The organism is Mesobacillus sp. (assembly GCF_057785455.1).
In genome coordinates, this window is record NZ_JBYNSB010000020.1 from 173,014 (window position 1) to 229,258 (window position 56,245).

Below are 56,245 nucleotides of genomic sequence, written 5' to 3' on the forward strand. Positions count from 1 at the left end.
GACCCCGCAGGAGCAAAGCGACGAGGAGGCTCACCGCACGCCCCAAGAAAAATTTGCTCTTGAAAAACCGGCAATTGGGCTTTTTCATAATTTTTCAGAGGAAAGCGAAGCGCCTGGAACGAAAATCAACAGCCTCGTTTAACAGATCCTTGTAAAAAGAAAGGGGATAGGAATGAAAGCAGATCTAGTATTTATCAATGGAGAAGTCATTACAGTCGATGAGAAAAGCAGAATTGTTGAAGCTGTTGCTGTAAAAGAAAATCGGATCGCTGCAGTCGGTACAAATCAGGAAATCCGCCAATATATAACCGGCGATACGAAAGTGATTGACTTACAGGGCCGCAGCCTGCTGCCAGGTTTTATCGATTCACACATTCACCTGACCATATATGGAACGAATCTATTGGGGGTAAGCTGTATTGAACCACACGTTCAATCGCTTGAGGATATTTTTGTCGACTTGAGAAAAAAAGCTCAGGAAACACCGAAGGGAGAATGGGTCAGGGCATGGGGATTTAACGAGCAGAAGCTGGCGGAATGTCGTTATCCAACAAAGGAAGAGCTCGACGATATCTCCACTGATCACCCGATTGTAGTGATCAGGACTTGCAATCATACATCAATCGTAAACAGCAAGGCTTTGGAAGTTGCCAATATCGCCGACGCTGCTCCAGATCCTGAGGGAGGGATCATCGAGAGGGACCAAGATGGCCGCTTAACTGGAAAAATGGTTGAAAACGCGCATATGCAGGTTTTTGAGTATGCCAGCTATAAAGATGCGGAAATCCGGAGAGGGATCCAATTGGCCTCAGAAGAGTTCATTAAAGCAGGCATCACCAGCATTCATGATGCTGGAGCCTATGGAGATGGTGCTGATACAATCCGGATTATGCAGCAGGCAATCAAAGCTAATGAGGTCAAGGTCAGAGTATATGCGATGATCGGCTCACTTACAAATTCGCATGAGTTTGTGAAAAAAATGGTTAACGCCGGTCCATTAACAGGTCTTGGAGATGAGCGGTTCAAAATCGGTCCCGCGAAGCTCTTTACCGATGGCAGCAGCGTCGGGCCAACGATTGCCACAAGGGAAGGATATAGCCATGATCCAGGCGATCATGGAATCATTTATTACAGTCAGGAGGACTTGAACAGGATTCTGGGAGAGGCTCATGAAAAAGGGTTCCAGCTTACTGCGCATGCACAGGGAGACCGTGCCATAGAAATGCTGCTGAATTGCTATGAAAATGCGCTTGAGAAGCATCCACGGAATGACCACCGTCATCGAATTGAGCATGCAGGCATTTCTTCCCCAGATTTGCAGCAGCGAATGAAACACCTGGGAGTCGTGGTGACGCCGAACCCTGTATTCATGTATGTGAACGGTGATAAGTATCTTGAATATTACGGCGACCGGGTAGAAGTTATGTATCCAGCCCGGGATTTTTTTGATCAAGGCATTGTGGCTGCGTTCGGATCCGATGCACCAGTTACGTTTTTGGATCCGCTGCTCGGCATTCATGCTGCCGTGAACAGAAAATCATCAGGGGGACAGCCTGTTGGAGAGTGCCAGGCAGTAAGTGTAATGGAAGCGATAAAGGCCTATACCTGGAATGGAGCTTATGCCAGCTTTGAAGAGAAACTGAAGGGAAGCATCGTGCCCGGCAAACTCGCCGACCTGGTCGTATTAGACTCCAGTATCTTAAACCAGGAAAAAACAAAACTAAAAGAAATGAAAGTAGAAATGACTATAATCGACGGGCAAATAGTACACAACACAAACCTATTAATCAAGGAAGATATTTACCAATTATAGCAGGACGCTTTACCACATTAACGCGCTGGGGGTCTGACCCCCAGCGCGTTAATGTGGTAAAGCTATTCGTGTTTCTATACAAATAATGATAGAAAATCTTTTTTCTACGGTGTAAAATATTCTAGAAAATTGAAATCGCATCCATTTTGAATTGTGGGAGGAACCGACACACAGTTATCAGAATACCATTTCCAGCGCTAGAGTATATTAATAATTCTGAAAATAAAACACTACAAGAGGTTGGTGAAGTTGACAATGGATGTTAACGGGAAAGAACTTACGATTTTTGACCACGTTGGAAATAAGATTATTACGGAGGACCGTGAAATCAATATTATTGCTAGATTCGAAGAACCGCTTATCGTCATACTTGGCAATGTGCTTACTGATGAGGAGTGCGATCAGCTCATCCAAATGTCGAAGGACCGCATGAACCGATCCAAGATCGGGAACACTCGTGAAGTCGATGAACTAAGAACGAGCAGCAGCATGTTTTTTGAAGAAGCGGAGAATGCTCTTGTGTCCAAAATAGAACACCGAGTCTCACAGATTATGAATATACCTGTTGAGCATGGAGAAGGCCTGCAAATCTTGAATTATGAGATTGGCCAGGAGTACAAGGCTCATTTTGATTTCTTTAAATCCACAAGCAGAGCAGCAAGCAATCCAAGAATCAGCACCCTGGTGATGTACCTGAATGATGTCGAGCAAGGAGGAGAAACCTATTTCCCTAAACTTGGTTTATCAGTGACACCGCAGAAGGGCATGGCAGTTTATTTCGAATATTTTTATGACAATCAAGAGTTGAATGATTTAACTCTCCATGGCGGAGCACCAGTTGTCGTTGGTGACAAATGGGCGGCTACACAGTGGATGAGAAGGAAAGTATATAGATAAAAAACAGAGCAAAAGGCCATCGTCATGATGGTCTATTTTTTTTGAAACCAGACAGGGGGTCAGTACGTAGTAAATGTGAGAATATTTTAAATTATTTCTCGGGAAAGCGCAGGATTTGACGTTATTTTTGCGGATTGTCGCAGTTTGGCGTTTTGTGACGGACGCTCCCACCGCTAACTGGTACCCGAATTACTACATTTTCACTATTAAGATTTTCTGAGCTATTGATGGCAATCATAGTGTAAAACGCCACAAAGGTTTATTAGGCGTGAGAGCCTGCAAGAACATTTTAAAATTTTAGTAAACATAAAAGGGGGTATGTATTTGCCAGCATTAAAAAAACTGAAGAAATACATTGGCATCTTGATCTGCATTTTTTCAGGGATTTTCGCGATTGCTTCGGCAATTCGATTATTCGAGGATTACGTTCTTGTTGTTCTGACGATGTATATTTTAGTGGGCATTATTCCTTTTTCTATTGGAATCTATCTGTTAAAGGGAAAGGGAGTCTTTGATCTTAAGAATAGCAGACTTCCGGAATATAGGGTATTCGTATGGGTTACATTTGCCGCTCCAGCCATTTTATCAGGTATTCAGCATTTTTCTTGGAAAAATAATTCGGGAGATTTTCTGTATATAGACAATCTTACCGTGGAGTGGGTTGGGTATTTACTTGTGATTACCGGAATGATGGCTTATTTTTCCGGTGGAAGATGGTTTGTAGCAGGTTGGAAAAATACTGAAACTCATGTGAAGTGGATTCTTGCCGTTAGTTTGATTATTTCAGTAGTGACAGGGTTTATAACAATAAATGACTACAATGCAATCAATAAGGGCGGACTCCTTCTATCGCCTTTCGGGGAGAAGGAGAAGATTCATTGGTCAGAAATCAAATATGCTGAAATTGATGGTTATATTTCCGGGGGCAGGGATTCAGATTTTGTCTGGAGGTTTTATTTTACATTGAAGGATGGAAGAGTGGTCAATTTCGGTCCTTTTGGTTACAACAAATATGGTTTGGAGGATTCCCTTTCTATAAAAGAGCTTTTGAAGGAGCAACAGATTTCCTGGACTGTCTATAATTTAACTGAGAAGGAATGGGAATATGTAGAAGTTGATATGGAATATGATGAAGAAGCGAATCCTGAGGACTTTTATGATGTTTTTCAATATAATCCCACCAAGAAAGAATATTACTCCATACCATTCGAGTGACCAGGATTAATAAAAATTGCGTTAGTGCTGAGAAGGGGGAAAGAATTATGGGCTGGTTTATCATTGTCATTATCGCTTATTTGCCTATCATCTACAAGATTCATAGGCGTTTGGATCATTTAGAAAAAGAAGTCAAAATGTTAAAAGGGGAGAAGGAGTGACAGCTTGAAAAAATACATGCTTATTATTTGCTCTATTTTAATTCTAATTTTTAGTTTCAATTTGGTAAACGATCATCGCGAAAGAGACCTGGATGATTTGATAAAGTATCGAAACAACGACTTCAAATCTATCGGTTTTACAAAAGACCGCATACCTGAGGGCCATGCTTTTCAATGGTGGACAGAGGACGAGATGGCGGCAGATGAATTAATTCAGTTTCTAAGCCAGTATCAGGTTGTGAAAATCAATAAGGAAGACTACCATTCCCGTATATATGAAAAAAGCGAATCTTTTCATTTTACGATTCAGCACAATCTGGCAAACCCAGTCATCCTTGATGTAAGGGATGATGTAATCCATTTATATACGGGAAATTATTATGAGATTGTAAATGGTCCTGTGAATATGGGCTGGATCTCTTCCTTTCATCAGAAATATCTTGAGAAATATGGCAGGGATTTGTAGTAGCGAGATTAATAGATTTGGGGACGCTAATCACTAAATTATATGATCGGGGTTGAGCTAGACATGGCAAAGTATGAAAAAATAGTTACTGGTCAATTTGATAATGTGGTACAAAAACTCGAAAATGATATTAGCAATAGTGGAATAAGCATGAAATTAGTTGATGGAAGCAATTATAGTATTGGAGATACTGAAATTGCAGTTCGAGTTTATGATAAATATTTTATGAGGAATGGAAACAGAGCCAGTTTGAGTCTTACAGTAGTTGGTAAAAATAGTGAGATATTCATCTCAGCAATAGGTGCTGGTGGCGGCCAGGGGGTTTTCTTAAACTTTAGTCTCGGTGCCGAAGATGAAATGGTGAGGATCGTGGAAGAAAGTATCGATCAAATGGGATGATTTAAGAACGGGAACATTATAGGCAAGAAACACAAGTAAATTCACTTGTGTTTTTTTATGCCAATTGTTAAGTCCGAGGCAATGGAAATTGCACTGACCAATTAGCGAGTAAATCTGTAATTCCGAAACGAGAGTCTTATGATTGGAATAAATTTGTAATGTTAAAAATCCTCTAAAGCGGGAATAAAAGAAGAAACAATTCGAAATGGAGTGATTAATATGCAAAAAACAATTCCGCTTGTTTTGGGTTCTTCACTTCTATCAGCAGGAGCAGCTATTCTTATCATGACGGCATTAAGAAAAAAAGAAGAAGCCTATACATTCACAGTGCTTAAGGATACAGACATGCGAGACAGCAAAAAAATCGATAAAAAAGAGAGTGTTGATGCCGATAAAGATCCATCTGAAAAGGGATTAACACAATTTGATTCGGCGCTGAAATCGGAATGGGTGGCCAACGGATTCCCTCAGACACATCAAGAAATGAAAGAACTAGAGAATCAAGTCTAAGGTAGCTTACAAATCATCGTACAGACACATTCTATTTGGAATGTGTCTTTTTATTGTTTTATTTTTTCTAAAATAGCAAAGAGAAGGAATTACTTACTCATATATAGAACATAGCATTGTAACTTAATTATAAAAGGGGTAACAAAATCATGAATGCAATAAACATAGAGTATCCATCATTGGAAACTGAAAGAATCAAGCTCAGACTTTTAAGATTGGAAGATGCTAACGAAGTCTTTTCTTTATTTTCAGATTCAGAAGTGACCAGGTATATGGACATCGAACCTTGTAAGGATATACCTGAAGCCGAAGAAATCATTAAGTTTCATATTGACGATGCTGGCTGCAGATGGGGGTTGTTCAAGAAAGACGATAATACTTTCATTGGAACAGCCGGATTTCATTATTTGCGAAAAAATGAACAATTCATAGCAGAGATTGGCTTTGACTTAGCGAAGGACCATTGGGGTAACGGATATATGCAGGAAGTAATCAAAGAGGTAATTTCATTTGGCTTTAGCGAAATGGGATTAGATATTATAGATGCAACCGTAGAACCGGAGAATGTAAACTCAATAAGATTGATGTGTAAGCTGGGCTTTGAGGAACATGAAGATTTGAAGGACAACTTAGTTTATTTTACATTGACTTCAAGATAAAAATACTTTCTTAAAAGCAGACAAAAGCGTAATCCTTTCTGGGATTATGCTTTTTTACTGGTTTTTTTGTTTGAATATTTAGATAAAATCTAGATTTTCTGAGAAATTATGGTAAAATTTATCAATGACAAAAAATCTTTAGGGGAGTAATGATGGAGAATATTATCGAAGTTAAAGGGGTTTCTCGGTTTTATAAGCTCAAGGAAGGATCTAAGTATGCATTGGAAGACATTTCTTTCAATGTAAAAAAAGGCGAGGTTTTTGGACTTCTCGGTCCAAATGGTGCAGGCAAGACGACTACAATTAAGATTTTGACGACCCTCTTGCTTCCATCTGCAGGAGAAGCAAGGGTGCTGGGTTATGATGTTGTTTCGGAGAGCCACAAAATTCGCGATAAAATCAATTTCGTTTATGGCGGAGAAAAAGGCGTGTATGGCAGATTGACTGCGAAGGAGTACCTGCATTATTTCTGTACCTTATATAAGATAAAAAACAAGGATCAAGCTCCACTGATAAAGGATTTACTGGATATGGTCCAGCTGCAGGAAGCTGAGAATCAAAAGATTTACACCTTTTCCAAAGGAATGATCCAGAGGTTACATATTGCCCGGTGCATGATCAATAATCCTGAGCTGCTGTTTCTGGATGAGCCAACAATTGGGCTCGATCCGCTGGGTGCCAAGCTTTTGCGTGACCTGGTTAAGGAATTGGCAAGCAAAGGGATCACGATTATCCTGACAACGCATTATATGCATGAGGCAGACGAACTTTGTGACCGTATTGCTTTTATAAAAGGCGGAAAAATCAGCATGATCGGAGATCCTGATTTTATCAAACGAAGCTTCAACCACCTGAATCTTTATGAAGCGACAATGAGCATCTTTGATATTGAAAAGGTGAAGCAGGATCCGTACTTCAATAAGCTTGATATCGAAGCCATCAGGGAGCCGTATTACAACCTGAAGTTTGAAGTGGACGAGAATGAAACTGGAGAAGTATCGAAGTATTTAAGCCAGTTTGGGGATGTTCTGAAAGTGGAGAAAAGAGAGATTTCGCTTGAGGATGCCTATATCTATCATATGAAGGATGTAGGGTGACACAGGATGAATCTATTTTTTCTGCTCGTAAGGGAAATTAAATACTTCACTAACTTCAATAACAAAATGTATCAGTTCCTGCTGTTCTTTCAGCCGCTCATGTTCCTGTCGATTGTCTTTTTCCTTAAGCAGGTAAGAGGGGATATCAATTCTGACCGATTTGTTGTCGCATCTGCACTGATCAGTATGTGGAGCTATGTGCTCTACTCCTCCGGTTCTGCACTTATTTCACAGAAATGGAGTGATACTTTGAAGCTGTTGATCGCAGCTCCGGTGTCTTTATTCCATGTGATTTTAACAAAAGCTTTAAGCAATTCTGTCATCGCGCTGATTTCAATGTTACTTAGCTTTGTGTATGCCAGATTCATTTTTCAGTTCCATTTGAATATCGAAAATTATGGACTATTTTTTCTCTCGGTTCTGGTTTTGATATTTTCATTAAGTGTAGTTGGACTTATCCTTGCTGTTATTTTCGTTGCTTCCCAGAATGTATTTGATTTTCAGAATCTTATCCTCACACCGATGATCCTGCTTTGCGGAGTATTCATTCCTGTGGAGCAGTTCCCAGTTGCTTTGAAGTGGCTTGCGTACCTTATTCCGATGACATGGGGCATAAAATCGGTCCAGGAAACATTAGTGCTTGCTCCTGAAATGTTTATGACTATGGGGATTTCTATTGCTGTTAGTCTTGTATACTTATTGCTTGCCTTTTTGATCGTTAAAAAGATGGAAATTGTGCTGCGGAAATCCGGCAGTCTGGGGGCGATATAATGCTGTTGATCAATAAATATGGTTTTACCAACCTTTCTTATAAAGCCATTTATACGTTCCAGACTTTGAAACTTTTTATTTTATTTCGCATTGTCGATCCATTCATGCATTACATCTTCTTTGCAACCTTGGCCGGTTCGCTTGTAGGCTCAAGCTATTTAAAATTTGTTGTGATCGGCAACATTGCCTATTACACTGCTCAAACGATCATGATCAATTATATGAATATGTTCAGGATGGAGCGAAGATATGGGACGCTTGAGCTTAACATAGCTTCACCAACACCAACGCTGCTCATTATCTTGCGGAAAGGCATTGTCCCTTTGCTTGATGGATTATTCGTCTTTACTGTCGGTCTGCTGATTGGGAGTCTGTTGTTTGGTATTGATTTTCCATTCGAGAACCTTGGTTCGATTCTTTTACTGTTTGCCATCACCTTGTTTTCCGTCATCAGTTTCTCTTTGCTTTTTGCTTCAGTGAGTTTGTTATTCTCCAATGTCAACCTGTTCCTGAACTTGTCTCTGGCTTTTTTCCAAGTATTCTGCGGGGTGAATTTTTCCGTAACATTGCTGCCTGACGCATTGGAAGCTTTGGCAAGATTGCTGCCGCTCACACACAGCATTGAAGCCTTGCGATCTCTTTATGGACTGGACAACTATGATGTGAAGGTGCTTTTAACAAAGGAAATTACTATCGGAATTTGTTATCTGCTTGTTTCAATTGTATTAGTTTCGATGATGGAAAAACTGGCGCGGAGAAATGGTGCATTATTTAAGGATTTATAGCCTTAGATGAAAAAGGACAGTATGGAAAACCTGTCCTTTTCTTTGTGAATTCCCTAGTTTCCCCATGGAGTCGCCGATGAAAGTGCCGTAACGGCTGCAGCGTTTCCAAAGACACTATTATTTTCACTTTCTATCAAATCTGCGTGACGGAAGAACATGGTAGGCTCATTCATCTGATCATTCGTTCTTTGGCCAACGAATGACAGCTCAAGCTTCTCTCCATCCTCATCCAGATCTCCAATGGCAAAAAAGCGCAGTATGTCACCAGGCTGGGCTAGTCCAGCAAAAGTAAATGTTCTAGTCAGACAACTATTGTCCGGAACGAATTGAACCGTATCGGGAAAAAGCGTTTCAGGTCCCGTACTATCACAAACCTCAGCAAATAATTGGATTCTGAAATCCTTGGAAGTTGGATTTTTAATTGATACGTGGACTACATTTGGCGGAGCGCCCACTGGGTCACCTGTTATTCTTCCGGGGATTTTCATAGGTCCAGTTGAAAGAACCTCTGTCATGTGTTGTTCACCTCCTTTTTATAAAATCTAATTTATAGTATTAATAGAATTGAAAATGTTGTGGACAAACTAATCAAGAAGCACGCACATTTTTATTGTCCATTGCGAAAAGGAATATTAAGCCTAATTGATTCGCAGAAAACCCCCTGCGTGTGAAACGCAACTGCTTATAGAAAGCAAAAAGGAGGAGAATAATATGTACTTTGAATCCGGAGCAGAGATATTTCTAACAATTTGTATATGGCTGGTATCATCTTCATTAATTGCAGCTTCAGTTTACCGTTTCAGGCAGAGGAAGGGTGGAACCTTCTATCTGATATTCAGCATCCTTCATGCATTGAGTTTGTTTATGCTTAAAGATTTGCTGCTTACTATAGAGGTTAATGAGGTAATGGCATCAGAAGAGAATACTTTCAGGCTCTATCTTTTTATTTTCCCATGGCTACTCTCAATTATTTTCTTAGTATTTGGTATACTCAGAAGTAGTGTCAGAGATAACTAGGTTAGGGGTTGAGAAAATGGCTGAAATCACTTCGCTGCAAGAGTCGTATAACAATACAAACTATCAATTGACGGGGCATGGCCCGCGCAATGCTGGAGTGCTGAAGGAAGCTTTTGACGATGTTGAGGCTAGCTTGAGTAGTGATATATATGGTTCTGGAAAAATCATCGAGAATTTTCAAGATAAAATGGCTGCACTTCTTGGCAAGGAGGAGGCTGTGTTTTTTCCCAGCGGGACAATGGCCCAGCAAATTGCGCTTAGGATTTGGTGTGATGAAAAAAGTTCCCCGAAGGTTGCGTATCACCCATTAAGCCATCTCGAGATCCATGAGGAAGACGGATTGAAGGAATTGCACAAAATTGAGACGGTGCTATTGGCAGATAAAACTCGTGTCATCGAACTAGAAGATGTTACAGGCATGGAAGAGGGCATATCGTGTCTGCTGCTCGAGCTGCCACAGCGTGAAATCGGCGGACAGCTGCCAAGCTTTGAGACACTTGTGGGAATTTCTGAGTATTGCCGTGACAAGGGGATAAAGCTTCATTTAGATGGTGCGCGTATGCTTGAGGTCCTGCCTTATTATGAAAAAACAGCCGCTGAGATTAGCGCGCTTTTCGACAGTGTTTATATGTCCTTTTACAAAGGAATCGGCGGCATTGCCGGAGCGATTTTAGCCGGGGAACAAGAGTTCATCAAGAAGTCTAAGGTGTGGAAACGCAGATATGGCGGGGACCTGATCAGCTTATACCCATATATACTTTCTGCCGATTATTACTTTGATAAAAGGTCCCATAAGATGGGTGAGTATTATGTCGGCGCTAAGGAACTTGCAGTGCTCTATAATAACTGCCATGGAGTCTCCACTACTCCGTCGATTCCAGTATCCAATATGTTTCATGTACATATTCCTTATCCAAAGGATTACGTAGAGCCAATCTTTATAGATATCCACAAGCAAACGGGAATCGGCTTCACCAATCACGTTAGGGAAACAAGGGAGAATTCATGCTACTTTGAGGTAAGTTTGGGTGATCGGTTTGGGGAAATTCCTAAGAAAACACTGTCAGAGGCATTTGAATTGCTGAATGCGAAGCTGGCAAATAAATTTAATACTTAATTAAGGAGGGCGCCTTTGGGTGCCTTTTAGTTATTTGGAGTAGGACTTTTTTAAATTACCTATACGGACGCTGTGTAACGGACATTTAATGGGTGACTGGGCTCACCTATATCTTATAAACCGCCTATATAGGACATTGATAAAGTTATTTAACACTTAATGTCTAGCAGCCTGCGAATAAAGGACATTTACTCCAAGTACGGTCACTTGAATGTCTTATAGACAGTATGTATAAGACATTCGTGGTGTGTCTTATTACTTGAATGTCCTATAGGCTGCCTGTATAAGACATTCAATCCGTGAATTGTTACTTGAATGTCCTATAGGCCGTCTGTATAAGACATTTAATCCGTGAATTGTCACACGAATGTCCTATAGATGCATGCAAAGACTGTAATGGTGTAAACCGAACGTTGAATGTCTTATATTTCAATTAGTAGACAAAGAATCATCCAAATACTTCGCGTTCTACTGGAATCCTCCAATTAGGGAATTAACCATTTTGCTTTATTAAATCGACTCTGTTTTAAACAGCGCCGGATTTGCCTCAGTGTTCAAGCTTTGGGTAGATGCCCAGAGATTGGCCAGGAACCTTGGCATCATTTGCTGTGATGGCGTGATTCCATACCTTGAAAAATAAACAAACAGCTTCAGATAGCTACGTGCATTGCCTGGGAGATGTATCTCCTTAGCGTAAAATTCATTCTCTGTCACTGTAGCAAAGGAACGTGTCTCGAAGCCCGAGATGAATCTTGTTCTTTCATCCTTGAACTCATTTTCTATGAAGTGGATTTTTTTTATTATAGTGGGATCGTCACTGCCATCATAATTGGCAAGCCGGGCTTGGTTTGATGGAGGCACTGATTCCAAATCCTTTACGAGTGATAATACATGGCCGTAAGCTTTGTCATGCCCTTCATAAAGTGCAGTCAGTTCTAATTCCTGAAGCAAATCAACCAGCTCCAGCTTTTCCTCTTCTAAATAGGGAGGCCTGAAAATCTGCCTCGAAAGCTTCAACTCATCCAGACAATCACACTCAAATGAAGTGAATAAGTACCATTGCCCCTGATCATCCAGGCTTAAATCGTATGATTTCCCATTTTTCTCAAGCAAGTAATCCTTAAATCGGTCTTCTCTGTCAAAAGTAAAATCCCGTTCAGACTCCTTGCCAGGCATAAAGCCGAAGGGAGCTTCAATAGGGACAGCGATATCGGAAAATAACTTGTTTTTCATGTTGAACACACCTTTAAAAGAAAGTCATAATAGCAGATTACCCATTTTTCATAGGATTTCATCATAAAAATATAAATTGACTCACTATAAAGGATGGATTATAACTTCTTAAATTCACAGCTTTTTCTACCTTAAATTACGCATGCTTTCATTTTCCCTCTTATGCTATAATTATCTTAATTATTAGAAAACTCACCGGAAAAGGAAGGTGATTTCATGCAAAATCTTCGCTATACTTGGGAGCCATATCTGTCTTATGGACAGCTGTTTGAGTTTGAGCGGAATAAGGTTGTCTATCATCAGGGTGAGCCTGGGAGGGGAATCTATTATTTGGCCGAGGGTGAAATCAAGGTTACGCTGCTTTCTGACCATGGGGATGAGCGGATCATTAATATTGTCCCGTCTGGGATGCTGTTTGGGGAGCATGGCGTCCATGGCGAGCCTTATTTGACGAGCGGCACGACTACATGTCCGTCAGTGGTCTATTATTTCTCAGATGAAGCTATCGCAGCGATTTGCCGCGAACACCCTGAAGCAGCAGGGATCTATACCGACTCGCTGATCTATAAATTCCGGACATTAGCTGAAATCATTGCCCATCTCGATAGTCCGGTCGAGCAGCAGATGGCTTTTTATTTGCTTAAGCTTGTTCAGGAAAACGGGAATGCCTCGATGAACCAGACGGCCTTTTCAAAATATATCGGCACATCCCGTATCACAGTGAACAAGATCATTCAAAAGTGGAAGCAGCAAGACTACATAGAGCTGCAAAAGTGTGAAATCGTCATAAAGAATTTTGAAAAAATCAGGGCCATCGCAAGCAATCCCGATGCCAGTTAAAAGCTAACCAGGTTTCTCAGGAGACCTGGTTTTTTGATGAAATACTTTCGTTTTTCAATATCAATAATGCCAGCTTCCTGCCATTGTTTTAATACTTTATAGACTGTGATTCTGGTAAGGCCGGTGCAGCAGGCGAGGTCCTGCTGGCTGATCGGGATTTCATAATTTTTGAATTCATCGCAGATGTTGTGAAGCAAAACAGCCAGTTTTTGCTCGGATGTAAGCGCATTCAAATTAATGCGATCTAAAAGGATTTTCATTTTGTGGATGACGCTTTTTGAGAAAAGCTTGAAGAGCTCTGGGTGGGCGATCATCAGTTTTCTGAATTCGTCTGCTGAGAAGTGATAAACGACGGAGTCTTTGACGGCGATTGCTGTGGTGAAATGAGTTTTCTGATCAAGGCATTGCACTCCGAGCAGCTGGTTGGGAATTACAATATTGAGCATGTTCTCCTTGCCGGTTGCTGTTTCCGTGACAATCCTGACTAGTCCTTTATGAAGATAATAAAAACCTTCTCCCTGATTTCCCTGCTTATAGATGCATTCCTTTTTCCTGAAAAATTGGCGAGTCCCGTATTTCAGATAGGCCTCCCAATGGAATACTTCCTCATAAACCGTAACCATACCGCGACCTCCCAAAAGCAAATTTTGAAAAGAAGTGATGCATGATCATTAATTACTATAATCATAGGGCAAATATGGCTAAAATTCTACAATTAGTTAGATAATTAAGACTTTTGTGAAAACTAAATCGAAAAAAACGTTAAATAGGCTACAGTTACGAATGAAATTTAGTATTACAATTCTTTATGAATTTTCAATTAATTTTTCAGGAGGGTGTATATGGGAATTAGGACTGGAGCTCAATATATTGAAGCAGTTAAAGCACGTAAACCTGAAGTGTGGCTTTCTGGAAGGAAGGTCGAGAATTTGTTTGAGGAGCCGGTATTCAGGCAGCCGATTCTCGAGATCGCAAAGCTCTATGATATGCAGCATGATCCGGAATTCCAGGAGAAAATCACTCATGTTTGCGAAGAAACGGGCGAGCGTGTGAACAATGCGTTTCTTGTTCCAAAGAGTTACGAAGATCTGGTCAAGCGCCGAAATGTGTTCGAAGCCTACGCAAGAGCAACATTTGGATTGATGGGACGTACACCGGATTTCTTGAACGTCGTTGTCACATCGATGTACTACAATTCCTGGTTCTTTGAAAAATACAATAAAAACTGGGCGGAAAATGTCCGCAATTATTATAAATATCTTCGCGACCACGATATTTTTCTTACTCACGCGATCATCAATCCGCAAAACGACCGCAGCAAGACGTCACATGAACAAAAGGATGAGTTTACCCACCTTGGTGCGGTGAAGGAAACCCCAGATGGGTTGGTCGTTAGGGGAGCGAAAATGCTTGCGACGCTCGCCCCGATTACGGATGAAGTCATCATTTATTCATTCCCTGGCTTTGCGCCGGGCGATGAGAAATATGCCCTTGCCTTTGTGATTCCGATTGAAACGCCTGGTCTCCGGATCATCTGCCGTGAACCGATGCAGGATGGAAGGCGTTCCTTCTTTGATCATCCTCTTGCTTCAAGGTTTGAGGAAATGGATGCCTTGCTTGTTTTCGATGATGTGGTCGTTCCTTGGGACCGTGTATTCTTGTACAACAATGTCGAGGCAGCGAACAGGCTGTATCCGATGACTGGTGCAGGACAGCAGCCGGCGCACCAATCTGGTGTTCGCGGGCTTGTAAAATTGGAATTCGCGACACAGGTGGCAATGAAGGTCGCAGATACGATTGGTGTTGATGGCTATTTGAATGTCCAGGACATTTTAGGAGAGCTTGCACAAAATCTGGAGTCAATCAGGGCCTTGCTCAAGGTTGCAGAGTATGAGCATACGATGACGGAGCATGGAGAAGCGATGCCGGATTATGTGGCACTGGAAACAATCCGCGGCTTGCTGCCGAAAATGTATCCTCGTGCGATTGAAGTCATGCAGATTGTCGGTGCAGGCGGACTGCTGATGTCACCAACAGGTGCTGACTTCGAATCTCCAGAATTGAGGAACTCAATTGATAATTATTATGTTGGCCGTGAAGGAGTCTCTTCATTAGACAGGGTCGGCATCTTCAAGCTTGCATGGGATCTATGCGGTGAAGCGTTCGGCCAGCGTTTGCTGCAGTATGAACGCTATTATACCGGAGATCCAATCCGAAAGAGAGGGATTTTTTACAATAATTATAAGCGCCAGACGCCTCTCACGATGGTCGATGAGGCATTGAAGGGTGCCGAGCTGGAAAATAAGGAAGCGCTTACAAACTAACAGGGTTTTAGGAGGAAAGACAGATGGAAGCACATGTATACACTTCGTTAGAACTGCCAAAATCAATTGTTGCTATTGGTGCATTTGATGGAGTCCACAGGGGGCATCAGGCAGTGATCAGGCAAGCGGTACAAAGAGCTAAAAAGCTTAAGGTACCAAGTGTAGTGTATACATTCGATCCGCCTCCGCGCGTCTATTTCCAGGGAGCCAGAATGTTGACCACTGTTCACGAGAAGCTTTCTAAGATAGAAAAGCTCGGGGTCAGGCATACCGTTGTAGCTAGTTTTAATAATGCATATGCAAGCCTTGGCCCTTTAGAGTTCATCGAAACACTAAACAGGCTTAATCCGGTAGAAATCATGGTCGGAGAAGATTTCCGCTTTGGGAAGGACCGGATTGGGGATATCGACCTGCTGGAAAAAAACTTCAGGGTCCGGGTGACAAAGCCAGTCTGCTGTCCGAAAGGGAGTCCGATATCATCAACCAGAATCCGGCAGCTGATAGCTGAAGGGGAAATCAGCCTATCGAAGTCTCTGCTTGGCTGGCCTGTAGGAGAATAATACTTTGCAAGAAAAGGAGGCAGGGAAAAATGAAGCTGTTAGGGATTTCAGGCACGATTATCGGCGCAAAGACAGGTATTGTAGTCCGAAAAGTGCTTGATGATGTTAAAAAGAAATACCCGGAAATCGAGGTGGAAATGCTCGACATGATGGATTACGAGGTCCAGTTTTGCGACGGCCGGGACCCATCCACTTATAACGAGGATACTAGAACTGTGATTGAAAAAGTAACCAATGCAGATTTCTATATCATTGGAACACCGATTTTTCAGGCTTCGATTCCGGGTGTGCTGAAGAATCTATTTGATTTGATCCACCCCGATGGCTTCCGCAACAAAGTAATGGGCTTTGTGGCAAATGGAGGGACATACCAGCATTTTCTGGTGGTTGAGAACCAGCTGAAGCCAATTGCCGGCTACTTCCGAGCGTTTGTAGCACCTAGCTATGTGTACGCAAACTATGATCATTTCAATCGCGAAAACGAGATTGTCAGTGAAGATTTACTGCAGCGCATTTCTCTTTTAGCAGAGGAAGTCGTCCATATGCAGAAATCACTGAAGGGTAGCCGGGCAGAAGTAACGGAGTGATTTTTCAAAAGTGGTTTTCGAGTCTACCGATTACCCTTAACTATAATTATATTATGTAAACAATATGAAGGGAGACGATGAAAAATGAAAGCGACAAGCCAATTTGTTCCTATTAATCTTATGAAGTTTATTGAGGAGAACAGGGACCAGCTCAAGCCGCCAGTCAATAATAAGGTAATCTGGAAGGATGCCGAGCTGATGGTGATGCTGCTTGGCGGACCGAATAAGAGGCGTGATTTCCACGTTGATCCTTCTGAAGAGATTTTCTACCAGATCCAGGGAAGCTGCTATGTTGAAGTGATCAACGCTGAGGGCAAGCGTGAAGTAGTTGAAGTGAAAGAAGGGGAGATGTTCCACCTTCCTGCCAACGTTCCGCATTCACCGCACCGCGTGCCAAACACGATCGGCCTGGTGATTGAACGGAACCGTGCGGAAGGAGAGCTTGAGGATTTCGTATGGTTCTGCGACAAATGCGACCACGAAATGCACCGTGCAACCATCCAGCTGACGAATATCGAAGTCCAGGTGAAAGAAGCGATTGCCAGCTTCAATGGAAATGAAGAACTAAGAAAGTGCAAAAACTGCGGATATCAAATGCCGCCAGAAGCGAGTGAATGGCAATGCGAGTAGACTTCCACACGCATATAATTCCGGAGGATTTTACGGAACTGACAAAGCGGTTCACTGGTGAAAAGTGGCCAAAACTCGAACGGACATGTGCCTGCGGAGCCAACATCATGGTGGCAGGCAAGGTGTTCCGAGAGGTAACGGACCAGGTGTGGAGCGCTGAGAAACGCATCAAGGATATGGAGCGGGAAGGAGTCGATATGCAGGTTCTTTCCCAGATTCCGGTGACCTTCTCTTACTGGGCACCAGCTGAGGAAGCGGAAATATTGGCGCGTGTTCAGAACGATTTTATCGCCGATCTTTGCAACCAATTTCCAACGAAGTTCATTGGTCTCGGTGCTGTCCCGCTGCAAAATGTTGAAGTGGCAATCCGGGAAATGGATCGCTGTAAACACGAGCTGCGCTTGAGCGGTATTGAAATCGGCACAAATGTGAATGGCGTGAATCTTGATGATCCGCAATTTATTGAGTTCTTTGAAATGGCAGAACAATGGGAAGTTCCTCTTTTCATTCATCCTTGGGAAACCCTTGGCAAGGAACGCATGCCTCGCCATAACTTGATGTACACCGTCGGGATGCCGAGTGAAACGGCTTTGGCCGGTGCCAGCCTCATCCTTGGCGGCATCATGGATAAGTTTCCAAAGTTGAAGATTTGCCTGGCGCATGGTGGTGGCGCACTTCCGTACCTGCTGCCTCGTCTTGACCAGGGCTGGAAGGTATGGCCGCACCTCCGTCTGCTCGATAAGCCGCCAAGCCATTATGCGAAGCAATTTTACTATGATTCGCTTGTGAATGAGCCAGTGAATCTGAATTACCTGCTGCAAAATTTCGGGCATGAACAGATTATCATGGGATCGGATTATCCATTCCTTTTAAGGGAGGTTCCACCTGGAAAGGTCATTGACGATACACTTGGTCTTTCGAAGGAACAAACTGAGGCAATGCTCGGTAAAAATGCATTGAAATTCTTGAACATTCCTGTAAAAGTGGGGAGCTGATTGTATGGAAAAGGCTTTGGTGACACCTGAAGAACGCCTGGCGGAATTAGGCTTGTCGTTGCCGTCTCCTCGCCCTGCAGCAGGGAATTATGTGAGCTGTGTAAGGACCGGGAATCTTATTTTCACATCAGGACAGGGAACGAATGAATACCGCGGACGGCTTGGTGAAGATGTGTCGATTGAGGTTGGGTATGACGCAGCCAGACAATGCATGCTCAATTTGCTGACAGTATTAAAGCAGGAGCTAGGCGAATTAAGCAAAGTTAAGCGAGTTGTCAAGGTGCTTGGATTCGTGAGCAGCACGCCTGATTTTACCGACCAGCCGAAGGTGATGAATGGCGCTTCTGACTTGCTGGTGCAGGTCTTTGGTGAGCGCGGTAAGCACGGAAGATCTGCTGTTGGCATGGCCCAGCTGCCACTGAACAATGCAGTTGAGGTTGAGATGGTAGTGGAAGTTGAAGACGAGGAGGCCGGATTATCATGAATACAACGCAGCCCCAGGTAAAGGACGCAAAGCTTTTTATCAATGGTGAATATTGTGATGCAATGTCAGGCGAAAGCTTTGACACCATCGATCCTGCGACGAATAAGAAGCTTGCAGTTGTTGCGAAAGCGGGTGTGGAGGATGCGAAGCACGCGATCGATGTCGCACAGCACACATTTGAAAGTGGCGTGTGGAGCGAGATGCCGGTTGCTGAACGCTCGAAAATTTTATGCCGGATGTCTGATCTTGTTTTAGAAAAAGTGGATGAGCTGGCGCTTGTTGAGACGCTTGATGTTGGCAAGCCAATCAAGGAAAGCCGGGGATTTGATATCCCGCGCGCGGCTGCAAACCTCCGTTTTTTTGCGGAAATGGCTAATTATATTAATCATGAGCACTACGATCAGGCCAGGTATATGTCGTATTCAAAGTATGCTCCGGCTGGGGTGACTAGCTTGATCATTCCCTGGAATTTGCCTTTCATGCAGATGACATGGAAAGCATCGGCGGCTATGGCTGCTGGCAATACGGTTGTCGTGAAACCAGCTTCCTATACACCGCTTAGTGCTGTGATGCTTGGGGAGATTGCCAATGAAGCAGGGCTGCCGCCAGGCGTCTTGAATATCATCACCGGGCCAGGAGGTTCTGTCGGAACGGAAATGACCCGGAATCCATCAGTGCGCCGCATCTCCTTTGTTGGAGACAGCAAGACCGGCCGCACGGTGATGCAGAACGCCGCTTCCCAGCTGATTCCCGTTTCGCTAGAGCTTGGCGGAAAGTCGGCGAACATCGTATTTGAAGATGCCGATTTGGATGAAGCAGTTGCCGGTTCGATTGAGGCGATTTTCCGTAACCAGGGCGAGATTTGCCTGGCTGGCTCTAGATTGCTTGTTCAGGAAAGCATTTATGATGTCTTCCTTGAGAAGTTTGTTGATGCCGCGCGGAAAATAAAGGTGGGCAATCCGCTGGATGAGGCGACTGACATGGGTGCACTCGTATCAAAAGGACATCTGGAGACAGTCGAAGAGTATGTACAAATTGGTTTGGCTGAAGGAGCGAAGCTTGCAGTTGGCGGTAAAAGAGTTCCCGAACTAAGTGAAGGCAATTTCTATGAGCCTACTGTTCTATACGATGTGGATAACAAGATGCGCGTTGCCCAGGAAGAGATTTTTGGACCGGTGCTTGTTGTCATTCCGTTTAAAACCGAAGAGGATGCCATCCGAATCGCGAATGACTCTATGTATGGTCTTGCCGGTGTTGTCTGGACAAACGACCTCCGCCGCGCCCATCGCGTCGCAGCCCGCGTGAATTCCGGCTTATTATGGATCAACTGCTGGTATTTCCGTGACCTGCGCACTCCGTTTGGCGGCTCTAAAGCTAGTGGTATCGGACGCGAGGGCGGCAGGTTCAGCTTTGAATTCTATACAGAGGCCAAGACGATTACGATGAAGCTTTAGGTGTTTGATTGGTATGGGCAGCTGGTAGTGGATTTTGACTTAATGTAGATATATCGGTTGTTACTGGAGATATATTGGTCAGTACTGTAGATATATTGAAGGTTACTGGAGATATAATGCTCGTTACCGGAGATAAAACATTTTTACTGTTCATTTTTTGCTGATAACTAAAGTGTATTAAGGAAAAATCAGTCCTACTAGTCAAAAAATGATGGCTACTGGTGAAAAAATGATTCCTACCAGTTAAAAAAACGATTCTACTAGTCAAAAAATGACTTCTACTAGTCAAAAAACTCACAACAAGTTAAAACACCCAAATTTACAACGCGAAAAACGTCAGCAGCAGCTAGTTTTCAACATAAACTAGCATTCTGCCAGTAAAAGATCAGCTAAAAAACACTATTTTTTACATAAAAGGAGGGAAACCATCACAATGAACAGCGTAGTGGAGCAAATTGCGGATTCTTTATTGGAGGCGGAGCGCAGCAAGCAGGCAGTGCCTCCAATAACATCACAATATAGAGATTTAAATGTGACTGATGCCTACAATGTACAGCTGGAGGTCCTTAAACGAAAGCTGTCTGAAGGCCGGACTGTCATTGGAAAAAAGGTCGGGCTGACCAGCCAGGCAATGCAAAAAATGCTTGGTGTGAATGAGCCTGATTATGGACACCTGCTGGATGATATGAAAATACCGTATAACGGCAAGGTAAAAGTGAGCGATCTGCTGAGTCCAAAGATTGAAGCTGAGATTGGCTTCATTCTTGGCGAAGATCTTCAAGGGCCGAATGTGACATTCCTTGATGTGTTAATGGCGACCAAATATGCCGTGCCGACACTGGAAATTATTGATAGCCGTATTGCTGATTGGAAAATCGGCCTTGTCGATACGGTGGCTGACAATGGCTCTTCTGCATTGGTAGTCGTCGGGGAGCAGATGACTGAGATCGATGGAATTGACCTGCGCAGCGTGGGGATGATTTTATCCAAAAATGGCGAGATGGTTGCTACAGGATCTGGTGCGGCAGCACTTGGCCATCCGGCACATGCAGTTGCCTGGCTGGCGAACAAATTGCATGAATTTGGAATCGGCCTGAAAGCAGGCGAACTGGTTCTGCCAGGGGCACTTTCTGCAGCGGTCGCAATTCAAAAGGGCGACACGATAACTGCAAAATTTGGTCCAGTAGGTTCGGTTACTGTCACATTTGAATAGGAGGTGAAGGCTTTGGCAAAAATCAAAGCAGCGATTATCGGTTCCGGAAATATCGGCACGGACCTTATGTATAAGCTAGAACGCAGCGACGTCATTGAGTTGACTGCAATGATAGGGATTGACCCAGAATCAGACGGGCTGAAGCGTGCAAAGGAACGCGGCTATCAAGTCTTTGACAATGGAATCCAGGACCTAGTGGATAACCCTGAGATAGCAGAGATAGTCTTTGATGCTACTTCTGCCAAGACGCATGTCCGGCATGCCAAGATTCTGGCTGACCTCGGGAAGCTGGCGATCGATCTGACGCCTGCAGCAAGGGGCCCATTCGTCAGTCCGGCCGTTAAAACGGATAATTATCTTGAGGAAATGAATGTAAATATGATTACTTGCGGAGGGCAGGCGACGATTCCGATCGTTCATGCAATCAATACTGCCGCCGATGTCAGCTACGCAGAGATAGTTGCGACTATTTCAAGCAAAAGCGCGGGCCCAGGAACGCGCGCTAATATCGATGAATTCACTATTACAACACGCAGGGGCATCGAAGAGGTTGGAGGTGCTGATAAAGGCAAGGCGCTGATCATCCTTAATCCTGCTGAACCTCCTATTCTGATGCGCGACACCATCTACTGCGAAGTAAAACATATGGACGAGGCGGCTATAACTATAGCAATCCAGCAAATGGTTGAAACGGTAGGGCAGTATGTGCCTGGTTACCGTTTGAAGCAGGAACCGCTGTTTGATGGCAACAAGGTAACGGTATTCCTTGAGGTCGAAGGCGCAGGCGATTATTTTCCTGTGTATGCCGGCAACCTTGATATCATGACGGCCGCCGCAACGCGGGTAGCAGAGGATTTTGCCGCCCATATGCTTGAAAAGCAAAACGTAAAAAGCGTTTGATACTTGAATAGCGATCTTTTTAAGAATAGGTTTACCAAAAGTGTTTTACTGAAAGGCTGGGTGAGTTTTTTGAAGAGAAAAAGTGACAGGCCGATTAAAATGACTGAGGTTTGCCTGCGTGATGGCAGTCATGTGATGCAGCATCAGTTTTCTGAGGAACAGGTCCGCAGAGTGACTAGGGAACTCGAATCTGCGGGAATGCATTATATTGAAGTCAGCCATGGAGATGGTTTGGGCGGTTCCACTCTGCAGTATGGTAAATCGCTGGTGGATGAAATGAAGCTGATTGAAGCTGCGGTAGATGAGTGCAAGCAGTCTAAAGTCGCAGTGCTTCTGATTCCTGGAATCGGTACGGTCCATGAATTGAAACAGGCCCGATCACTGGGTGCTGAACTTGTCCGAGTCGCGACTCATGTGACAGAAGCGGACGTTTCTGCGCAGCATATCAGCATGGCCAGGGAGCTGGGGATGGAATCATTGGGATTTCTGATGATGGCACATATGGCTCCTGTCGAGAAGCTGGTGGAGCAGGCTAAATTGATGGAAAGCTATGGCGCGCAGGCCGTGTATGTAACCGATTCAGCGGGAGCGCTTTTACCAGAAGAAGTACGTGAAAGGATTTCTGCACTAAGAGAGTCGCTGTCCATTGAGGTTGGATTCCATGCGCATAACAATCTCTCGCTCGCAGTGGCAAATACGCTTGTGGCGATTGAGGAGGGAGCAACCAGGATTGATGGCAGCATCCGCTGTCTGGGTGCCGGAGCGGGTAACGCCCAAACAGAAGTGCTTTTATCCGTATTGGACAGAATGGGCATCAATTTAGGAATCGACATTTATAAAATGATGGATGCAGCTGAAAATGTCGTCGGACCAATGCTGCCGAGGGCGCAAGAGATTAATAGGGGAAGCCTGGTTTTAGGTTATGCAGGAGTATACTCAAGCTTCTTGTTGCATGCCGAACGTGCAGGCCAGAGATTCGGGATTGACTCAAGGGACATTTTGATTGAGCTTGGAAAAAGAAAAGCAGTCGGCGGCCAGGAGGATATGATTCTCGATGTAGCTGCTGAGCTAGCCAAAGCTCGAAAGCTGGAGGTGTAGGAAATGACAATCACTAAGGGAGTCGACCTGGAAATTGTCGATTATTTGTATTCTGCTGAAAAGGAAAGACGCGAGGTTGTAAAGGTGACGGACCGGTATCCGGATCTGAGCTTTTCCGATGCCTATTCGATCCAGGAAAAATTGATTGAGAGACGTGAGCAGGATGGCGCCAGGAGAATTGGCCTGAAGCTGGGTTTGACGAGCAAAGCAAAGCAGGAAATGATGGGTGTGCACGAAGCGATTTATGGTTATTTGACACATGATATGCTCGCGCTGGAATGGGAGCCACTGGAATTCTCGGACTTCATCCATCCAAAAGCGGAGCCGGAGATTGCTTTCTTCATCGCTGAGGACTTGCAGGGTACTAATGTTACAGCTGAAGATATTCTGAGGGTGACAAAGTATGTGGCGCCGGCGATTGAAATCATCGACAGCCGATACCTAAATTTTAAATTCACTTTGGCCGATGTCATTGCTGATAATTGTTCCTCTTCCAAATTCCTGATTGGCAGCAAATGGATGTCACCAAAGGAACTGGATCTTGGACAGCTTGGGATGGTGATGTCGAAGAACGGACAGGTAGTCCAAACTGGCTCAAGTGCCGCAGTGCTAGGCCATCCAGCAACTTCTGTTGCATGGGCTGTCAATAAGCTTGGAGAAGCCGGGAAAGGGATTAAAAAAGGTGATGTAATCTTAAGCGGTGCCATTTCCGAGGCAATCTCGTTTGAACCAGATGACACAGTCATCGTCCAATTCGCAGAGCTTGGAAATGTTTCGTTCACATGTAAATCTAGCACTTAGTTCTTTTGACTAAGTGCCTTCTTTTCGGTTTTATAATATTCAGAAAATAAAGATAAAATTACAGTGTAAATGTTAAGTGGTTTACACTTTTACGAGAAAAAAGTGACTATAATCACAGTAAAGACAGCTTGGGAAAAATAATTCACTAGAATGATAGCGTTTACAAAAATAAAAGGGGTGCGGAAAATGAAAGGATTTCGGAAAATCAGTCTGACCTTATTAATCTTTGTGCTTATGTTATCCACTGCTGCGTGCAGCAGCGGTAAAACTGATGCGAAGCCGGCGGCAGGATCAGGTGAGAAATATACCTTCAAGCTGGCGCATATTACCCCTACGGATCATATGTGGCACAAAGCTGCTGAAAAATTCAAAGAGGAGCTAGACAAGCGTTCTGATGGCAGGATGCAGGTGGAGATTTATCCGGCGAGCCAGCTCGGTACAGAGGCCGATATGGTTCAGCAGATTTCTTCAGGATCTGTTGATTTTGGCTTTATAACAGCCGCCTACATGAGCTCACGTGCACCAGCATTCACTGCATGGTTTGCGCCTTATGCGTTCAAGGATCTAGAAGAGACAAATGCCGCACGTGATACAGAAGTGGCAAAAAAGATTCTCGGTACTTTGGACAGCCAGGGCATCAAAGGTCTGGATTATGTTTTTGCCGGCAATCGCGTCATGCTTTTCAAGGACAAAGAAGTCAAGAAACCTGAGGATATGAAAGGTCTAAAATTCCGTGTAACACCAAGCCCGCCGCTGCAGGATTTTTACAAGTCAATGGGTGCTTCTCCGGAATCATTGCCGCTGCCAGAAGTTTATGCTGCAATCCAGACTGGTGTAATTGACGGAATGGACATGGACCTGGATGCGACAATCACAAACAAGTACTATGAAGTTGCAAAGTATGGTGCGGTCACGAACCATATGGTATGGCCGGCTGTCGCGATGATGAATAAAGCAAAGTATGACAAGATGTCAGATGCTGATAAGAAGATCATTGACGAATCCATCAAAGCAGCAGCTGACTATTCAGCCAAAACACGTGCTGCACAAGAGGAAGAGTTCAAAAAGACGCTTAGCGATAATGGCATGAAAATTTATGAAATCGACCAAAAGCTATTTGAGCCATACATCAAGGAATTCGATGAGAAGTATAGCTCTTCAGATCCTTTAATTAAGGAATTCATGGACACATTCCGCAAGTAACTGGAGGGAATTACGTGACCTACCTAAGCAATTTGGTAGCCAGTTTCGAAAAGAAACTGGCTATTGTCCTAATGTTTGCAATGGCTGTCATTGTGACAGCTGCCGTGGTGTTCCGCTATGTTTTTAAGGAGCCATTGTTCTGGGCAGGGGAAGTTTCCATCTTCCTGTTAATTTACATAACCTTTATCGGAGGCAGCCTTGGTTTGAAATATAAGACCCAGGCATCGGTGACTCTTGTGATTGATTTGCTTCCAAAGGGTGTTATTAAAGCTGTTGCTATTTTGGCGCATGTATTTATGCTGCTTTTTATGGGATTGTTACTATATTACTGTTTTACTTGGATTAGTTCACCGACAGTTGCGATCCAGAGGTCGAGTGCCATCCTGCTTCCTATGTGGATTCCTTATTCAATTTTACCGATTGGCTTGCTGTTTGCGACGATTCACCTGATAAGCAATCTATTTGAAATCTTGAAGAGTGAAACAGCCGCTTCAGGCCTTTCTGAGGAAGCAAAGGAGAGTGAAGCGATATGATGCTGCTTGTTATTGCAGCCTTTGTGCTGTTTTTAATAATGGGAATCCCGATATCCCTGGTACTTGGGATGACGACGATTGTTTATTTCCTTGTTACGGGAAACACGATGCTGCTTGATTCAACACCACAGAGACTTTATTCGGGCATGGAGAACTTTGGATTGCTAGCAATCCCGCTGTTCATGCTTACTGGAGAGTTAATGAACAGCGGCGGGATCACAAATCGCCTTGTTGTCTTTGCCAGGATGCTTGTCGGCCATGTTCGCGGCGGGCTGGCTTATGTAACTGTCATTGCGAATATGTTCCTTGCCTCGATCCTGGGTTCTGCAAATGCCCAGGCGGCAATGATGAGCAAGGTGATGGTGCCAGAGATGGAAAAGGAAGGATATAATCGTGAGTTTGCATCTGCATTGACGCTTGCATCATCAATTGTTGCGCCTATCATTCCGCCAAGCATGATTTTTATCATCTACGGAACTCTTTCCGGTACCTCAATTGGGGGACTTTTTATGGCCGGAATTATTCCAGGGACCATTTTTGGTATTGGTTTTGTGGCGTTGATTGCTTACCTGGGCTATAAGCATAATTTTCCTCGCAGCGAAAGGGCAAGCTTCAAGGAGATTTGGGCTTCCTTCCTGAGGGTAATGCCTGCGTTGCTCGTACCTTTAGTTATAACGGTTGGAATCCTGAGCGGTGCGTTCACTGCGACGGAATCTGCAGCGGTTGCAAGTTTTATTGCTTTTATTGTTGGGATGTTTTTCTACAGGGAGCTTAAGTGGAAGAGCCTGGGGAAAATCCTGGTGAATACCGTAATTGGGACAGCGACAGTGACGTTTTTGATTGCGATGGCAAACCTGTTTGGCTGGCTGATTGCGTTTGAACAGATTCCGCAGCTAATTGCGAATTCAATGCTGTCTATATCCGATAATCCTTTTGTGTTCTTGCTTCTGGTGAATGTGTTCCTATTAATTATTGGCACATTGCTGGATGGAATTGCGGCCCTGATCATCCTAGTGCCAGTGTTCATGCCATTGGTGACAGGTTTTCAGATCGATCCGATCCACTTCGGAGTCATCATCTGCATCAACCTCACAATCGGATTGCTGACCCCGCCAGTAGGAACAGGATTGTTCATCGTATCATCCATAGCAGAAGTTAAATTCGAAAGGCTGGTAAAAGCCGTTGCGCCAATGCTGCTGCTCGGCATCGCCATGCTCTTCATCGTCACCTACTGGGAGCAGACAACACTATTCATACCAAGAATACTAGGGTTTTAACACTTTAAAGCGCTGGGGGTCAGACCCCCGGTACAGCAACGCGGTGAAGCGGCGGGGGTCTGACCCCCAGTGCGGTGGTGCGGTGAAGGGATGGTGAGTATGATGCCGATTATTCAGGTTCAGGTGCTTGAGGGGCGGAGTGATGAGGTGATCCGCGAGCTGATTGCAGGGATTACTGATAGTGCGGTCCGAACATTGGATGTAAGGCCTGAGCAGGTAAGGGTTATTGTCCATCCGGTGCCTCGAAAGTATTGGGGAGTAGGCGGAATAACCAAGGATATGGAGAACCAATAAAATAAAGATGAACATCCCAACTCATGGTCATGGGTTGGGTTTTTTCTTTTCCGACAAATTACACAATGAAACTGGAACAAAAGTGGTTAATTAAAAGGAAATGTGTGGAAAAAGAAGGGGATTACCGGGTTTATATCTAATAGTTAGTTAGATAACCTAAACGAAAGGTGGGTCAGTCAGTGAAAAAATATACCAGCATCTTTTTTCTGCTGCTCTTAATGAGTATTATTCTCTTTTTCATCCTTGCTCCTGTTTTTATGGGTGGAGGAGATCCAGCCGAAGAAGCGGTGCTGCTCGTCGGTTCTGTCATTATTATTCTGCTTTCGTTCTTAATTGCTCAATTGTTTTATTTAATAGATTTTCTAAAAGGAAAACGATGAAATCGGTTAGCGTCAGCTTATATGAACGAAAAAACATAAACAGGTGAGGACATGAAAAAAACAGAGGAACAAATTCAGGCAGTTCTGCGGTCTATTGATTATATGAAGAGGAATTTAGATGTTGAAGTGACGACTGAAGCTTTGGCTTCGGAAGCGGGGTACAGTCCCTATCATTTCACGAGGATTTTTAAAGAAGTGACAGGGGTGTCTCCAAGGCATTATCTATCCGCATTAAGGATCGAGGCGGGCAAAAGGTTGCTGATTCAATCTTCATCTAAATCCATCCTGGGTGCCATGCTTGAGTTAGGTTTTCAGAGCTTTGGCAGTTTCAGCTCAAAATTTAAACAGTTTGTAGGATTGTCACCGAAGCAGTTCCAGGCAACGGCTGCCAATCTTCATAGGTTCATGAACGAAAATGAAACTGCTCTAAAGATAGAAGAATCAGAAGCTGCCGGACTACCAGCTGTCAAGTGCACCCTGGATATTCCGCCGGGCTTTATAGGATGGGTCTTCGTCGGCCTTTTTCCTCGTCCAATTCCTGACCAAAAACCTGTTATGGGCACCGTCATCAGCCAAAGACAGAAAGAGTGCAAGTTTACAAGCGTGCCCCATGGTACCTATTTTGTCCTAGCCGCAGCTATCCCCAAAAGCTTATATCCCGCTGATTACTTCCTGCTCAATCATAATTTAAGAGGGCTAGCCGAGAACCCGGTGGAGGCAGCACCCAAAACTTCAGCCGAGGTTCATATTAAGCTAAGAAAACCGCTGCCATATGATCCGCCAATCTTAATCAATTTGCCAAGTCTATTTTTAGAAAAAATAAAAAATAAAGCAAACTAGAAGAAATTTTTAAGAATGTCCTATGTTATTTTTATAAAAAAGGAAAGGGAAGTGAAAGAATGATAAACAAAGTATGCGTGCTAACCATCAAAGTTCTGGATATGAAGTCCGCTCTTGAGTTCTATACCAATGTTCTGGATTTCGAGATTTCAAAGGAATATGGAGAAAAAATAGTTTCACTTGTACATAAGGATATTCCTATAGTGTTAGAAGAGTCCCCTTCAACTCATTCCTCTTCGAATCAGGTACTGCCTGCACTTTTATCCGAAAATCTGGATAATGACATTGCCAAGCTAAAATCAAAAGGTGCAAAGTTTCTGTTTGATGAGCCTAGGCCATGCCCGCCTGGCCGCTTTATCGTCCTAGAAGACCCATCGGGAAATCACTTGGAAGTGATTGAGTTCTCCAACTTTCAATAGGAGGGTTTATGTAATGAAAAATGTAACAAATGCAGTAGAAAAAGAAGTTGTTGTAAGTGCACCTGTCGATCTGGTTTGGTATGCCTGGACAATGGCTGACCGGGTATGCCAGTGGTTTGCACCCGATGCGATTATCGAAGCAAAAGATGGCGGCCCATACGAACTTTATTTTGTGCCGGGAAATAAGACGGGAATGAATACCAGAGGCTGTAAGATTCTAAGTCTGGTTGCTGAAAAGGAGCTGATCTTTCAATGGAAAGGTCCAGACCAGTTTCAGCACTTGATGAATAAGGAAAAGGAACTGACGACGGTACAAGTCAATATTGAACCCATTGGAGACAGCCATACTAAAGTAAGCGTAAAGCACAACGGGTTTCTTGATGGACAGGCCTGGGATGAAGCTGAAAAGTGGCATGAAATGGCATGGACCAGTGTGTTAAGCAGCCTCAAAACTGCCCTGGAAACCGGAAAAGGTGATTTATGCTGTCAGCCTGAATAATTAAATTTTTAAAACCATCTATTAAAGGTGGTTTTTTATATTGAAATTATTGATAATAAAATGTGCATGTTAAGATCAAAGATAGGAATGCATCAGGAGGAGAGTGTCATGACTAATGATTTGCTAACTGAAGCAGTAAGCTTCATCACTATGTGCTACAAGGAGCTCGAGAAACCGAGCGATGAAGCTGCAGAAAGAATTCAACTTATTAAAAATGAAATCCAGCAAACGGGATCTTATATACATACTTATGAAGAATTGGAGCATGGAGCAAAAATGGCCTGGCGGAACAGCAACCGATGCATAGGCCGATTGTTTTGGGACAGCCTCACCGTTTTTGACAAGCGAGATTTAGCAGCGCCAGAACAGATAAAGGAAGCATTGTTCAACCATCTTGAATTTGCTACGAATGAAGGGAGAATCCGGCCAACAATCACTATTTTCAGGCAGAAAACAAATGAAAATTCGATACGGATCTTGAATCATCAGCTTATTCGGTATGCTGGATACGAGACGAAGGAAGGGATTATCGGTGACCCGCATTCTCTTGATTTCACAGGATTGTGTACCCGGTTAGGATGGCAAGGGCCGGGGACCCATTTTGATGTTTTGCCATTGGTCATTCAGGTTGGAGGTGAAGCACCTGTATGGTTTGAGATACCTGATGACCTGGTGCTTGAAGTCCCATTGAAGCATCAGGACTATGATTGGTTTAAGGATTTGGGAGTGAAATGGTACGCTGTTCCATTTATTTCTGATATGAAGCTTGAAATAGGAGGAATAGAATATACCGCAGCTCCGTTCAATGGCTGGTATATGGGAACAGAAATAGGTGCGCGCAATCTAGCTGACGAGTCACGCTATAACTTGCTTCCGCAGATTGCTGACAGGATGGGGCTTGATACTTCCAAAAATTCCTCCTTGTGGAAAGACAGGGCATTGGTTGAATTGAATGCGAGTGTCCTGCATTCATTCAATGATATGAAAGTTTCCATTGTAGACCATCATACGGCTGCAGCACAATTCAAGCTATTCGAGGACAGGGAGAAAGCAAGCGGCAGAAATCTTACCGGCGATTGGACGTGGCTAATTCCGCCAATTTCTCCCGCCGCCACCCACATCTTCCATAGTGAGTATAAAAATGAAATTGTTAAGCCGAATTATTTATATCAGGAACGGCCTTATTAAGTAAAGAAGTACAGACCACCAAGTATGTTTGGTGGTCTGTTTGGTTGATATTCTCCGGCTTTTTTCCTTATGTATCTCTGCTGCGTAAGAATTAATCCGTTCCGCCTCAACCCACTAACAACGGTTTGCTGAGAGTGCATGACATTTCCAGCCTTATCTCCTTATGAAAATATTTATCTCATTGGTCCTCATTCCGAATCTTCTAAATAAGGATTAATCCCCCAAAGGTACTAATTCTTCAAGAAACAATACTCCATTCAAGAAAGATTCAGATAAATATGATATGCTAGTTATAGTATCAGGTCATAATAACAAGTTACTAAAAAACTATAAATATTACTTTAGCGCACCACCGCGCCGGGGGTCTGACCCCCGGTGCGGTGGTGCGGTGAAGGGTTGGAGGGTTTTCTTTGTTAACGAATCATCTGGATTTTCGCTTGGAGTCTAGGATTAGGGAGCTGTATGAGGAGCATAAGCTGAGGGCTGAGAAGATTGATTGGGGATATCATGAGTTTTTGCCTTGGGATAAGGGAATGGACTTTCGCCGTGTACCTTGGGATGAAAGCCAGGTGAATTTGCCGAAGCCTGTGATCACGGCCATAGAAACTGCATTGCTGACTGAAGTGAACCTGCCATGGTTTACTTCATATCTGGATCAGACATTCAAAGGTTCCCTAACTGTCATCAAGGAGTTTGTCCATACCTGGACAGCAGAGGAGGACCAGCACTCTAATTTACTTGAAACTTACCTATTGCTTACACGCAATGTCGATCCGCATAGGCTTCATCAATTACATAAGATGACTCTTGAAAATGGCTGGAATCCAAACTTCCATACACCGTTTGAAACCATGGTGTACACATCGATGCAAGAGCTGGCAACGATGGTTTTTTACAACAACGTCGCCAAGGTAGCAGGGCCGCATGACAAAGACTTATCATCACTGCTTAGACGTCTTGCAAAGGATGAGACACTTCATTATGCATTTTATCGCGATGTGATCAAGTTCCATCTCCAGCTGGAGCCAAACTACTGCTATTACCTTGGCAATGTAATTATGAATTTCCAGATGCCTGGAGCAGTCATGCCAGACTTTGAGGATCGTATGTCGATTATTGCCAAAGAAGCCAACTATGGGCCGCTTGAATATTTTGATCAGGTGCTTGATGTAATCATTGATTACTGGGATATCGAAAATCTGCGTCCAATCGCACCAGAGGCCGAAAAAGCAAGACTCGATATTCTTAAATACCATGCCCGTCTGAAAAAAGTAAGGGACAGGTTTTATAAGATTAAATAAAGCTGGAATCTCATCAGGATCGTAAATTCATTTTCCATAAAAATAAAAAAAGCCCTCCATCACGGTCAATGAAACAGACACGTATGGGGAGGCTTTAGTTTTATAATAAAGTACTTGTTTTTTTAGCGAATATAAATTAATCATAATTTACAAACATCAGATAATGGCTTTGTCAATAGATTTGAAAATTAATAATGCCCTTGTTGAGTCGCTTAAAAAAAATCTGACCATTGAAGGCAAGAAACCTCTGCGGAAAAATGTGGCTTATATGATCCCGCAAAACAGATAAAATCCGCTAAGTTGTGTATCAAGCTTAATCCAATTTCCTGTAATGTTCATTAAATACCTTAAATAGCCTTTCATCTCCTCCTCGGTCGGGGTGAAGGGCTTTGAGCAGCTTTTTGAATTCTTTTTTTAAGGCTTGCTGGCTTCCATTTGGGTTTAGCCCTAAAAAATCTTTTAGATGGAAAGAATTCGTCCCAGACGCCTCAATCTGTGCATTGAGCATTTTTTTTAGGGTGCGGACCTTTGACTGTTCAATATGTATTTTGGTATTCAGCAACTGAAGTTCATCTGAGAGCTTGCGATTTTCAAGCTGATGCTGCTCTAACTCCGCAGCAAGCTTCTCGGTGTGCATTTCAATCATGAAATCAGTGAGGTCTTTCAGTGTGATTCTATATGTACTGTTCCTTCTTGGATTCAGTTCTGCTTTTAAAGAACCATCCTGAATCCATCGCAGGACATCATCTTCACTGGCCGCAAAACCAGATGCATTTATATGCTCAGCCGCGTCTTTTATATTTAACATTCATTCCACTCACTTCTGTAAGGATAAATCAGTAAATCTATCATATCATTTAATCTTTTCAGAAAAAGGACAGGAGTGTGACATTGTGTTACAGAGAGACTTCTGAAACTACTTCCATTGAATATACGTATACATGGAAATGTGTTCATTCGTCTAGGAGGGGGAAGTATTATGGTTTTCTGGATCCTGTTATTTATTGTACTAACGTTCTTTTACGATTTGCTGAGGGGAATTTATAAAAATTCTAAGGAACAAAAGGAGTTAACAGCAGAAATCATCGAACAGAACAAAGAATTGTTGAAGCTTCTATCGGAAAAAGACAGCTAAGAATCTTTGATCTGCTATCATTTAAGAGAATTCCTTTAAGAACTTATCCACGCCCTGCTGTGGAACGGATTTCTGGTACTTCCATGGAGGCCTTGAACCTGGATCGCAGTATAAAATGAAGCTGACAAAAAAGAACGCTGATTAGGCCGCGCTCTAAAAATCAATCCCAAAAATCTCATATAATCTGACGGAATCTCCTTCGGATAATTCAAGATAAGTAGCAGTATCACTGATTACCGCTTTTTTATCTGAAATGACCCATAAATCATGGAACACTGCTTTTGCCTCTGGGTTATCAAAATAAAATCCATAATCCGGGTTTCCATCAGGCATCTCAGTCTTTTTCTCTTTTTCATTTGCTGTTACCAGGTCAAAAACAAAGTCAATATCCGCTTTTTTGCTGATGGTTTTATAATCTTTATGTTCGGCTTTTCCATCTACTATGTCTGTCTTCATAATTACGAGCGGAACTTTAGTGGCAGTTCCAAAGTTATTGCAGGCAGTTAAAATCAACAATAAGGCAATTGAAACAATTAGACCTTTTTTCATTTTTGACCTCCCTTATCACTATATCCCTAATTTTACCATGTATTTTAAACAGTTGGTTCTTTTTATTGAAACCAGCAATATTTGAAAAGGCTCTTTTCTAATACTGTGTTGCTATTCTATATACATTTTTGAAAGAGAACTCCCATTTTCTAAAAAGTAAGCAAATGTTCTAAAAAAAGGCTGTTGATTTCCATTCCAGGCGCTTCACTTTCCTCTGAAAAATTATGAAAAAGCCCAATTGCCGGCTTTTTCAAGAGCAAATTTTTTTTGGGGCGTGCGGTGAGCCTCCTCGTCGCTGCGCTCCTGCGGGGTCCCACCTGTCCCGCTGCATCCCGAAGGAGACTTCGCGCCTGGAAACGAAGAGCAACAGGATCTTAATTCAACATTTATGAAGGCAACAATCTTTATGAATATTGCCTTAAAAAACATTACTGACATCATAGTCTATCAGTATGTCCCCGAGTTTCCTCAGACCCTCAAAGAAATAGCTGAAGGGCCTGAAGTAAATTATATAGGAGTGGTTAGTTTGAATTTTAAAATGAATGAAGCCATTGAAATTCTTGAAAGGACTCCACACACCCTCGAACACCTGCTATCCGGTCTCTCAGATGGCTGGCTTTTTTGTAATGAAGGGAAAGGAACGTGGAATGCCCATGAAGTGGTTGAGCATCTGATCGAGGGGGAAAGGGTGAATTGGATTCCTCGCCTTGAACATATTATACATCAGGGGAAAAAGACTCCTTTTCCCCCTTTTGACCGGGAAGCCCATTTGAAAAACAGATCTAAAAGGACGATTGACGAAAGCTTGCAGGAATTTAAAAATTTAAGGCAGGAGAATATTGTAAAACTACAAAGTTCCATTAAGCAGCCTGATCAGCTTCACATGGAGGGAGTTCACCCTGATTTTGGCGAAGTGAAAGCGAGTGAACTCATCTCAACATGGGGTGCTCACGACCTAACACATATTTCCCAGATTGTTCGGTTATTTGCAAAAAGATACAGCCAGGATGTTGGTCCATGGGAAGCTTACTTGGGCGTTTTGAAAAAGTAATATGGATGAATAATCCAGCCCTTTCAGCTCATTCTATTATAAGAAAGGAGCTATTCTTGTGTCTGAATACCAATTAATTAATTTAATCGTCGATGATGGATTTGCGGGTGAGGAATATGTTACTGCCGAAATCGTCAACGATAAGAAGGTTTATAGCATAACCTTCCAAAAATCCGATCTGGAATTGATGAATGCATGGATATTCGAGGATGGTACATCACTTCCTGCGAACTTATCGGAGGCAATGATTGAAGCAATACGAGAAGATATTAATAAAAAAATCTAGTCAAATGACTGGATTTTTTTATTTGTTAAGCGAACCCAAGCCCTCAGGCTAAGGACATTGTAATTAAACGGAATAAATTTTCCCAATATTCATAACTTTATTGTTACAAGTGTTAAATTTATTATTCAAGCAATCTGACTTAGGATTGGAGTGATGCAAATGCTTAAAAGAATTGATTTGAGGAGGGACGCTGTAAGTATCGTTTACTTTCTCATTTTATTTGCAGGCATTGGCTTATTCTTCGGGAATGGGAGTCTTACATATTTCGTAGGCAGAGTGCAGGAGCTATATCCAATGGCAGAAGTTTGGAACAAAACTCAGGAATTAATTGGAGTATTTTTTAAAGAAGGTACTTTAGGGTTGACGCGCAATGGAGAAAGCTTCGAAAGCGTAACGGTGGATTATTTTAAGAAAAGCCTGCCCATCATTCTTTCTGCCTTTTTCCTGGCAATTCCGCTTGGTATTGCAAAGGGAATGTTTGATTTCCGGATGAAGAACAGCAGGCTTGTGCCGGTTGGCGGTGGATTGACGTCGTTCATTACTTCGCTTCCGGACTTCTTCGTGATCATTGCGCTGCAGTGGATCATCCTGTACAATTTCCGTTTCATCGATTGGTTCGGCAGCGACCAATGGTATAACTTCATCATTCCAGCTGTTTTAGTATCGCTTTATCCACTCATGTATTTTGCAAGGATCACCTCTGCTGCACTTTCCAATGAAGAAGGAGAAATGTATATCCAAACAGCACGTGCGATGGGGCTGTCCGAAAGACTCATCATTAAAAAGCATATATTAAAAAAATGCCTGGTCTCAATACAGCAACATATTCCTATGGTTATGACATATGTCCTTTCCAATTTGCTGATGGTTGAATGGCTGCTTGATTACAAGGGAGCGGCGTGGCGTTTCCTCTATGCGATTCAGCGCGTTGCGGACCCAAAGTTCAATGAAGTGGGTCTCGCAATCGAATTCTCGTTTTGTTTTATGCTTATTCTTTTTTTTGCACAAACGCTTAGTGCGCTTTTGCAGCAAAAGTTTACTGTGAAGAAAAATAATTTGGTATTGCAGATTGCCGCGATTTTTATTCGCTACTCTTTAATTTCCATTATTATTTGTTTCATTTTTATATTCGTCAGCATGTCTCCTCCAGACTAATTGTATTAAGGAATTAAGGAAACTTAAGATAATGAGAGGGGGAGGGCATTGAAGAGGAATTGGCCATTATGGTTAGGCTTATTGATGTTTAGTGTTCTATTGTTTTTTGCTTTTTTTGCAGATCAGTTAAGTTTTGTTGATCCAAGTCCTGCTGATAGCCGGATGAGGTTTTATGATGATGGATCGATGGCGAGAGCTCCTTTTCCACCGTCCAAGGAGGATCTGCTAGGTACGGGTAGTGACGGCCGTGATCTGTTAAGCCTGCTGATTATTGGGACAAAGGATACATTGAGATACATATTTTTGATTGCCATAATCCGTTACATCATTGCGATTCCGCTGGCCTTTTTGGCCGCTCCCAAAAAGGGGCTGGCTCACTTTATTGTAAACGGATGGTACTCGTTATTCAGCAGTGTACCGACCATTTTTTCAGCAATTATCTTATTGATGCTGCCTGAACCTGTGTGGAAATTCAGTTCGGATACAGATTATAAAGTCTATTGGGCACTCCTTCTTCTGGCACTTATGGAAGTGGGAAGGGTCAGTCAGATTGTTTCGCACGAAATCCATGAAATAAGTGAAAAGGAATATGTTAAAGCTGGAATCATGATTGGAAATAGTCCGCTTAAAATGTATACTCATTATTATTTTCCCAACATCTTACAAAATCTGATCGTTAATTTTTGCAACGACCTCGGAAGGGTTACGCTATTAATAGGCCAGCTGGCATTGTTCAGTATTTTCATATCTACAAAAATCGTGATACTTGAAGGAGGGGTGCTTGACATTTCATCAGCAGCCTATGACTGGCAGGCGCTTCTGGAGAAATCCCGGAGTGATATTATCAGGGCTGTATGGATTCCTTTAGTTCCGGCAGCTGCGATCACATATACGATTTTTACTTTCAATTTATTAGGAGAAGGTTTGCGCCAAAAGTTCAATGTTAATAGAAGCTCTTCGCAAACAGGATTTAGAGAGCGAATCAAAAACATTAGTCAATTGGTCCTCCTTCCATTTAAGAAATATGAGACTGCTAGAGTATTGCTTGTATTTCTAATAGGAGCAGGGACAGGGATTTTTCTATTTGCTAAGATGCATGAGCATGAAACTGTGGAGGTAGCACAAAAGGCAGAGACTGCCATGATAGGCGAAGAGGCAATCGATCTAAGCAAAAGCTATGAAAAAGAGGGTGACTTACTCGTACCAATCACGAAATCCACAACGAAAATGGGCGGCTTGTATGATGATGTAGATTTTATCAAAACGAACATGCCTTTGAAAGACTCCACAAATTTCCCGGTATTTGAGACAGAAAAGATTAAGTTAGTATGCATGAATAGCATAAATCAATGTGTTCAGCCTATTTTTTATTTTAAAAATCCACTAAAGACAGAGGGAGAAGCGATGCAGTCATTAAAGGACCATCTTCCGCAAGATACGAAAATTGTATCGACCCTATTAATCGACCAGGATAAAGTATACAATGTGACTAGCGAGATTTTCAAAAACAGCTATCCTCTTGAATATCAGGGCGGCATGAATATTACGTTTAAATTCGATGAAAACAAGAGGATTTTTGCAGCCACAGTACGGATGGGGCAGAAGAAAGAAGGGCCTTAGAATAGCAATTCACATAATATACACCACCATAAACAAGCTTCCATTGATAAAAAAGAAGCCTACTTTTTGTTTTCCTTCAATAATTTTACTATAATCAGATAATAGTCTTTTGCATTCGTGTTTATAACTTGAAACAAGTACGTTAGTATTTACGTCTCAAGTGGGTGAGGAAAGGAGAATTATACAATGATTAAAGCTATCATCTTTGATTTTGATGGATTGATAATTGATACTGAAACTGCCTGGTATGAAGCATTCAGAGAGGCAATGAATTTTTACAAGGGCGATCTGCCGCTCAGTGAATTCGCGAAATGTATTGGAACAGACGATACTGTCCTTTACGCTTACTTTAAGGAACAGCTAGGCGAAGACTGTGACCTTGAGGATATAAAAAACAGGGCAAGTGCCATCCATAAGAGTAAAATGGAAGCAGCCCAGGCACGGGAAGGTGTTAAGGAATATTTGCAGGAGGCCAAGAAATTGGGGCTTAAAATAGGCCTTGCCTCAAGCTCCTCCCGTAATTGGATTACTCACTTTTTAACTGAATTGAATCTATTGGATTACTTCGAAGTGCTTGTCACCCGTGATGATGTAGAAAAAGTAAAGCCAGAGCCAGACTTGTATGCAAAAGCAATCCGTGATTTAAATATCCAAGCTGACGAAGCGGTAGCCTTCGAGGATTCCCTTAACGGGTTGACAGCAGCGGTGGCAGCTGGATTGAAGTGTGTCATCGTGCCTAGTCCAGTTACCGAAGCCTTATTATTTGAAAATCACACTCTCCGTCTGAAATCCATGGCTGATATGAGTCTTGCAGATGTTATCAAACAGATTGAAAAGTAGTGTTACAAAAAAGCAAAGCCCGCGCTGACAACGCGGGCTTTGCTTATCTAATCGAGCCATGCGGCAGGACGGCGTGCACACCCTTCACACCATTTACTACCTGTGTCACCCTTAAATCCACAACAAGGCTTGCGAGAGCAAGTGCTTCAGTTTTTTCAATTCCATGGAGCTCCTGGATGAATTCAACCATCTCGTTGAGTGCCTGAGCAGTAGCCAGGTTCAAATCTTCGTTAAAACCAAATGTCAGCCAACCGGCTGGTGTTTTAGCCCGTGGCATTTCAAGCTTCATCTCTTCATGGAGGATCAATGTGATGTCGACTAAATCCATCGGACATTCGATTGCCGTTCCCGAAACCTCTCCATCTCCCTGGACAGCATGTCCATCACCGATCGAGAAAAGGGCACCTTCAACCGCTACTGGCAAAAATAAGCTGCTTCCACGTACCAGTTCCTTGCAATCAATATTGCCGCCGCAATAACGGGGAGGGGAGGTAACATGGACTCCTGGTTCGGCAGGTGCAACTCCCATTAATCCAATGAAGGGAGCCAATCCAATATGGAATGGCCTGGAGCCAATCTGAGCTGCAGCAACCATTGTTTCCGTTTTTAATTCCCAATCCAGACGAACCCTGTTTGCCTCTGTTAAACGAAGATGTTCATTTTGCCAGCTTTTATTACCACCAGCCCAATTTGTTCCGTACCATCCAGGAACCACATCATTTAATTTAATTTCCAATACCATTCCGGGTTTGGCGCCGTCAATCTTGATTGGCCCAATCATTGGGTGCCGGGGATCAACTTCATGTTTCCTTGGTTTGAAGAATGTCCTATCCACTCCTTTGGCAGGGGAATAGCCCCATTCGATATCCGGTGTTTGCATGGTGATTGAATCACCAGACTGAACGGTGAGAATTGGTTCAAACTCATTTGAAAAAGATCCATGTAAATGTTCATTTTTAATCTCAAGCTTATGTATCATTCTGGAGCTCCTTTATTTTAATATTAAGAGTATTTTAACATGATTTTCGGAAAACGAAATAGTTATTAAAAAAGTACCAGGGTCATCCCTGGTACTGAAAACGTATTAAGCCGCAGACTCTGGTTTAAAGGTGAATCTATTTTTGCCGGATTTTTTCGAAAGGTAAAGGGCTTCATCGGCGTATCTCATCACCGTGAACGGGTCAGGATCATGCTGCGGCCAGATTGCAGCACCGACGCTGCAGCCGATTTCAATCTTTGAATCCATTATTTTAAATGGTGCATTCAGCCTTTGAATCAATTTGGAGGCGACAATTCCTGAATCTTTTTCTGCTGAGCTCCTGGAAGTATTCAGGATGACAAGAAATTCATCACCGCCCAGACGGAATACAGCATCATCCGACCTTAAACTTTCCTTCAATCTGCCGGAGGCTTGCTGCAAAAGAAGATCCCCTGCCTGATGCCCATAAGTATCATTGATTTTTTTAAAACCGTCCAAATCAAGATATAAAAAAGACATGAAGCTTTCGTTAAGCCTGCTTTCCGTGACTGCAGTTTTAAGGAAATGGTCAAGTGCAACCCTGTTTCCAAGACCTGTGAGCTGATCATGATGGGCTAAAGATTCCATCTTATCAAGGCTCTTTTCTGTCTTGATAAGTGATTGAATCAAACTCCGCAAAGAGAAGGACAGCAGCTCAAGGTCACTGATACCTTTATAATCAGGGATGCTTACATTTTCTCCGTTCTGCAAGCGGTGAGCTGAATGAGAAATTCTCTGCAGCGGTTTACTTATAAAACCAGCAAGTAGCCAGCCAATGAATGCAAAGAAGATGGAGGCGAGAACGCCAATCAGCATAATCGTATGCTTCAAAAGTTCTACTGGAGCAAATGCTTTTGTTTCGGGTATACGGACAATAACAGTCCAGCCAAGCCCTTTATAATCAAAATGGCCATTTCCATTTGCGTAGCCGGTTAAATACCGTTTTCCATCTGGCCATGTTTCAAGCAGCCAATTATTTCCACCTTTCCTGGCAAGCTCAATGCTTTCTAAATGAAGAGTAGTTCCGATTAATTTTTGGGGGCCAAGGATGACTGTGTCGTCAGTCTGGCTGACAATCACCACCTCAGCACCCTGCATTTCGTCCTTTAGCGGACTTACGATTTCTTTTTCGACCTGTCGGGACCATTCCCAGCTCAAGTGTGCTGCTAGAACACCTGTTTTCTTTCCATTTGCATCAATCAGCGGCATGCTGATATCGACAAATTGCATTGGTTCACCTGAAGGATTCGGCAGCAGATTTGCAAGCAGCACTGCGTTATGTACATCACCTACGAAAAGTCCTTTCAAACCCTCCTGAAAAACAGGCCGTTTGGATACATTTTCTCCTTTAAGTATTCCCTCGGTAGCAGCAAGGACATTTCCTTCATTGTCTGTAAAACCCAACCAGGAAAATACATGGATACTTTTTTGCAGCTGATTAAGCAGCGATTCAGCTTCTGGTATGTCAGTGGGTGAGTGGATTTCTTTAATTTGGCTCAGTACCTGGACCTCGCCAATTCGTGACCACATGAAGGAGTCTAGTTTATCTGCCATGTGGAAGGCAGTGGTCGATAGATTGTTGCCTATTTCTCTTTTTACGGTAACGCTTGATTGCTTGCTGATCATAACGCTTAATACAGCGGATAGCATGATGATAATCAATGCAAAAATTAAAGCAACATATGTACGCAGGTTAATCTTCATAAAATTTTCCCTCTTTTGCTAAAACAGTTCACCATAGTTATTTCGTCATTAAACAAAAAAATTAAATAGAAATTTTCAAAAAGTGATGCACAAAAAAATACCCATATAGAAGGGTATTCAAATTTGATCTTGAAAGTATTTAATTGCAAGATGGAGACTGGAAAAGGTTGAAATTCCATCGATGCGGATACCCAGATTGACAATGGTTTGGGCAATTTCAGGCCTGATGCCTGTCAAACTGACCTTGATGCCAACTAACTTAAGAGCACTGACTACTTTTAATAGATGGTTCGCTACCATGGTGTCGATGATTGGAACACCAGATAGATCGATGACAATATAATTTAAATCCATTTGGGTTCCATAATTCAGCGCTTTTTCCATTAGCTCCTGAGACCTCTTTGTGTCAATGTCCCCAACTAAAGGAAGGACACCGATCTTCTCGGTGACCCGCACAATCGGGATCGAAAGTTCCATAGCCGTTGCTTCTGCTGCATAAATTCTGGAAGAATACATGCTGGAATAAGATAAACTAAGCCAATAAACAGCTCGGTCTACAACGGAATCAAAACGGGATATGATTTCATAAAAGACAGGAATCGATAAATCATAGTTCATTGCTTCTGTCTTGATTAGCTCACCAATTGTATCCCGATAAAAACGTACCTCTTCGATTGCAAGGTCTAAAGGAAGCTGTAAATTAACAAGAAGATGGACTCCTTGAGAGCCCCAGGCCCTTAAATTTTCGTATGTTTTATCTAAATCTTCATAGATGGAGGCAGCAAAAATCTGGATAAGGTTTTCCCTCCATTCCCGTAGTTGATCATCTGTTAGTTTAGAATAGATATTTTGGTCAGAATCATATCTCTGAATGGCAAGTGCCTCTTTTTGACTGGTCACTTTCAATGAGATCTCATTAAGCGGGACATGGAAATGGGTATCCAAGAACCAACCTCCTAAAAAATCGATTTTTTTCTTAAATAATTATAAATGTTGAGAATATTAAAAGATAGAAAAAAATAATGGGAATTGGGAAATGCAGAATATATTTTGGAGGTGGAATGTTGAAAGACTTTCCGGAGGAATTCGAATTACTGTCACTTTTTCGCTCTGAGCCTATCAAAAAAGAAATAGATGCTCCGTTCTACTACACAGAGAGTATTTTTACTTTCGAAAATCAAACAGAATCATTTGTGGTAAAGATTTTACCATCCTACGGTGAATTCGAGCTAACCGCCATGAATAAGTCTAGGAAAGAACCGGCCGCCAGCCTTTTGTTCAAAACAGTTTCAAAGCTGGAAATCCTTCAGGATGAAAGAGAACTTGCAAAAATCCTCCTGATTCTTCAAGAAGACCGGGATCGTTTTGTAGGTACAGCAGAAATAACATTCAGGCCCCATTTCAGTCTTCTTTTAAAGGAACATTTTTCTTAAGGAAGGTGGAAGATAGATGAGAGTTGCATCTCTACCAAAGTCAGTCTTATCAGGATTAACCTCTGGGGTTATTCTCGGGCTGTTTTTAAAATTGATGGAATACATGACTGGCAAAAAAGTATATATATTGCTGCTGAATGTCGACTATGTTCCGTTGTTAAAAGATTATAATACGACAGAGCTTTTTGAATTCGTTCTGCACCTTGTTATTTCCATTTTACTAGCGTTGGCATTAAGGATATACCTGCTTAAAGACATGACAATGAAAGGTGCTAGAAGATTTGTCCTACGGATAAGTTCTATGATAGGAGTCATCCTGTATCCAACCACAATGTTTTCAGACAGGACTCCTGAGTTTACAGATTTATCCGCGTTTCTTATATGGATGGCAGGGCATGTATTATACGGCTGTGTGTTAGGGTTCTTACTGGCAGAACAAGAAACATAAATAGGCAGCAATCCTTTTATTGGGAATGCTGCCTTGACTATTACTATTTGGACATCTGTGTATCTATACTAAGCGTTAAGCGGTGCCCCGAGGGAAATGCAAAATCATCCTTACAATCCCCTTAGTCGTGGTTGATCTCAAACTGCTATTTATCTCTTTTTCTTGCCAGGCAATTCAAGAGAAGGTTTCTTCACAATGACCTCAAGCGCAACCTGCACATGGACATTTTTTTCATCAACAAAAGTGACACTGGTAACCTTGCCTTTTCGGCCTTTGATTACAACGTTTTCTCCTTCGGCAGGTACCGTTCGCAATAGCTGAGTCAATAACTGGTTTCTGTTTTCTAAGAAATGGACTGCAAACATTTTCGTCTCCCCTATATCTTTTAGATTGAGTCTACAAACGATTTTGTAACCCTACTAATAAACTATTTTTTTTCGTAGAGATTTAGACCAAATCATAAAAAAAATAGCTGGTTTTTTGTGGTAAAATAGCTGGAACAGGGGGGCGAGAATGAATAAAATTATTGCAGCTGTAATTGTATTGTTAGGTTCCACAGCATTAATTCTACTATTTACTTTTACTGATTTTGAATGTGGGAATTATGAGACTTTGCCGGAAGCAATAGAAAAAAGCATATCATTTGATATACAGGAAATTGTTCATAAAGAAAAATATGATAACTTAACGATTATCATGTACACTGTTGCCCCTGACAAGGAGAAATGGCCTAACGCCAATTTTGATGGACTTGGAATCGGCTTTTTTGAAGGGAACGATAAAGAAGGCTGGGAAAATATAGGTCATAATGGCTGGTCTAACTATAATAATGAGAATTTCACTTTTGATTTTGACTCACTTTTTCTGAGTGACAATGAAGGAAAAGTTCTGTACGACCTGTATGTGGCTTTTGGAGAGGTGAATAACCCGATAATTTCTGTCATAGAAACAAAGGCAGAGGGAGAGAAAGAGTTTAGAAAGGCTAAAATGATGAAGAAGAACGGGAAGCGTTATTATTTTCAATTAGGGCGAGTCAAAGAAGTACGAGGATTATCTAATACTGGGATTGTAATAGACCAGCAGGGTGGCTGACTAATATGAGGTATTTTACCTTTACTGCGCTCTTTAAAAGGCATATACCTACTGAAAGAAAATGAAGAAAAAATAAATGCGCAGTGATTTTGTTCACCGCGCATTTTTAGGTTCTTAACGCCATCATATCATCACTGTCCATTATTCCCACCAGTATTTTTCATCACTTCGATATAAAATTTGATGGCACTTACGTAGTTTTCGATACTGATATGTTCATTGGTTCCATGCATTCTGTTTAGGTCTTCTGAGGTAAGCTGGACGGGTAAAAAGCGATAGGTATCCTCAGCAATCTGATCATAATGGCGCGCATCTGACCCTGCGAACATAAGGTAGGGGGCAATAACTGCATCTGGGTATACATTTTTTGCGCTTTGCTGGATGGACTTGAAATGCCAGTTATCGGCAGACGATACGCCAGATGCTTCATTCCCGCTAATGGATACCTTGATATCATCATCTTTTATGGTCTTTTCAATAAAGCTTTTGACATCTTGCAGGGAGTCTCCTGGCATTAATCTTAAATTGATGATTGCCTTTGCTTCCTCGGGCAGGGCGTTGTATTGTTCCCCAGCCTGGAAAATGGTAGGGGCGATGGTTGTGCGGATCAAGGCAGCTGATGCAGGCTGCTGAAGCAAGATCCTTTCGATGATTGGCTCGAAAACGATTTTATTCGCGAAAACAAATTTCATGGCAAAGCTCATTTCCGGTGCAACATATTCAAACATATCTTCTCCGGGACCTTCAAGATCTGCGGGAAATTGAGTTTCCTCTAATTCAGCAATTGCCCTGGCAATTCTGCCTATGTTTGTCTCGTTTTTTGGCTGGGAGGAGTGGCCGCCGCTGCTTTCGATTGAGAGTTCTGCAGTGGCTGAACCTTTTTCGGACACACCGACCACTCCCACAGGATTATCTACACCCGGCACCATGTTTTCTACAATTGCTCCGCCTTCATCAAGAATGAATTCAAAGGTGATTCCTTTTTCCTTAAGGCTGCTGACAATTTTACTTGCTCCTTCATCTCCGCCAATTTCCTCATCGAAGCCAAACATGAAATATAAATCCCGTTCAGGCTGATAATTCTCTTCGAGTAACTGTTCCGCAGCTTCCAGGATTCCTATGACGCCAATTTTGTCATCCAGTGTTCCGCGGCCCCAAATTTTTCCGTCAGCCACTTTTCCGCTGAAAGGGTTATGTGTCCAGTTATCCTCTGTTCCCGCAAGTACTGGAACAACATCATAATGACTTGTCAGCCCTACTGGCAGTTTGTTCTGATTTGTTCCTTTCCATTTATAAACAAGGCCATATTCATTTATCTTTTCGAGCTCAAGCTTGTTATGGACCAGGGGGTAGGTTTGTTCCAGGAAGGAGATGAAACGGTCAAATTCTACGTAATTGAATTTCTCGCGGTCCTGATAGGAGATTGTTTGAAATTTAATTGCATTGGACAAATTTATAACTGCGCGCTCCCCGTTTAAAGCTGCGTTTGAAATTTTAGGAACAGGCTGAAGTGTTTTAAGCATTAGAGTGTTGATCAATGTAATAGATAAAAATAATGCTATCAGAACTCCGGCAATTAATATGGCAAGTTTCCTTTTTCTCACTATTACAGCCCCTCTTTCGAAAATTTATCAAAAAGCCTCTGGAATACAGAGGCTTTCAAACTCTTATACTATTTCAGGTGCTTGAGTCACTTCTTCAGGTTCCGGAACAAAAGCAAGAATGACCATGCCGACAACAAAGAGGATGACTAAACTGAAAACCCCCATGCTTGAATTGCCAGTCAGCTGTGCTGTCAAACCGACCATCAGCGGGCCCATGATCGAAGCGAACTTTCCAAAGATGTTGTAAAAACCAAAAAACTCGTTTGCATTTGCTTTCGGAACAAGCTTGGCAAAGTAGGAGCGGCTTAGTGCCTGGATCCCGCCTTGTGAAGTGGCGACCAGCATTGCCAGGATCCAAAAATCTGTCGTTGTTTCCAGAAAATATGCGTAAATACACACAATAATATAAATGATTATTCCTACATAAAGCATCTTTTTGCCGGTAAAGCGTTCGGACAATTTTCCGAAGAGGAGGGCGAACGGCCAGGCGACGACCTGGGTCGCAAACAGGATGATTAATAGATTGGTAGAGCTGATGCCCAAATCTGTACCATATGCAGTCGACATTGTAATAATTGTACCAACACCATCAATATAAAAGAAATAAGCTAGCAAGAATAAAAATAATGCCCTGTATTTACGGATTTCTTTAAAGGTTTTGCCGAGACGCCTGAAGCTTTGCAGCACCAGCTGCGGCTCCCGTTCAATATAATGCTTTTGATGGACGTTTTTAAACATTGGAATTGAAAATAATCCCCACCAGATTGCAGTGATGATGAATGCAGTTTGACTTGCTAGAGTTATAGAGATGGGCAAAACCTTCGTTTGGGCTAAAATAATGATTGCGATGCTAATGATAAAAGGGATCGTGCTGCCGATATAACCCATTCCATAACCCCGGGCGGAAACTCTGTCCATCCGTTCATCCGTAGTTACATCGACAATGAAGGCATCATAGAACACATTCGATCCTGTCGAGCCAAGGACAGCCAGGGTGTAGACAATCAGCATCAGCAGCCAGTTATCGCCCGGAACAAACGCAAGCATGGCGGTAAAGCTCACGCCAAGTGTGAAGAAAATAGAAAAAAAGCGTTTCTTCATTCCTTTGTAATCCGCTATCGTACCGAGAATAGGCCCGATCAATGCCAAAATGAAAGTAGCAATCGCGATGGTATAGCCCAGGTAAGCGGTAGAGTTTGCCAGGCTTACTCCGGCGTTTGTTGCAGTTGCTTTGTAGAAGAGTGGAAAAACGGCCGTCGAAATGATGATGGAATAAGCGGAGCTTGCCCAGTCATACCTGATCCAGCTGCTCTCCTCTTTCGTGAAACCTTTCATGGTTTTGCCCCCAAGTGTTTAATAGTATCTTTTCATGAAACTTCTACTTATCCTGCTCATTTTCCTTCTAATTACAAAAATTTAGCAATCGAGGATCCCATCCAGTACACGGCCATCGGTATGGCCAAGGTCAATGCCAAGCAAGCGTGCAAATGTAGGTCCTTCATCAACTAGATGCATTGAACGGATTTTGATACCAGGCTTGATGCCTTTTCCGGCGGCAAAGAAAACAGTATGATAGCCTGCTTTTTCTGGCGAATACCCATGGCATGCTAATGTATATTTCTTTGCTTTAGCATCCTGCTCAGTTACTGCTTCAATATATTCTCCGTCGATTGCTTCGCTAAAATAAAAACCTAAAGCAGCCTCGAGCATCCTGAAGCAGCTGCCATCCGCTCCTTTTGCATTTGCTTCCTGTCCTGTGATAACCGATTCAATACCATTCCTTTTATCTTGCTGAAGCTCTCGCAGAAGTTCAGCAACAGTGTTTTTTACGGCGTCATCTTTTTCATTTTTCAAGTAAATATAGGCAGAACCATCGCAGCTTTTGCAATAGGCTTTCCAATCTCTCACTTTCCCTGAAGCATTTGTCTGGATCAGTCCTCGTTCTCTAAATAATACGTTCAATTTTATGACTTTAGACTCGTCAAGTGCACTATGGTCGCCAAGAATTGCTATGGTCGAATTCTCATAGATTCCTGCGTCCTTTAGGGCAGTGATTATTTTGCCGAGCCTGTCATCATGACGCTGTAGGGCAGCCATTGCTTCATCTGAAGAGAAACCATACATATGCCGCTGCGAATCGAGGTCGACAAAATGAACCAGCATAAGCCCAGGTTTCTTTGTTTTAATCGTTTCGACCGTAGATGCCAGGACAAAATCGTCGAGTTCGGGCTGGCTAAGGCCCTTGCGCAGATGTCCAAATTTTGAATTCATCTCAAGCTGAAATAGCGGAGTTCCATTCAATAAGGATACTGGAATCTGATGATGCCATGGCCTGTTGGCGAAAATTTCCGGCATGTTAAAATCAATATTCGCTTTTGCGGTTACCGGCCAGAGCAGTCCAGCCGTACTAAAGCCAGCTCTTTTCGCTTCATCATAAAGGGTTGTCCCTTTTACATGCTTGCGATGCCAGTACCAGTCAGGGGAAGCTTTTCCCGGCTGGATAAACGTATTGTTCACTATTCCGTGACGGTTCGGATAGTTTCCCGTCACAATCGTCGCATGACAAGGATATGTCACGGAAGGATAAATCGTTTCTACAGTTGTACTGAATGAACTATTTTCAATAAACGCTTTGAAATTTGGGAGCTCCCTTAGTACAGAAATATCATGCTCAGAAAGGCAATCAAATGATATGACAATTAAATGATCTGTAAGTCGTTTCATAGCGGCCTCCGGTTGTAAGGTAAAATCTATTTTAAATATAGCAGAAGATTTTGGAAAAACAGAGTGAAATATGTTTTGATAGGAAAGGAATTGGTAGCAGGGTATCGAATATAGTCTTGAGGGGTGGATGAAATGAACTTGATTGAAATGGCTTTATATACTGCAGCCCAGGCGCATGAAGGGCAATACCGTAAAAATACAAAGATACCTTATATTGCGCATCCTGTAGCTGTTGGCTTCATTTTACAGAAAGCTGGCTATAATGATGAACTCATTGCAGCAGGGATTTTACATGATACTGTGGAGGATACTGAGCTTACCCTTGAAGACATTGAGCAGAATTTTGGCGCTCATGTAGCGGAAATCGTGGCAGGCTGTTCTGAACATGATAAATCCTTGTCATGGGAGGAACGAAAAGAGCACACGATCCAATATTTGAAGACAGCAACGGAAGAAATACGGGTTGTGGCGTGTGCTGATAAGCTCCATAATGTCAGATCCATTTTTCAGGATGTCGAGAGGGACGGGGAAATGGTCTGGACAAGATTCAAACGCGGTCGGGAACAGCAGGCATGGTATTACAGGAATGTGATCAGGAGTCTTGGGGCACTGTCAACTTTCCCGCTGCTGGAGGGATTAAAATCGGAAGTGCGAAGGCTGTTCCGTGAAGAAACATGAAGAAATGAGGAATTGAATTGTTTTTTGTTCAAATGTCAGGATTCCCGGGATCAGGAAAGTCGACACTTTCACGTGAAATCTCCAAGCAAGTCGATTGTGTGATTGTTGATCATGATGTTGTTAAATCTGCTTTATTGCATTCTATAGAAGAGTCGCCAATTGACCCCAAGCTTGCTGGAAAAATTTCATATAATATTGATTGGTCTTTAATCGAATTTCATCTTTCATTAGGCCTAAATGTCATATTTGATAGTCCTTGTCTGTATGATGAAATGGTTGAAAAGGGGACGAAGCTAGCTGAGAAATACCAAGCTAACTACAAATATATAGAATGCTATTTAGATAATATGGATGAAATCAATGCAAGATTGAAAAGACGTGATAGAAAAATCAGTCAAATTGAAGCTGTACCATCAGAAGAGGCATTCCTATATACCATAAACAACAGTAAAAAACCTTCCGCGCATCCCTGTTTTGTAGTTGATACGAGCCGTGCGCTTGAGAGCTATATTGAAGAAGTGCTAGATTACCTGAAGGAATAGCTCAATCTACTTGAATGCAGATTAGGTTTACAATCCATACTTAATCATTCAATTAAGAAAGCTAAAAGACTGGAATTGTCTTTTAGCTTCACTTATTCCTATAAAAATTTTTTAATATCCAATATCGCCTGCAGATGCATTCCTTCATGGAAGACAGTCCTTATCAGCACCTGCTCGATGGTATGCATGCCCATTTCAGTAGGAGCGAATTCCTCTTCTAATCGATCGGCATAGGTTTCTCTTATTCTCGCTGGCTGATCTTTTAATAAGGTCTTCAATTCTTCGTATGAAGGAGTTTCAGCAGTAAAGTTTGCTGGTGAAGTCCCGTATCCGAACCAATTCATGAAAGGTTCAAGTTCAGGATCTTTTTCCTTGGTCACTGCCTGAATCCATAAATATTGGTCAAGGTAGATATGACCCAGATTCCAGCGAATATTATTCTTAAAACCAGCTGGGATGACCTCGGCGTTTTCAGCTGTCACCATGTCTGCTACTCCAAGTATGTAACTTCTGTATGATTCTAATTGATTGAAAAGAATATCATGTCTTTTTTCCATAAACAAACTCCCTATTTTTACTTACTACTTATTTCGTTATGATAGGCCGGTTTCCTGTTAAACAACATAAATTAATTGAAAACAAAATTCATAAGAAGGGTGTTGATGAAACTGAACTTTTTAAACCAATGGGCCAGCTCGGATGACGTCAAAATACATTACCTTGATAAAATAGATTATGATGATCCACTTACACCATTAGTCTATATACCAGGAGCAATGAATTTCGCTGAACAATCGATAGAGTTACTAGAAGAATTCAAAATGAGAAGGTGTATTTCCTTACGTCTGAGAGGTCGCGGCAAAAGTGATAAGCCGGAAAATGGATATTCTCTTAACGATCATGTAAAAGATATACAATCTGTAATATTAAATAGCAATATTCCAAAACATTGTATATTAGCATATTCAATGGGTGTTCCATATGCGATTAAATATGCTGCTGGAAATCCGAATATTAAGGGGATAATACTTTGCGACTATCCTGCGAAGTACCCCTCGATTCCTTTATCATGGTCTGAAAGACTGATTAAAAGGTTTGCTGCTGATAAAGACATGGAAAGAGCAATCAGAGGCATTCAAAGAGAATCGAGTAAAATTGATTTGTATAATGAATTAACATCTATAAAAATACCAGTCTTAATTCTTAAAGGTGGAACAGAGGCGGCAATGCTTAACCAGGATGAAGCTGAAAAGTACAATTCAAAGCTGGAGAATGTAAAAATTATCGAATTTGCCCAATCAGGACATGAATTATGGGAGCCGGATCGAGAAGGATTTATTCGCACCATAAAACAATTCTTGTCATATATAGATAGTTTGTAGAAAACTGGATTACTTTATTACTACTGGAATAGCAGGAAGCTTAAGAGAGGATATTCAATTGCCCGAAACAGATTTAGAGGTGCTACAGTCAAAATATATGTTACGAGGGAACCGTATAACAAGAAAGCACAACAATATTTAATCATGCCAACCCCCTCTGTTCCTTACAATATATCAGCTGACGAGGTGGAATTATATGAGAACCGAAAAAGAAATGCTCAATTTAATCCTTGGCATAGCGGAAAACGATGATCGAATCAAAGCTGTCTATATGAATGGTTCAAGGACCAACGAAAATGCAACAAGGGATATTTTTCAAGATTACGATATTGTCTATGTAGTAACAGAAACAAGGCCATTTATTCAGGATCCTAACTGGATTGATTGCTTTGGCGAGCTCCTGATGAAGCAGGAGCCGGATAAAAACGACCAGCTTATGGGACTTGAAGTGAATATCGAAGATACATACGGTTATTTAATGCTATTCAAGGATGGGAATCGGATTGATTTGCATATAGAAACACCAAAACACATGCTTGGCCATTTTCTGAAGGAGAAATTGACTGTTCCGCTTCTGGATAAAGATGGGATACTCCCTGCCATCGACGAGCCCACTGATGAAGATTACTGGGTAAGAAAGCCAACGGACGCCGAATATCAAAGCTGCTGCAACGATTTTTGGTGGTGCCTTCAAAATGTTGGCAAAGGAATTTGGCGGGATGAGCTGCCATATGCAAAGCAGATGTTTGAACTTGTCATCAGGCAGCGGCTTGATGAGATGGTTTCCTGGTGGATCGCGTTCAACCACGAGTACAATATTTCAACAGGGAAAATGGGGAAGTACTACAAAAAGTATTTGCCTGAAAATCTTTGGTCCATGTATGAAAAAACCTATTCAGATGGAGAATACGATAACTTTTGGGATTCAATTTTTACAGCCTGTGAATTGTTCAGAGATTTAGCTGCACAGGTTGCGGAAGTATTGTCTTTCACCTATCCGGTTAAAGACGACGAAAATATGACGCAGTATCTAAACCATATTAGGAAACTGCCAGCGGATGCTAAAGGGATATATCTTACAAAATAATTATTTACACTTTATGGTGAAATTGTTAATATATTAAAAATCATATGTTATGACGATGATGAGAAGAGTAATTAAGCAGGATTTTTCACAGAGAGCTCCGGCCAGGTGAAAGGGAGCAAAAATCAGCTTAATGAAAAAAGTCTCGGAGTTTCCTGCCAAGCTATTTTTAGGGATCGCAGGACGGGTTCTCCCGATATCGAGATAGGGTATGACTGTACCCGAAAAGGCTGGTCCAGTGATGGCCCAGTGAACTGAGGTGGTACCACGAAGCTATAACTCTCGTCCTCAAGATGGATAATCTTGAAGGTGGGAGTTTTTATTTTGCCTAAGTTTGAAAATTAAAAGAGCCATCATTGAGGAGGAGAACATTTTGAACCCGATATTAATGGAAATACCTGCACAGCTGGAAACAGATAGATTGCTGCTTCGAGCACCATTGCCAACTGGGGATGGAGCGATTGTGAATAAAGCCATTAGAGATTCGTTCAACGAATTGCAGCCATGGATGCCATTTGCACAAAAACTCCCTGAAGTTGAAGAAACTGAAATTAATTTGCGAAAAGCTCATATTAAGTTTTTAGAGAGGGAAAGCTTTCGATTTTTAATATTCCACAAGAGTTCCAAGGACTTTATTGGTGTAGTCAGCATCCAGGGGATTATTTGGGATATTCCTAAAGGGGAAATTGGCTATTGGATAAACACAGAAATGAGCGGTAATGGTTATATGACGGAAGCAGTGCAGGAGCTGGCAAGGATTGCATTACAGGTGCTTAAATTAAAAAGGCTGGAAATCCGCATTGAATCAGGCAATTTCAAGAGTCGTGCTATTCCTGAAAAATTAAACTTTGAACTGGAGGGGATATTGAGAAACGATGATTTATCTGCGGATGGTGAAAGACTTACTGATACTTGTATTTATTCCTTAACAAAGATAAATGATTGATCATGGAAGCAACCAGCTTTGGTCCTCTATTAAAGGAGTGCATTAATCCGGCGAGATCAATGCACTCGTATTTTTAGGTTTATTTTTACTGATGAAACCCGCATAAAACGGAAAATATGCTAGTCGTAGTCTCCTTTGTCAAAGCAGTGACTCTGCACCATCGATATAAACTTCCGTACCCGTAATATGGGAAGACATATCTGACGCTAAAAAGAAGACGAGATCCGCAACCTGGTCTGGCTTTCCTGAACGTTCCTCAAGCGGCTGATTGCCTTCAGGATATTCAACAGGCACTTTGATTTTTTTAAGATTTTCTTCCTGAGGAAAGGTGTTTTTGCCGATGTTCGTTTCAATTGCTCCTGGACAAATGATATTGACTCGTATTTTGTAATGCGCCAATTCTAATGCTGCCATTTTGCCGAAGCCTGTCTGCCCGATTTTTGAGGTGCTGTAAGCAGACATGCCAAAATTCTTATATATTCTGTTACCATTGATTGAGCTAGTGATGATTATACTTCCTCCTGTTTTCTTCATATGCGGAATCGCATATTTCACAGTAAGGAATGTACCCTTCAAGTTTGTATCGATGGTTGTATCCCAATCTTCAGGGGTTAGGTCTTCAATAGGTGCAATTACACCATTAATCCCAGCATTTGCAAACACGATGTCCAAGCGATCCCATGTATCAATCAGCATTCTATAGCTTTTTTCAACTTCCTGCGGTTTGGAAATGTCACATTCAAGGATAATAGCACTACCGCCCATATCATCGATTTTTTCTTTAACCTCTTTAGCGTTTTCTTCTTTAATATCGACCAGCGCAATCTTCGCGCCCTCCTCAGCCAGTTTAATTGCTGCTGCCTTTCCTATTCCAGAGCTAGCACCAGTAATGAAAGCAACTTTTCCATCCAATTGCTTCAATTCTCAAACCTCCTTGTGAATAGAATCCTTCTACTATCCCAAATTCAACTTAAATAAAACGGTTGCTAGCACTGTGGGATTTTGGATTGTAAGGTGCTTAGAGAGATTATTGGAAGGTGAAGAACAACTAAAAGAAAGACCGTCTTTAGTTAAGGGTGTTTCAACCCGCAGGAGCACAGCGACGAGGAGGCTCACCGCACGCCCCAAGAAAAATTTGCTCTTGAAAAAGCCGGTAATTAGGCTTTTTCAAAATTTATCAGAGGAAAGCGAAACGCCTGGAACGGAAATCAAAAGCCTTTTATTACAAGTCGCAATAAAAAAAACAATTTGCCCGGCAGCTTGCTGATCGCCTCGGCATGGATATCTAAAATGCTCAGACACTTACTATATAGAAGGTGTTTTAGTCATTTAATAGACAATATGTCACAGTAATTTAACAACATATCAATAGTGACAATCTCCTTGTTTCCCAACTTTTTTAGTCCAAAAGCTTGGAATTAAAAATGTCAGTTTATGTAGAAATAATAGGAAATCAAGTCGATATCAAATTTTTGGAAAATTCATTAAAATTTTACTCATACTATTTCTGGTTACGAATTTTACAGAAATAGAAGACTTCCATTGTTTATACATAGGGATGATCAATTTTTATGAAAAGGGAGGAATTTATTTGAAAAAGAGGATCTTAGTAAACACAGCTCTGGCTGGCGCATTGGTTTTTTCAGCGGGAGGTACGGTCTTTGCTCATGATGAATTTGGCGGAGGCGTCGAAAAAGGGGATAGTCTGGCAGGTGTTGAACTTGCAGTACCTTTGCTTGAAGGCAGTAAGAATACAAGCAATTTCAAAGAGGTTGCCGCAGTACCGCTAAAAGAGATTCGTCCCGGAGTTCAGAACTCAACTGGAGATGTTTATGCCTATAAAGGCTATGCATACCTGGGAACGCACTCCATAAATGGCGGTGCAGGCGGAGTCCGTGTGTTTGATATGAAGGATCCAGCTAATCCAGTAGAGGTTGCTGCCTTTGCGGACCTTCAAGGAACATGGCAGGAAAAAGTCATTGTTAAAACTGTTAATACTAAGCATTTTAAAGGTGACCTTGCTGCTGTCAGCGTCCAAAAGCTGGACAGGAATGACCCGAATTCCAAAGGCGGCTTTGTATTATATGATGTGACAAATCCAAAAGAACCAAAGAAGCTTGGCTTCTGGGAATCAACTTCCGGCGCCCGTGGAACGCATGAATTGTATTTGACGGTGCAAGGTGACAATGTCTATGTCCTTACAGCGGATTGCTATGCTGATTATTATTCACATGGAGAAAAAATGGATGTATCCATCGTGGATGTATCCAACCCTGCAAATCCGAATACAGTCTATGAATTCAATCCAAGGGACTATATTCCAGAAGTAAACGATGAAAATTATAACGGCTATAATTGGACCGATGAAAACGGTGTTGAGCGCGTTGCATTTGCACATAGTGTAAAGACGGATGAAACAGGCAAGACTGCTTTCTTGTCCTATTGGGATTTAGGGACAATCATGCTCGATATCAGCGATGCCGAGAATCCGGTTTACTTAGGAAGAACGGACTTTGATGATAAAGTTCAGGGCTCTGCCCATTCGATGGACCTGGCAAAGGGAGGAACTGTCCTTGTTGAGACAAGAGAAGTATTTGGTCCAGTAAGGGATGGGTTTGAATCTGCATATGGCTATACAATGATCTATGATATCAAGGATAAAGCGAATCCTAAGCTGTTAAGCACATTTAGAACAGATTTCACAGAAAAAATTCCTGGTGGAGCGACGGTCCATGATCCAAAGGTCCACGGGAATACGCTTTATCTATCGCACTATTCAGGCGGTGTCAGAACGGTTGATATTACAGATCCAGCAGCTCCTGTCGAGACAGGGATGTACATCCCAAGCAAATCGAACATCTGGGGCGTGTTTGTAGACAGGAACTATGTACTTGCATCTGACATGGGCACAGGCTTAAAGGTATTGCAAAAATCTGGCGGCACTAAGGCGGCAGGTTTGACAGAATAAAATGAATGAACTAAAGCACATTCTCC

64 protein-coding genes and 1 other annotated feature (1 of these 65 cut by a window edge) are annotated in these 56,245 nt (G+C 42.3%); of the genes, 50 read left to right on the forward strand and 14 right to left on the reverse strand.

Annotated elements, in window-relative coordinates:
* The 11 genes from AC3EBE_RS07585 to AC3EBE_RS07635 all read left to right on the forward strand — a co-directional run.
* Nucleotides 1–142 carry the 3' portion of a hypothetical protein gene (locus AC3EBE_RS07585; RefSeq protein ID WP_488594408.1) on the forward strand. 17 nt of this gene lie to the left of the window's left edge, so 142 of the gene's 159 nt are visible here — the last part of the coding sequence; its start codon lies off the left edge, out of view; the stop codon is at nt 140–142.
* Between the two features lie 30 nt (nt 143–172).
* Nucleotides 173–1,813 (forward strand): amidohydrolase, encoded by a 1,641-nt coding sequence (locus AC3EBE_RS07590; RefSeq protein WP_488594409.1) that lies wholly within the window; start codon nt 173–175, stop codon nt 1,811–1,813.
* 255 nt (nt 1,814–2,068) lie between these two features.
* On the forward strand, nt 2,069–2,710 hold the full coding sequence (locus AC3EBE_RS07595; protein WP_488594504.1) for a 2OG-Fe(II) oxygenase: 642 nt from the start codon (nt 2,069–2,071) through the stop codon (nt 2,708–2,710).
* Nucleotides 2,711–3,034: 324 nt separating this feature from the next.
* Nucleotides 3,035–3,925: a hypothetical protein gene (locus AC3EBE_RS07600; protein WP_488594410.1), complete on the forward strand. Its 891-nt coding sequence runs from the start codon at nt 3,035–3,037 to the stop codon at nt 3,923–3,925.
* A 165-nt stretch (nt 3,926–4,090) separates the two neighbouring features.
* Nucleotides 4,091–4,552, forward strand: a complete 462-nt coding sequence (locus AC3EBE_RS07605; RefSeq protein ID WP_488594411.1) for a hypothetical protein — start codon at nt 4,091–4,093, stop codon at nt 4,550–4,552.
* Nucleotides 4,553–4,615: 63 nt separating this feature from the next.
* The gene (locus AC3EBE_RS07610) at nt 4,616–4,951 is read left to right on the forward strand and encodes a DUF6054 family protein (protein WP_488594412.1); all 336 of its coding nucleotides are present in this window, start codon (nt 4,616–4,618) and stop codon (nt 4,949–4,951) included.
* Nucleotides 4,952–5,170: 219 nt separating this feature from the next.
* Nucleotides 5,171–5,461, forward strand: a complete 291-nt coding sequence (locus AC3EBE_RS07615) for a hypothetical protein (protein ID WP_488594413.1) — start codon at nt 5,171–5,173, stop codon at nt 5,459–5,461.
* A gap of 149 nt (nt 5,462–5,610) precedes the next feature.
* Nucleotides 5,611–6,120: a GNAT family N-acetyltransferase gene (locus AC3EBE_RS07620; protein ID WP_488594414.1), complete on the forward strand. Its 510-nt coding sequence runs from the start codon at nt 5,611–5,613 to the stop codon at nt 6,118–6,120.
* Between the two features lie 149 nt (nt 6,121–6,269).
* Complete coding sequence (locus AC3EBE_RS07625; protein ID WP_488594415.1) at nt 6,270–7,217, forward strand: ABC transporter ATP-binding protein; 948 nt, start codon at nt 6,270–6,272, stop codon at nt 7,215–7,217.
* 6 nt (nt 7,218–7,223) lie between these two features.
* Nucleotides 7,224–7,988, forward strand: a complete 765-nt coding sequence (locus AC3EBE_RS07630) for an ABC transporter permease (RefSeq protein WP_488594416.1) — start codon at nt 7,224–7,226, stop codon at nt 7,986–7,988.
* Nucleotides 7,988–8,773 carry an ABC transporter permease gene (locus AC3EBE_RS07635; protein ID WP_488594417.1) on the forward strand — a complete coding sequence of 262 codons (786 nt, stop codon included), beginning with the start codon at nt 7,988–7,990 and terminating at the stop codon, nt 8,771–8,773. Before AC3EBE_RS07630 ends, AC3EBE_RS07635 begins: the two co-directional genes overlap by 1 nt.
* Nucleotides 8,774–8,826: 53 nt before the next feature.
* Here AC3EBE_RS07635 and AC3EBE_RS07640 read toward each other — a convergent pair whose 3' ends face one another.
* Nucleotides 8,827–9,288, reverse strand: a complete 462-nt coding sequence (locus tag AC3EBE_RS07640) for a hypothetical protein (RefSeq protein WP_488594418.1) — start codon at nt 9,286–9,288, stop codon at nt 8,827–8,829.
* A 196-nt stretch (nt 9,289–9,484) separates the two neighbouring features.
* Here AC3EBE_RS07640 and AC3EBE_RS07645 point away from each other — a divergent pair, with 196 nt between their 5' ends.
* Both AC3EBE_RS07645 and AC3EBE_RS07650 read left to right on the forward strand, forming a co-directional pair.
* The gene (locus tag AC3EBE_RS07645) at nt 9,485–9,790 is read left to right on the forward strand and encodes a hypothetical protein (protein ID WP_488594419.1); all 306 of its coding nucleotides are present in this window, start codon (nt 9,485–9,487) and stop codon (nt 9,788–9,790) included.
* Nucleotides 9,791–9,806: 16 nt separating this feature from the next.
* Entirely contained in the window at nt 9,807–10,907 is a 1,101-nt protein-coding gene (locus AC3EBE_RS07650) for a threonine aldolase family protein (protein ID WP_488594420.1), read from the forward strand.
* Between the two features lie 510 nt (nt 10,908–11,417).
* Here the strand turns inward: AC3EBE_RS07650 and AC3EBE_RS07655 are convergent.
* A complete protein-coding gene (locus AC3EBE_RS07655) occupies nt 11,418–12,140 on the reverse strand; it encodes a hypothetical protein (protein WP_488594421.1) in 723 nt (240 codons plus the stop codon).
* A 216-nt stretch (nt 12,141–12,356) separates the two neighbouring features.
* Here AC3EBE_RS07655 and AC3EBE_RS07660 point away from each other — a divergent pair, with 216 nt between their 5' ends.
* Nucleotides 12,357–12,980, forward strand: a complete 624-nt coding sequence (locus AC3EBE_RS07660) for a Crp/Fnr family transcriptional regulator (protein ID WP_488594422.1) — start codon at nt 12,357–12,359, stop codon at nt 12,978–12,980.
* On the opposite strand, the gene AC3EBE_RS07665 is transcribed toward AC3EBE_RS07660, so the two are convergent.
* Nucleotides 12,977–13,603: a Crp/Fnr family transcriptional regulator gene (locus AC3EBE_RS07665; RefSeq protein ID WP_488594423.1), complete on the reverse strand. Its 627-nt coding sequence runs from the start codon at nt 13,601–13,603 to the stop codon at nt 12,977–12,979. The genes AC3EBE_RS07660 and AC3EBE_RS07665 overlap by 4 nt on opposite strands.
* 219 nt (nt 13,604–13,822) lie before the next feature.
* Between AC3EBE_RS07665 and AC3EBE_RS07670 the strand changes: the two genes are divergently transcribed.
* From AC3EBE_RS07670 to AC3EBE_RS07770, 21 genes are all read left to right on the forward strand, one after another.
* Nucleotides 13,823–15,304 carry a 4-hydroxyphenylacetate 3-hydroxylase family protein gene (locus AC3EBE_RS07670; RefSeq protein WP_488594424.1) on the forward strand — a complete coding sequence of 494 codons (1,482 nt, stop codon included), beginning with the start codon at nt 13,823–13,825 and terminating at the stop codon, nt 15,302–15,304.
* A gap of 23 nt (nt 15,305–15,327) precedes the next feature.
* Nucleotides 15,328–15,864: an FAD synthetase gene (locus tag AC3EBE_RS07675; protein ID WP_488594425.1), complete on the forward strand. Its 537-nt coding sequence runs from the start codon at nt 15,328–15,330 to the stop codon at nt 15,862–15,864.
* A gap of 29 nt (nt 15,865–15,893) precedes the next feature.
* Nucleotides 15,894–16,451, forward strand: a complete 558-nt coding sequence (locus AC3EBE_RS07680) for an NADPH-dependent FMN reductase (RefSeq protein WP_488594426.1) — start codon at nt 15,894–15,896, stop codon at nt 16,449–16,451.
* A gap of 84 nt (nt 16,452–16,535) precedes the next feature.
* Nucleotides 16,536–17,081: a 3-hydroxyanthranilate 3,4-dioxygenase gene (locus tag AC3EBE_RS07685; protein WP_488594427.1), complete on the forward strand. Its 546-nt coding sequence runs from the start codon at nt 16,536–16,538 to the stop codon at nt 17,079–17,081.
* Nucleotides 17,066–18,076 (forward strand): amidohydrolase family protein, encoded by a 1,011-nt coding sequence (locus AC3EBE_RS07690; RefSeq protein WP_488594428.1) that lies wholly within the window; start codon nt 17,066–17,068, stop codon nt 18,074–18,076. Before AC3EBE_RS07685 ends, AC3EBE_RS07690 begins: the two co-directional genes overlap by 16 nt.
* A gap of 4 nt (nt 18,077–18,080) precedes the next feature.
* Nucleotides 18,081–18,560 carry a RidA family protein gene (locus AC3EBE_RS07695; RefSeq protein WP_488594429.1) on the forward strand — a complete coding sequence of 160 codons (480 nt, stop codon included), beginning with the start codon at nt 18,081–18,083 and terminating at the stop codon, nt 18,558–18,560.
* Nucleotides 18,557–20,014, forward strand: coding sequence for an aldehyde dehydrogenase (locus tag AC3EBE_RS07700; RefSeq protein WP_488594430.1), 1,458 nt, complete (start codon nt 18,557–18,559; stop codon nt 20,012–20,014). Before AC3EBE_RS07695 ends, AC3EBE_RS07700 begins: the two co-directional genes overlap by 4 nt.
* A 433-nt stretch (nt 20,015–20,447) precedes the next feature.
* Complete coding sequence (locus AC3EBE_RS07705) at nt 20,448–21,227, forward strand: 2-keto-4-pentenoate hydratase (RefSeq protein WP_488594431.1); 780 nt, start codon at nt 20,448–20,450, stop codon at nt 21,225–21,227.
* Nucleotides 21,228–21,239: 12 nt separating this feature from the next.
* Complete coding sequence (locus AC3EBE_RS07710) at nt 21,240–22,127, forward strand: acetaldehyde dehydrogenase (acetylating) (protein WP_488594432.1); 888 nt, start codon at nt 21,240–21,242, stop codon at nt 22,125–22,127.
* Between the two features lie 69 nt (nt 22,128–22,196).
* Nucleotides 22,197–23,225: a 4-hydroxy-2-oxovalerate aldolase gene (gene dmpG / locus AC3EBE_RS07715; RefSeq protein ID WP_488594433.1), complete on the forward strand. Its 1,029-nt coding sequence runs from the start codon at nt 22,197–22,199 to the stop codon at nt 23,223–23,225.
* A gap of 3 nt (nt 23,226–23,228) precedes the next feature.
* Complete coding sequence (locus AC3EBE_RS07720; protein ID WP_488594434.1) at nt 23,229–24,026, forward strand: 2-keto-4-pentenoate hydratase; 798 nt, start codon at nt 23,229–23,231, stop codon at nt 24,024–24,026.
* Between the two features lie 186 nt (nt 24,027–24,212).
* Complete coding sequence (locus tag AC3EBE_RS07725) at nt 24,213–25,229, forward strand: TRAP transporter substrate-binding protein (protein ID WP_488594435.1); 1,017 nt, start codon at nt 24,213–24,215, stop codon at nt 25,227–25,229.
* A gap of 14 nt (nt 25,230–25,243) precedes the next feature.
* Nucleotides 25,244–25,762, forward strand: a complete 519-nt coding sequence (locus tag AC3EBE_RS07730; RefSeq protein ID WP_488594436.1) for a TRAP transporter small permease — start codon at nt 25,244–25,246, stop codon at nt 25,760–25,762.
* A complete protein-coding gene (locus AC3EBE_RS07735) occupies nt 25,759–27,039 on the forward strand; it encodes a TRAP transporter large permease (RefSeq protein ID WP_488594437.1) in 1,281 nt (426 codons plus the stop codon). Before AC3EBE_RS07730 ends, AC3EBE_RS07735 begins: the two co-directional genes overlap by 4 nt.
* 99 nt (nt 27,040–27,138) lie before the next feature.
* Nucleotides 27,139–27,333, forward strand: coding sequence for a tautomerase family protein (locus tag AC3EBE_RS07740; RefSeq protein ID WP_488594438.1), 195 nt, complete (start codon nt 27,139–27,141; stop codon nt 27,331–27,333).
* A 179-nt stretch (nt 27,334–27,512) separates the two neighbouring features.
* The gene (locus AC3EBE_RS07745; RefSeq protein WP_488594439.1) at nt 27,513–27,713 is read left to right on the forward strand and encodes a hypothetical protein; all 201 of its coding nucleotides are present in this window, start codon (nt 27,513–27,515) and stop codon (nt 27,711–27,713) included.
* 51 nt (nt 27,714–27,764) lie between these two features.
* Complete coding sequence (locus AC3EBE_RS07750) at nt 27,765–28,553, forward strand: helix-turn-helix domain-containing protein (protein ID WP_488594440.1); 789 nt, start codon at nt 27,765–27,767, stop codon at nt 28,551–28,553.
* 59 nt (nt 28,554–28,612) lie between these two features.
* On the forward strand, nt 28,613–28,972 hold the full coding sequence (locus AC3EBE_RS07755) for a VOC family protein (protein ID WP_488594441.1): 360 nt from the start codon (nt 28,613–28,615) through the stop codon (nt 28,970–28,972).
* A gap of 13 nt (nt 28,973–28,985) precedes the next feature.
* Nucleotides 28,986–29,471 (forward strand): SRPBCC family protein, encoded by a 486-nt coding sequence (locus tag AC3EBE_RS07760; RefSeq protein ID WP_488594442.1) that lies wholly within the window; start codon nt 28,986–28,988, stop codon nt 29,469–29,471.
* 108 nt (nt 29,472–29,579) lie between these two features.
* Nucleotides 29,580–30,659 carry a nitric oxide synthase oxygenase gene (locus AC3EBE_RS07765; protein ID WP_488594443.1) on the forward strand — a complete coding sequence of 360 codons (1,080 nt, stop codon included), beginning with the start codon at nt 29,580–29,582 and terminating at the stop codon, nt 30,657–30,659.
* A gap of 410 nt (nt 30,660–31,069) precedes the next feature.
* Nucleotides 31,070–31,960: an acyl-ACP desaturase gene (locus AC3EBE_RS07770; protein WP_488594444.1), complete on the forward strand. Its 891-nt coding sequence runs from the start codon at nt 31,070–31,072 to the stop codon at nt 31,958–31,960.
* Between the two features lie 313 nt (nt 31,961–32,273).
* Here the strand turns inward: AC3EBE_RS07770 and AC3EBE_RS07775 are convergent, their stop codons facing one another.
* Nucleotides 32,274–32,768 carry a J domain-containing protein gene (locus AC3EBE_RS07775; protein WP_488594445.1) on the reverse strand — a complete coding sequence of 165 codons (495 nt, stop codon included), beginning with the start codon at nt 32,766–32,768 and terminating at the stop codon, nt 32,274–32,276.
* A 171-nt stretch (nt 32,769–32,939) separates the two neighbouring features.
* On the opposite strand from AC3EBE_RS07775, the gene AC3EBE_RS07780 reads away from it, so the two are divergent.
* A complete protein-coding gene (locus AC3EBE_RS07780) occupies nt 32,940–33,095 on the forward strand; it encodes a hypothetical protein (RefSeq protein WP_488594446.1) in 156 nt (51 codons plus the stop codon).
* Nucleotides 33,096–33,248: 153 nt separating this feature from the next.
* On the opposite strand, the gene AC3EBE_RS07785 is transcribed toward AC3EBE_RS07780, so the two are convergent.
* On the reverse strand, nt 33,249–33,644 hold the full coding sequence (locus AC3EBE_RS07785) for a hypothetical protein (protein WP_488594447.1): 396 nt from the start codon (nt 33,642–33,644) through the stop codon (nt 33,249–33,251).
* A 526-nt stretch (nt 33,645–34,170) separates the two neighbouring features.
* On the opposite strand from AC3EBE_RS07785, the gene AC3EBE_RS07790 reads away from it, so the two are divergent.
* The 5 genes from AC3EBE_RS07790 (at nt 34,171) to AC3EBE_RS07810 (ending at nt 38,596) form a co-directional block, all read left to right on the forward strand.
* Nucleotides 34,171–34,695: a DinB family protein gene (locus tag AC3EBE_RS07790; protein ID WP_488594448.1), complete on the forward strand. Its 525-nt coding sequence runs from the start codon at nt 34,171–34,173 to the stop codon at nt 34,693–34,695.
* 58 nt (nt 34,696–34,753) lie between these two features.
* Nucleotides 34,754–34,981 (forward strand): hypothetical protein, encoded by a 228-nt coding sequence (locus AC3EBE_RS07795; protein ID WP_488594449.1) that lies wholly within the window; start codon nt 34,754–34,756, stop codon nt 34,979–34,981.
* Nucleotides 34,982–35,140: 159 nt separating this feature from the next.
* Nucleotides 35,141–36,136, forward strand: coding sequence for an ABC transporter permease subunit (locus tag AC3EBE_RS07800; RefSeq protein WP_488594450.1), 996 nt, complete (start codon nt 35,141–35,143; stop codon nt 36,134–36,136).
* A gap of 48 nt (nt 36,137–36,184) precedes the next feature.
* Nucleotides 36,185–37,756, forward strand: coding sequence for an ABC transporter permease (locus tag AC3EBE_RS07805; RefSeq protein WP_488594451.1), 1,572 nt, complete (start codon nt 36,185–36,187; stop codon nt 37,754–37,756).
* A 189-nt stretch (nt 37,757–37,945) separates the two neighbouring features.
* Entirely contained in the window at nt 37,946–38,596 is a 651-nt protein-coding gene (locus tag AC3EBE_RS07810; protein WP_488594505.1) for an HAD family hydrolase, read from the forward strand.
* 43 nt (nt 38,597–38,639) lie between these two features.
* On the opposite strand, the gene AC3EBE_RS07815 is transcribed toward AC3EBE_RS07810, so the two are convergent.
* The 3 genes from AC3EBE_RS07815 to AC3EBE_RS07825 all read right to left on the reverse strand — a co-directional run bounded on the left by AC3EBE_RS07815 (nt 38,640) and on the right by AC3EBE_RS07825 (nt 42,263).
* The gene (locus AC3EBE_RS07815; protein WP_488594452.1) at nt 38,640–39,575 is read right to left on the reverse strand and encodes an acetamidase/formamidase family protein; all 936 of its coding nucleotides are present in this window, start codon (nt 39,573–39,575) and stop codon (nt 38,640–38,642) included.
* A 105-nt stretch (nt 39,576–39,680) separates the two neighbouring features.
* Nucleotides 39,681–41,318, reverse strand: a complete 1,638-nt coding sequence (locus tag AC3EBE_RS07820) for a sensor domain-containing diguanylate cyclase (RefSeq protein ID WP_488594453.1) — start codon at nt 41,316–41,318, stop codon at nt 39,681–39,683.
* A gap of 117 nt (nt 41,319–41,435) precedes the next feature.
* Nucleotides 41,436–42,263, reverse strand: a complete 828-nt coding sequence (locus AC3EBE_RS07825) for an STAS domain-containing protein (RefSeq protein ID WP_488594454.1) — start codon at nt 42,261–42,263, stop codon at nt 41,436–41,438.
* A 116-nt stretch (nt 42,264–42,379) separates the two neighbouring features.
* Here AC3EBE_RS07825 and AC3EBE_RS07830 point away from each other — a divergent pair, with 116 nt between their 5' ends.
* Together AC3EBE_RS07830 and AC3EBE_RS07835 are read left to right on the forward strand one after the other, a co-directional pair.
* Nucleotides 42,380–42,751 carry a hypothetical protein gene (locus AC3EBE_RS07830; protein WP_488594455.1) on the forward strand — a complete coding sequence of 124 codons (372 nt, stop codon included), beginning with the start codon at nt 42,380–42,382 and terminating at the stop codon, nt 42,749–42,751.
* Nucleotides 42,752–42,767: 16 nt separating this feature from the next.
* Nucleotides 42,768–43,199 (forward strand): hypothetical protein, encoded by a 432-nt coding sequence (locus tag AC3EBE_RS07835; protein WP_488594456.1) that lies wholly within the window; start codon nt 42,768–42,770, stop codon nt 43,197–43,199.
* Nucleotides 43,200–43,348: 149 nt separating this feature from the next.
* Here the strand turns inward: AC3EBE_RS07835 and AC3EBE_RS07840 are convergent, their stop codons facing one another.
* Nucleotides 43,349–43,564 (reverse strand): hypothetical protein, encoded by a 216-nt coding sequence (locus AC3EBE_RS07840; protein WP_488594457.1) that lies wholly within the window; start codon nt 43,562–43,564, stop codon nt 43,349–43,351.
* Between the two features lie 148 nt (nt 43,565–43,712).
* Between AC3EBE_RS07840 and AC3EBE_RS07845 the strand changes: the two genes are divergently transcribed.
* Nucleotides 43,713–44,291 carry a hypothetical protein gene (locus tag AC3EBE_RS07845; protein ID WP_488594458.1) on the forward strand — a complete coding sequence of 193 codons (579 nt, stop codon included), beginning with the start codon at nt 43,713–43,715 and terminating at the stop codon, nt 44,289–44,291.
* Nucleotides 44,292–44,422: 131 nt separating this feature from the next.
* On the opposite strand, the gene AC3EBE_RS07850 is transcribed toward AC3EBE_RS07845, so the two are convergent.
* From AC3EBE_RS07850 to AC3EBE_RS07860, 3 genes are all read right to left on the reverse strand, one after another.
* Complete coding sequence (locus tag AC3EBE_RS07850; RefSeq protein WP_488594459.1) at nt 44,423–45,895, reverse strand: M20 family peptidase; 1,473 nt, start codon at nt 45,893–45,895, stop codon at nt 44,423–44,425.
* A gap of 63 nt (nt 45,896–45,958) precedes the next feature.
* Nucleotides 45,959–47,230, reverse strand: a complete 1,272-nt coding sequence (locus AC3EBE_RS07855; protein WP_488594460.1) for an MFS transporter — start codon at nt 47,228–47,230, stop codon at nt 45,959–45,961.
* A gap of 81 nt (nt 47,231–47,311) precedes the next feature.
* A complete protein-coding gene (locus tag AC3EBE_RS07860) occupies nt 47,312–48,619 on the reverse strand; it encodes an alkaline phosphatase family protein (RefSeq protein WP_488594461.1) in 1,308 nt (435 codons plus the stop codon).
* Nucleotides 48,620–48,751: 132 nt separating this feature from the next.
* Between AC3EBE_RS07860 and AC3EBE_RS07865 the strand changes: the two genes are divergently transcribed.
* The gene (locus AC3EBE_RS07865) at nt 48,752–49,297 is read left to right on the forward strand and encodes an HD domain-containing protein (protein WP_488594462.1); all 546 of its coding nucleotides are present in this window, start codon (nt 48,752–48,754) and stop codon (nt 49,295–49,297) included.
* 17 nt (nt 49,298–49,314) lie between these two features.
* A complete protein-coding gene (locus AC3EBE_RS07870) occupies nt 49,315–49,839 on the forward strand; it encodes a P-loop nucleotide/nucleoside kinase family protein (protein ID WP_488594463.1) in 525 nt (174 codons plus the stop codon).
* A gap of 98 nt (nt 49,840–49,937) precedes the next feature.
* On the opposite strand, the gene AC3EBE_RS07875 is transcribed toward AC3EBE_RS07870, so the two are convergent.
* Nucleotides 49,938–50,396: a DinB family protein gene (locus AC3EBE_RS07875; RefSeq protein WP_488594464.1), complete on the reverse strand. Its 459-nt coding sequence runs from the start codon at nt 50,394–50,396 to the stop codon at nt 49,938–49,940.
* A 105-nt stretch (nt 50,397–50,501) separates the two neighbouring features.
* Here AC3EBE_RS07875 and AC3EBE_RS07880 point away from each other — a divergent pair, with 105 nt between their 5' ends.
* The 3 genes from AC3EBE_RS07880 (at nt 50,502) to AC3EBE_RS07890 (ending at nt 53,251) form a co-directional block, all read left to right on the forward strand.
* Entirely contained in the window at nt 50,502–51,221 is a 720-nt protein-coding gene (locus AC3EBE_RS07880; protein ID WP_488594465.1) for an alpha/beta fold hydrolase, read from the forward strand.
* Nucleotides 51,222–51,417: 196 nt separating this feature from the next.
* Nucleotides 51,418–52,308 (forward strand): aminoglycoside 6-adenylyltransferase, encoded by an 891-nt coding sequence (locus AC3EBE_RS07885; RefSeq protein WP_488594466.1) that lies wholly within the window; start codon nt 51,418–51,420, stop codon nt 52,306–52,308.
* A gap of 46 nt (nt 52,309–52,354) precedes the next feature.
* Nucleotides 52,355–52,598: a binding site (T-box leader), on the forward strand.
* A gap of 80 nt (nt 52,599–52,678) precedes the next feature.
* Complete coding sequence (locus tag AC3EBE_RS07890; protein ID WP_488594467.1) at nt 52,679–53,251, forward strand: GNAT family N-acetyltransferase; 573 nt, start codon at nt 52,679–52,681, stop codon at nt 53,249–53,251.
* A gap of 138 nt (nt 53,252–53,389) precedes the next feature.
* Here AC3EBE_RS07890 and AC3EBE_RS07895 read toward each other — a convergent pair whose 3' ends face one another.
* Nucleotides 53,390–54,172, reverse strand: a complete 783-nt coding sequence (locus AC3EBE_RS07895; RefSeq protein WP_488594468.1) for an SDR family oxidoreductase — start codon at nt 54,170–54,172, stop codon at nt 53,390–53,392.
* 670 nt (nt 54,173–54,842) lie between these two features.
* On the opposite strand from AC3EBE_RS07895, the gene AC3EBE_RS07900 reads away from it, so the two are divergent.
* Nucleotides 54,843–56,219 carry an LVIVD repeat-containing protein gene (locus AC3EBE_RS07900; RefSeq protein ID WP_488594469.1) on the forward strand — a complete coding sequence of 459 codons (1,377 nt, stop codon included), beginning with the start codon at nt 54,843–54,845 and terminating at the stop codon, nt 56,217–56,219.
* Nucleotides 56,220–56,245 lie beyond the last annotated feature (26 nt).

What these genes read in the sequence shown, in the direction of transcription:
- AC3EBE_RS07695 (WP_488594429.1), top strand. Translation starts at nt 18,081, where the DNA reads ATGGAAAAGGCTTTGGTGACACCTGAAGAACGCCTGGCGGAATTAGGC.
- AC3EBE_RS07855 (WP_488594460.1), bottom strand. Translation starts at nt 47,230, where the DNA reads ATGAAAGGTTTCACGAAAGAGGAGAGCAGCTGGATCAGGTATGACTGG.
- AC3EBE_RS07655 (WP_488594421.1), bottom strand. Translation starts at nt 12,140, where the DNA reads ATGAAAAACAAGTTATTTTCCGATATCGCTGTCCCTATTGAAGCTCCC.
- AC3EBE_RS07645 (WP_488594419.1), top strand. Translation starts at nt 9,485, where the DNA reads ATGTACTTTGAATCCGGAGCAGAGATATTTCTAACAATTTGTATATGG.
- AC3EBE_RS07735 (WP_488594437.1), top strand. Translation starts at nt 25,759, where the DNA reads ATGATGCTGCTTGTTATTGCAGCCTTTGTGCTGTTTTTAATAATGGGA.
- AC3EBE_RS07830 (WP_488594455.1), top strand. Translation starts at nt 42,380, where the DNA reads ATGTTGAAAGACTTTCCGGAGGAATTCGAATTACTGTCACTTTTTCGC.
- AC3EBE_RS07785 (WP_488594447.1), bottom strand. Translation starts at nt 33,644, where the DNA reads ATGAAAAAAGGTCTAATTGTTTCAATTGCCTTATTGTTGATTTTAACT.
- AC3EBE_RS07720 (WP_488594434.1), top strand. Translation starts at nt 23,229, where the DNA reads ATGACAATCACTAAGGGAGTCGACCTGGAAATTGTCGATTATTTGTAT.
- AC3EBE_RS07625 (WP_488594415.1), top strand. Translation starts at nt 6,270, where the DNA reads ATGATGGAGAATATTATCGAAGTTAAAGGGGTTTCTCGGTTTTATAAG.
- AC3EBE_RS07885 (WP_488594466.1), top strand. Translation starts at nt 51,418, where the DNA reads ATGAGAACCGAAAAAGAAATGCTCAATTTAATCCTTGGCATAGCGGAA.
- AC3EBE_RS07780 (WP_488594446.1), top strand. Translation starts at nt 32,940, where the DNA reads ATGGTTTTCTGGATCCTGTTATTTATTGTACTAACGTTCTTTTACGAT.
- AC3EBE_RS07775 (WP_488594445.1), bottom strand. Translation starts at nt 32,768, where the DNA reads ATGTTAAATATAAAAGACGCGGCTGAGCATATAAATGCATCTGGTTTT.
- AC3EBE_RS07630 (WP_488594416.1), top strand. Translation starts at nt 7,224, where the DNA reads ATGAATCTATTTTTTCTGCTCGTAAGGGAAATTAAATACTTCACTAAC.
- AC3EBE_RS07815 (WP_488594452.1), bottom strand. Translation starts at nt 39,575, where the DNA reads ATGATACATAAGCTTGAGATTAAAAATGAACATTTACATGGATCTTTT.
- AC3EBE_RS07615 (WP_488594413.1), top strand. Translation starts at nt 5,171, where the DNA reads ATGCAAAAAACAATTCCGCTTGTTTTGGGTTCTTCACTTCTATCAGCA.
- AC3EBE_RS07875 (WP_488594464.1), bottom strand. Translation starts at nt 50,396, where the DNA reads ATGGAAAAAAGACATGATATTCTTTTCAATCAATTAGAATCATACAGA.
- AC3EBE_RS07680 (WP_488594426.1), top strand. Translation starts at nt 15,894, where the DNA reads ATGAAGCTGTTAGGGATTTCAGGCACGATTATCGGCGCAAAGACAGGT.
- AC3EBE_RS07650 (WP_488594420.1), top strand. Translation starts at nt 9,807, where the DNA reads ATGGCTGAAATCACTTCGCTGCAAGAGTCGTATAACAATACAAACTAT.
- AC3EBE_RS07675 (WP_488594425.1), top strand. Translation starts at nt 15,328, where the DNA reads ATGGAAGCACATGTATACACTTCGTTAGAACTGCCAAAATCAATTGTT.
- AC3EBE_RS07740 (WP_488594438.1), top strand. Translation starts at nt 27,139, where the DNA reads ATGATGCCGATTATTCAGGTTCAGGTGCTTGAGGGGCGGAGTGATGAG.
- AC3EBE_RS07685 (WP_488594427.1), top strand. Translation starts at nt 16,536, where the DNA reads ATGAAAGCGACAAGCCAATTTGTTCCTATTAATCTTATGAAGTTTATT.
- AC3EBE_RS07660 (WP_488594422.1), top strand. Translation starts at nt 12,357, where the DNA reads ATGCAAAATCTTCGCTATACTTGGGAGCCATATCTGTCTTATGGACAG.
- AC3EBE_RS07635 (WP_488594417.1), top strand. Translation starts at nt 7,988, where the DNA reads ATGCTGTTGATCAATAAATATGGTTTTACCAACCTTTCTTATAAAGCC.
- AC3EBE_RS07610 (WP_488594412.1), top strand. Translation starts at nt 4,616, where the DNA reads ATGGCAAAGTATGAAAAAATAGTTACTGGTCAATTTGATAATGTGGTA.
- AC3EBE_RS07670 (WP_488594424.1), top strand. Translation starts at nt 13,823, where the DNA reads ATGGGAATTAGGACTGGAGCTCAATATATTGAAGCAGTTAAAGCACGT.
- AC3EBE_RS07845 (WP_488594458.1), top strand. Translation starts at nt 43,713, where the DNA reads ATGAATAAAATTATTGCAGCTGTAATTGTATTGTTAGGTTCCACAGCA.
- AC3EBE_RS07690 (WP_488594428.1), top strand. Translation starts at nt 17,066, where the DNA reads ATGGCAATGCGAGTAGACTTCCACACGCATATAATTCCGGAGGATTTT.
- AC3EBE_RS07595 (WP_488594504.1), top strand. Translation starts at nt 2,069, where the DNA reads ATGGATGTTAACGGGAAAGAACTTACGATTTTTGACCACGTTGGAAAT.
- AC3EBE_RS07705 (WP_488594431.1), top strand. Translation starts at nt 20,448, where the DNA reads ATGAACAGCGTAGTGGAGCAAATTGCGGATTCTTTATTGGAGGCGGAG.
- AC3EBE_RS07860 (WP_488594461.1), bottom strand. Translation starts at nt 48,619, where the DNA reads ATGAAACGACTTACAGATCATTTAATTGTCATATCATTTGATTGCCTT.
- AC3EBE_RS07840 (WP_488594457.1), bottom strand. Translation starts at nt 43,564, where the DNA reads ATGTTTGCAGTCCATTTCTTAGAAAACAGAAACCAGTTATTGACTCAG.
- AC3EBE_RS07800 (WP_488594450.1), top strand. Translation starts at nt 35,141, where the DNA reads ATGCTTAAAAGAATTGATTTGAGGAGGGACGCTGTAAGTATCGTTTAC.
- AC3EBE_RS07760 (WP_488594442.1), top strand. Translation starts at nt 28,986, where the DNA reads ATGAAAAATGTAACAAATGCAGTAGAAAAAGAAGTTGTTGTAAGTGCA.
- AC3EBE_RS07665 (WP_488594423.1), bottom strand. Translation starts at nt 13,603, where the DNA reads ATGGTTACGGTTTATGAGGAAGTATTCCATTGGGAGGCCTATCTGAAA.
- AC3EBE_RS07700 (WP_488594430.1), top strand. Translation starts at nt 18,557, where the DNA reads ATGAATACAACGCAGCCCCAGGTAAAGGACGCAAAGCTTTTTATCAAT.
- AC3EBE_RS07750 (WP_488594440.1), top strand. Translation starts at nt 27,765, where the DNA reads ATGAAAAAAACAGAGGAACAAATTCAGGCAGTTCTGCGGTCTATTGAT.
- AC3EBE_RS07590 (WP_488594409.1), top strand. Translation starts at nt 173, where the DNA reads ATGAAAGCAGATCTAGTATTTATCAATGGAGAAGTCATTACAGTCGAT.
- AC3EBE_RS07640 (WP_488594418.1), bottom strand. Translation starts at nt 9,288, where the DNA reads ATGACAGAGGTTCTTTCAACTGGACCTATGAAAATCCCCGGAAGAATA.
- AC3EBE_RS07620 (WP_488594414.1), top strand. Translation starts at nt 5,611, where the DNA reads ATGAATGCAATAAACATAGAGTATCCATCATTGGAAACTGAAAGAATC.
- AC3EBE_RS07725 (WP_488594435.1), top strand. Translation starts at nt 24,213, where the DNA reads ATGAAAGGATTTCGGAAAATCAGTCTGACCTTATTAATCTTTGTGCTT.
- AC3EBE_RS07865 (WP_488594462.1), top strand. Translation starts at nt 48,752, where the DNA reads ATGAACTTGATTGAAATGGCTTTATATACTGCAGCCCAGGCGCATGAA.
- AC3EBE_RS07765 (WP_488594443.1), top strand. Translation starts at nt 29,580, where the DNA reads ATGACTAATGATTTGCTAACTGAAGCAGTAAGCTTCATCACTATGTGC.
- AC3EBE_RS07880 (WP_488594465.1), top strand. Translation starts at nt 50,502, where the DNA reads ATGAAACTGAACTTTTTAAACCAATGGGCCAGCTCGGATGACGTCAAA.
- AC3EBE_RS07835 (WP_488594456.1), top strand. Translation starts at nt 42,768, where the DNA reads ATGAGAGTTGCATCTCTACCAAAGTCAGTCTTATCAGGATTAACCTCT.
- AC3EBE_RS07820 (WP_488594453.1), bottom strand. Translation starts at nt 41,318, where the DNA reads ATGAAGATTAACCTGCGTACATATGTTGCTTTAATTTTTGCATTGATT.
- AC3EBE_RS07755 (WP_488594441.1), top strand. Translation starts at nt 28,613, where the DNA reads ATGATAAACAAAGTATGCGTGCTAACCATCAAAGTTCTGGATATGAAG.